At 45.1% G+C, this 55983-nt stretch carries 61 protein-coding genes and 5 tRNA genes; 14 read left to right on the top strand and 52 right to left on the bottom strand.

What is annotated here, in order from left to right; genetic code table 11:
• Positions 1–97 precede the first annotated feature (97 nt).
• The 20 genes from GDZ68_RS15575 to acpS form a co-directional block, all read right to left on the bottom strand.
• Positions 98–171 (bottom strand) — tRNA-Gly (locus tag GDZ68_RS15575).
• A 27-nt stretch (positions 172–198) separates the two neighbouring features.
• Positions 199–285: transfer RNA gene (locus GDZ68_RS15570), tRNA-Leu, on the bottom strand.
• Positions 286–352: 67 nt separating this feature from the next.
• Positions 353–428 (bottom strand) — tRNA-Lys (locus GDZ68_RS15565).
• Positions 429–457: 29 nt separating this feature from the next.
• Positions 458–532: transfer RNA gene (locus tag GDZ68_RS15560), tRNA-Gln, on the bottom strand.
• Positions 533–582: 50 nt separating this feature from the next.
• A tRNA-Glu gene (locus tag GDZ68_RS15555) sits at positions 583–654 on the bottom strand.
• 347 nt (positions 655–1001) lie between these two features.
• Positions 1002–1454, bottom strand: a complete 453-nt coding sequence (locus GDZ68_RS15550) for a SprT family protein (RefSeq protein ID WP_194841201.1) — start codon at positions 1452–1454, stop codon at positions 1002–1004.
• A 6-nt stretch (positions 1455–1460) separates the two neighbouring features.
• Positions 1461–3605, bottom strand: a complete 2145-nt coding sequence (locus tag GDZ68_RS15545) for a Tex family protein (protein ID WP_153723235.1) — start codon at positions 3603–3605, stop codon at positions 1461–1463.
• A gap of 123 nt (positions 3606–3728) precedes the next feature.
• Positions 3729–4325, bottom strand: a complete 597-nt coding sequence (locus GDZ68_RS15540; protein WP_153723229.1) for a PP2C family serine/threonine-protein phosphatase — start codon at positions 4323–4325, stop codon at positions 3729–3731.
• Complete coding sequence (sigB, locus tag GDZ68_RS15535) at positions 4325–5110, bottom strand: RNA polymerase sigma factor SigB (protein ID WP_153723228.1); 786 nt, start codon at positions 5108–5110, stop codon at positions 4325–4327. The genes GDZ68_RS15540 and sigB overlap by 1 nt, the downstream gene beginning before the upstream one ends.
• Complete coding sequence (gene rsbW, locus GDZ68_RS15530; RefSeq protein WP_153723233.1) at positions 5085–5558, bottom strand: anti-sigma B factor RsbW; 474 nt, start codon at positions 5556–5558, stop codon at positions 5085–5087. Before rsbW ends, sigB begins: the two co-directional genes overlap by 26 nt.
• Positions 5545–5886, bottom strand: coding sequence for an STAS domain-containing protein (locus GDZ68_RS15525; RefSeq protein WP_153723234.1), 342 nt, complete (start codon positions 5884–5886; stop codon positions 5545–5547). The genes rsbW and GDZ68_RS15525 overlap by 14 nt, the downstream gene beginning before the upstream one ends.
• Positions 5887–5986: 100 nt before the next feature.
• A complete protein-coding gene (locus GDZ68_RS15520) occupies positions 5987–6991 on the bottom strand; it encodes a PP2C family protein-serine/threonine phosphatase (RefSeq protein ID WP_194841199.1) in 1005 nt (334 codons plus the stop codon).
• 13 nt (positions 6992–7004) lie between these two features.
• Positions 7005–7406, bottom strand: coding sequence for an anti-sigma regulatory factor (locus GDZ68_RS15515; RefSeq protein ID WP_153723227.1), 402 nt, complete (start codon positions 7404–7406; stop codon positions 7005–7007).
• A gap of 2 nt (positions 7407–7408) precedes the next feature.
• Complete coding sequence (locus GDZ68_RS15510; protein WP_153723226.1) at positions 7409–7771, bottom strand: STAS domain-containing protein; 363 nt, start codon at positions 7769–7771, stop codon at positions 7409–7411.
• Between the two features lies 1 nt (position 7772).
• Positions 7773–8600: an RsbT co-antagonist protein RsbRA gene (locus tag GDZ68_RS15505; protein ID WP_153723225.1), complete on the bottom strand. Its 828-nt coding sequence runs from the start codon at positions 8598–8600 to the stop codon at positions 7773–7775.
• Between the two features lie 276 nt (positions 8601–8876).
• Positions 8877–9227 (bottom strand): type II toxin-antitoxin system PemK/MazF family toxin, encoded by a 351-nt coding sequence (locus GDZ68_RS15500; protein WP_153723224.1) that lies wholly within the window; start codon positions 9225–9227, stop codon positions 8877–8879.
• A 4-nt stretch (positions 9228–9231) separates the two neighbouring features.
• Positions 9232–9537, bottom strand: coding sequence for a transcriptional regulator (locus tag GDZ68_RS18355; protein ID WP_153723223.1), 306 nt, complete (start codon positions 9535–9537; stop codon positions 9232–9234).
• Positions 9538–9690: 153 nt separating this feature from the next.
• Complete coding sequence (gene alr / locus GDZ68_RS15490) at positions 9691–10806, bottom strand: alanine racemase (RefSeq protein WP_153723222.1); 1116 nt, start codon at positions 10804–10806, stop codon at positions 9691–9693.
• 81 nt (positions 10807–10887) lie between these two features.
• Entirely contained in the window at positions 10888–11916 is a 1029-nt protein-coding gene (locus GDZ68_RS15485) for a LolA family protein (protein WP_153723221.1), read from the bottom strand.
• Positions 11917–11997: 81 nt separating this feature from the next.
• The gene (gene acpS, locus GDZ68_RS15480; protein WP_153723220.1) at positions 11998–12366 is read right to left on the bottom strand and encodes a holo-ACP synthase; all 369 of its coding nucleotides are present in this window, start codon (positions 12364–12366) and stop codon (positions 11998–12000) included.
• 68 nt (positions 12367–12434) lie between these two features.
• Between acpS and GDZ68_RS15475 the strand changes: the two genes are divergently transcribed.
• Positions 12435–13043 carry a rhomboid family intramembrane serine protease gene (locus tag GDZ68_RS15475; protein ID WP_153723219.1) on the top strand — a complete coding sequence of 203 codons (609 nt, stop codon included), beginning with the start codon at positions 12435–12437 and terminating at the stop codon, positions 13041–13043.
• A gap of 208 nt (positions 13044–13251) precedes the next feature.
• On the opposite strand, the gene GDZ68_RS15470 is transcribed toward GDZ68_RS15475, so the two are convergent.
• From GDZ68_RS15470 to GDZ68_RS15445, 6 genes are all read right to left on the bottom strand, one after another.
• Complete coding sequence (locus GDZ68_RS15470; protein WP_194841198.1) at positions 13252–14760, bottom strand: PH domain-containing protein; 1509 nt, start codon at positions 14758–14760, stop codon at positions 13252–13254.
• Positions 14753–15232: a PH domain-containing protein gene (locus tag GDZ68_RS15465; protein WP_153723217.1), complete on the bottom strand. Its 480-nt coding sequence runs from the start codon at positions 15230–15232 to the stop codon at positions 14753–14755. Before GDZ68_RS15465 ends, GDZ68_RS15470 begins: the two co-directional genes overlap by 8 nt.
• 149 nt (positions 15233–15381) lie before the next feature.
• Positions 15382–16908 (bottom strand): DEAD/DEAH box helicase, encoded by a 1527-nt coding sequence (locus tag GDZ68_RS15460; protein WP_153723216.1) that lies wholly within the window; start codon positions 16906–16908, stop codon positions 15382–15384.
• Between the two features lie 428 nt (positions 16909–17336).
• Complete coding sequence (locus tag GDZ68_RS15455) at positions 17337–18029, bottom strand: alpha/beta hydrolase (protein WP_153723215.1); 693 nt, start codon at positions 18027–18029, stop codon at positions 17337–17339.
• Positions 18026–19396 (bottom strand): UDP-N-acetylmuramoyl-tripeptide--D-alanyl-D-alanine ligase, encoded by a 1371-nt coding sequence (locus GDZ68_RS15450; protein WP_153723214.1) that lies wholly within the window; start codon positions 19394–19396, stop codon positions 18026–18028. Before GDZ68_RS15450 ends, GDZ68_RS15455 begins: the two co-directional genes overlap by 4 nt.
• A 14-nt stretch (positions 19397–19410) precedes the next feature.
• The gene (locus GDZ68_RS15445) at positions 19411–20475 is read right to left on the bottom strand and encodes a D-alanine--D-alanine ligase (RefSeq protein ID WP_153723213.1); all 1065 of its coding nucleotides are present in this window, start codon (positions 20473–20475) and stop codon (positions 19411–19413) included.
• Between the two features lie 234 nt (positions 20476–20709).
• On the opposite strand from GDZ68_RS15445, the gene GDZ68_RS15440 reads away from it, so the two are divergent.
• The 3 genes from GDZ68_RS15440 to GDZ68_RS15430 all read left to right on the top strand — a co-directional run bounded on the left by GDZ68_RS15440 (position 20710) and on the right by GDZ68_RS15430 (position 23518).
• Positions 20710–21894: an FtsW/RodA/SpoVE family cell cycle protein gene (locus tag GDZ68_RS15440; RefSeq protein ID WP_153723212.1), complete on the top strand. Its 1185-nt coding sequence runs from the start codon at positions 20710–20712 to the stop codon at positions 21892–21894.
• Between the two features lie 40 nt (positions 21895–21934).
• Complete coding sequence (locus GDZ68_RS15435) at positions 21935–23116, top strand: FtsW/RodA/SpoVE family cell cycle protein (RefSeq protein WP_153723211.1); 1182 nt, start codon at positions 21935–21937, stop codon at positions 23114–23116.
• A 63-nt stretch (positions 23117–23179) separates the two neighbouring features.
• Positions 23180–23518 carry a zinc ribbon domain-containing protein YjdM gene (locus GDZ68_RS15430; protein ID WP_153723210.1) on the top strand — a complete coding sequence of 113 codons (339 nt, stop codon included), beginning with the start codon at positions 23180–23182 and terminating at the stop codon, positions 23516–23518.
• A 140-nt stretch (positions 23519–23658) separates the two neighbouring features.
• Here the strand turns inward: GDZ68_RS15430 and GDZ68_RS15425 are convergent, their stop codons facing one another.
• The gene (locus tag GDZ68_RS15425) at positions 23659–23808 is read right to left on the bottom strand and encodes an Lmo0850 family protein (RefSeq protein WP_153723209.1); all 150 of its coding nucleotides are present in this window, start codon (positions 23806–23808) and stop codon (positions 23659–23661) included.
• A gap of 668 nt (positions 23809–24476) precedes the next feature.
• Between GDZ68_RS15425 and GDZ68_RS15420 the strand changes: the two genes are divergently transcribed.
• Both GDZ68_RS15420 and cls read left to right on the top strand, forming a co-directional pair.
• Positions 24477–25646: an MFS transporter gene (locus GDZ68_RS15420; protein ID WP_153723208.1), complete on the top strand. Its 1170-nt coding sequence runs from the start codon at positions 24477–24479 to the stop codon at positions 25644–25646.
• A 100-nt stretch (positions 25647–25746) separates the two neighbouring features.
• Complete coding sequence (gene cls, locus GDZ68_RS15415) at positions 25747–27198, top strand: cardiolipin synthase (RefSeq protein WP_153723207.1); 1452 nt, start codon at positions 25747–25749, stop codon at positions 27196–27198.
• Positions 27199–27842: 644 nt separating this feature from the next.
• On the opposite strand, the gene GDZ68_RS15410 is transcribed toward cls, so the two are convergent.
• Positions 27843–28769, bottom strand: coding sequence for a M15 family metallopeptidase (locus GDZ68_RS15410; RefSeq protein WP_153723206.1), 927 nt, complete (start codon positions 28767–28769; stop codon positions 27843–27845).
• A 178-nt stretch (positions 28770–28947) separates the two neighbouring features.
• Between GDZ68_RS15410 and GDZ68_RS15405 the strand changes: the two genes are divergently transcribed.
• Positions 28948–30111 carry an MFS transporter gene (locus tag GDZ68_RS15405; protein ID WP_153723205.1) on the top strand — a complete coding sequence of 388 codons (1164 nt, stop codon included), beginning with the start codon at positions 28948–28950 and terminating at the stop codon, positions 30109–30111.
• 37 nt (positions 30112–30148) lie between these two features.
• Here the strand turns inward: GDZ68_RS15405 and GDZ68_RS15400 are convergent, their stop codons facing one another.
• From GDZ68_RS15400 to GDZ68_RS15385, 4 genes are all read right to left on the bottom strand, one after another.
• A complete protein-coding gene (locus GDZ68_RS15400; protein WP_153723204.1) occupies positions 30149–30397 on the bottom strand; it encodes a hypothetical protein in 249 nt (82 codons plus the stop codon).
• Positions 30398–30479: 82 nt separating this feature from the next.
• A complete protein-coding gene (gene yidC, locus GDZ68_RS15395; RefSeq protein WP_153723203.1) occupies positions 30480–31262 on the bottom strand; it encodes a membrane protein insertase YidC in 783 nt (260 codons plus the stop codon).
• Between the two features lie 57 nt (positions 31263–31319).
• A complete protein-coding gene (locus GDZ68_RS15390; protein WP_194841197.1) occupies positions 31320–32102 on the bottom strand; it encodes a helix-turn-helix domain-containing protein in 783 nt (260 codons plus the stop codon).
• 177 nt (positions 32103–32279) lie between these two features.
• Complete coding sequence (locus GDZ68_RS15385; protein ID WP_228551132.1) at positions 32280–32660, bottom strand: hypothetical protein; 381 nt, start codon at positions 32658–32660, stop codon at positions 32280–32282.
• Between the two features lie 295 nt (positions 32661–32955).
• On the opposite strand from GDZ68_RS15385, the gene GDZ68_RS15380 reads away from it, so the two are divergent.
• Complete coding sequence (locus tag GDZ68_RS15380; protein ID WP_194841196.1) at positions 32956–33453, top strand: GNAT family N-acetyltransferase; 498 nt, start codon at positions 32956–32958, stop codon at positions 33451–33453.
• Between the two features lie 35 nt (positions 33454–33488).
• Here the strand turns inward: GDZ68_RS15380 and GDZ68_RS15375 are convergent, their stop codons facing one another.
• From GDZ68_RS15375 to mntR, 5 genes are all read right to left on the bottom strand, one after another.
• Positions 33489–33962: a DUF4064 domain-containing protein gene (locus tag GDZ68_RS15375; RefSeq protein ID WP_153723199.1), complete on the bottom strand. Its 474-nt coding sequence runs from the start codon at positions 33960–33962 to the stop codon at positions 33489–33491.
• 116 nt (positions 33963–34078) lie between these two features.
• Positions 34079–34393 (bottom strand): GNAT family N-acetyltransferase, encoded by a 315-nt coding sequence (locus GDZ68_RS15370; protein ID WP_153723198.1) that lies wholly within the window; start codon positions 34391–34393, stop codon positions 34079–34081.
• Positions 34394–34451: 58 nt separating this feature from the next.
• A complete protein-coding gene (locus GDZ68_RS15365) occupies positions 34452–35336 on the bottom strand; it encodes a DUF1002 domain-containing protein (RefSeq protein ID WP_153723197.1) in 885 nt (294 codons plus the stop codon).
• Positions 35337–35400: 64 nt separating this feature from the next.
• Complete coding sequence (locus GDZ68_RS15360; RefSeq protein ID WP_153723196.1) at positions 35401–36255, bottom strand: CvfB family protein; 855 nt, start codon at positions 36253–36255, stop codon at positions 35401–35403.
• A gap of 15 nt (positions 36256–36270) precedes the next feature.
• A complete protein-coding gene (mntR, locus tag GDZ68_RS15355) occupies positions 36271–36678 on the bottom strand; it encodes a transcriptional regulator MntR (protein WP_153723195.1) in 408 nt (135 codons plus the stop codon).
• A gap of 111 nt (positions 36679–36789) precedes the next feature.
• Between mntR and GDZ68_RS15350 the strand changes: the two genes are divergently transcribed.
• Positions 36790–36945 (top strand): lmo0937 family membrane protein, encoded by a 156-nt coding sequence (locus tag GDZ68_RS15350; protein ID WP_153723194.1) that lies wholly within the window; start codon positions 36790–36792, stop codon positions 36943–36945.
• A gap of 39 nt (positions 36946–36984) precedes the next feature.
• On the opposite strand, the gene GDZ68_RS15345 is transcribed toward GDZ68_RS15350, so the two are convergent.
• The gene (locus GDZ68_RS15345) at positions 36985–38082 is read right to left on the bottom strand and encodes a GNAT family N-acetyltransferase (protein ID WP_153723193.1); all 1098 of its coding nucleotides are present in this window, start codon (positions 38080–38082) and stop codon (positions 36985–36987) included.
• Between the two features lie 52 nt (positions 38083–38134).
• Positions 38135–38497 carry an ArsR/SmtB family transcription factor gene (locus GDZ68_RS15340; RefSeq protein WP_153723192.1) on the bottom strand — a complete coding sequence of 121 codons (363 nt, stop codon included), beginning with the start codon at positions 38495–38497 and terminating at the stop codon, positions 38135–38137.
• A 545-nt stretch (positions 38498–39042) separates the two neighbouring features.
• Between GDZ68_RS15340 and GDZ68_RS15335 the strand changes: the two genes are divergently transcribed.
• Positions 39043–39249, top strand: coding sequence for a hypothetical protein (locus tag GDZ68_RS15335; RefSeq protein ID WP_153723191.1), 207 nt, complete (start codon positions 39043–39045; stop codon positions 39247–39249).
• Positions 39250–39411: 162 nt separating this feature from the next.
• Here the strand turns inward: GDZ68_RS15335 and GDZ68_RS15330 are convergent, their stop codons facing one another.
• Genes GDZ68_RS15330 through GDZ68_RS15300 form a run of 7 tightly spaced genes read right to left on the bottom strand, consistent with a single transcriptional unit; the run spans position 39412 to position 45181 of the window.
• On the bottom strand, positions 39412–39789 hold the full coding sequence (locus GDZ68_RS15330) for a Na+/H+ antiporter subunit G (protein WP_153723190.1): 378 nt from the start codon (positions 39787–39789) through the stop codon (positions 39412–39414).
• Complete coding sequence (locus GDZ68_RS15325; RefSeq protein WP_153723189.1) at positions 39767–40051, bottom strand: Na(+)/H(+) antiporter subunit F1; 285 nt, start codon at positions 40049–40051, stop codon at positions 39767–39769. The genes GDZ68_RS15330 and GDZ68_RS15325 overlap by 23 nt, the downstream gene beginning before the upstream one ends.
• Entirely contained in the window at positions 40048–40530 is a 483-nt protein-coding gene (locus GDZ68_RS15320; protein WP_153723188.1) for a Na+/H+ antiporter subunit E, read from the bottom strand. The genes GDZ68_RS15325 and GDZ68_RS15320 overlap by 4 nt, the downstream gene beginning before the upstream one ends.
• A gap of 15 nt (positions 40531–40545) precedes the next feature.
• Positions 40546–42030 carry a Na+/H+ antiporter subunit D gene (locus GDZ68_RS15315; protein ID WP_153723187.1) on the bottom strand — a complete coding sequence of 495 codons (1485 nt, stop codon included), beginning with the start codon at positions 42028–42030 and terminating at the stop codon, positions 40546–40548.
• Complete coding sequence (locus GDZ68_RS15310) at positions 42023–42355, bottom strand: Na(+)/H(+) antiporter subunit C (protein WP_153723186.1); 333 nt, start codon at positions 42353–42355, stop codon at positions 42023–42025. Before GDZ68_RS15310 ends, GDZ68_RS15315 begins: the two co-directional genes overlap by 8 nt.
• Complete coding sequence (locus tag GDZ68_RS15305; protein WP_153723185.1) at positions 42355–42780, bottom strand: Na(+)/H(+) antiporter subunit B; 426 nt, start codon at positions 42778–42780, stop codon at positions 42355–42357. Before GDZ68_RS15305 ends, GDZ68_RS15310 begins: the two co-directional genes overlap by 1 nt.
• Positions 42767–45181 (bottom strand): Na+/H+ antiporter subunit A, encoded by a 2415-nt coding sequence (locus GDZ68_RS15300; protein WP_194841195.1) that lies wholly within the window; start codon positions 45179–45181, stop codon positions 42767–42769. Before GDZ68_RS15300 ends, GDZ68_RS15305 begins: the two co-directional genes overlap by 14 nt.
• 245 nt (positions 45182–45426) lie before the next feature.
• On the opposite strand from GDZ68_RS15300, the gene GDZ68_RS15295 reads away from it, so the two are divergent.
• Positions 45427–46101: a universal stress protein gene (locus tag GDZ68_RS15295; RefSeq protein ID WP_153723184.1), complete on the top strand. Its 675-nt coding sequence runs from the start codon at positions 45427–45429 to the stop codon at positions 46099–46101.
• A 264-nt stretch (positions 46102–46365) separates the two neighbouring features.
• Here the strand turns inward: GDZ68_RS15295 and murB are convergent, their stop codons facing one another.
• Positions 46366–47286: a UDP-N-acetylmuramate dehydrogenase gene (gene murB / locus GDZ68_RS15290; protein WP_153723183.1), complete on the bottom strand. Its 921-nt coding sequence runs from the start codon at positions 47284–47286 to the stop codon at positions 46366–46368.
• Between the two features lie 163 nt (positions 47287–47449).
• Here murB and GDZ68_RS15285 point away from each other — a divergent pair, with 163 nt between their 5' ends.
• A complete protein-coding gene (locus GDZ68_RS15285; protein ID WP_194841194.1) occupies positions 47450–47968 on the top strand; it encodes a YceI family protein in 519 nt (172 codons plus the stop codon).
• Positions 47969–48080: 112 nt separating this feature from the next.
• Here the strand turns inward: GDZ68_RS15285 and GDZ68_RS15280 are convergent, their stop codons facing one another.
• Positions 48081–48785, bottom strand: coding sequence for a DsbA family oxidoreductase (locus tag GDZ68_RS15280; protein ID WP_153723181.1), 705 nt, complete (start codon positions 48783–48785; stop codon positions 48081–48083).
• A gap of 98 nt (positions 48786–48883) precedes the next feature.
• Here GDZ68_RS15280 and GDZ68_RS15275 point away from each other — a divergent pair, with 98 nt between their 5' ends.
• Positions 48884–50263, top strand: a complete 1380-nt coding sequence (locus GDZ68_RS15275; RefSeq protein ID WP_153723180.1) for an FAD-dependent oxidoreductase — start codon at positions 48884–48886, stop codon at positions 50261–50263.
• A 49-nt stretch (positions 50264–50312) separates the two neighbouring features.
• Here the strand turns inward: GDZ68_RS15275 and GDZ68_RS15270 are convergent, their stop codons facing one another.
• Entirely contained in the window at positions 50313–51239 is a 927-nt protein-coding gene (locus tag GDZ68_RS15270) for a manganese-dependent inorganic pyrophosphatase (RefSeq protein ID WP_153723179.1), read from the bottom strand.
• A gap of 64 nt (positions 51240–51303) precedes the next feature.
• Entirely contained in the window at positions 51304–51750 is a 447-nt protein-coding gene (locus GDZ68_RS15265) for an RrF2 family transcriptional regulator (RefSeq protein ID WP_153723178.1), read from the bottom strand.
• Positions 51751–51940: 190 nt separating this feature from the next.
• On the opposite strand from GDZ68_RS15265, the gene hmpA reads away from it, so the two are divergent.
• Positions 51941–53152 carry an NO-inducible flavohemoprotein gene (hmpA, locus tag GDZ68_RS15260; RefSeq protein WP_304625394.1) on the top strand — a complete coding sequence of 404 codons (1212 nt, stop codon included), beginning with the start codon at positions 51941–51943 and terminating at the stop codon, positions 53150–53152.
• Between the two features lie 1074 nt (positions 53153–54226).
• Here the strand turns inward: hmpA and GDZ68_RS15255 are convergent.
• Positions 54227–55279, bottom strand: a complete 1053-nt coding sequence (locus GDZ68_RS15255) for a YkvI family membrane protein (protein ID WP_153723176.1) — start codon at positions 55277–55279, stop codon at positions 54227–54229.
• A gap of 41 nt (positions 55280–55320) precedes the next feature.
• Positions 55321–55917 (bottom strand): DNA-3-methyladenine glycosylase, encoded by a 597-nt coding sequence (locus tag GDZ68_RS15250; RefSeq protein WP_153723175.1) that lies wholly within the window; start codon positions 55915–55917, stop codon positions 55321–55323.
• Between the last annotated feature and the right edge of the window lie 66 nt (positions 55918–55983).

Here is a 55983-nt window from a genome sequence, read left to right as displayed (position 1 = left end):
TAAGATACTCATTTTGTTTGTGTCACTAGAGTGCACAAACTGTATTTCGTTAACGTTTTGCTGTTCAGTTTTCAAGGATCATTTGTTTTAAATTGTATGGAGCGGGTGAAGGGAATCGAACCCTCATCATCAGCTTGGAAGGCTGAGGTTTTACCACTAAACTACACCCGCATATAATGTTGTATTGGACAGCATGTTTGGTGCGGTAAAGAGGACTTGAACCTCCACGGGTTATTCACCCACTAGGCCCTCAACCTAGCGCGTCTGCCATTCCGCCACTACCGCTCTGTTTTAGCGACAAGTTCTATTATACATGACTGATTCAATAAGTCAACTACTTTTTTTAAGAAAGTGGTGAGCCGTACAGGATTCGAACCTGTGACCCTCTGATTAAAAGTCAGATGCTCTACCAACTGAGCTAACGGCTCGTTTTAAAGTAAAAACGATATAATGTAAATGGCTGGGGTAGCTGGATTCGAACCAACGAATGACGGAGTCAAAGTCCGTTGCCTTACCGCTTGGCTATACCCCATCAATGATAATCTGAAACAGATCTGCAGGCATTCATTCAATTTGTTAAAGTGACCCCTACGGGATTCGAACCCGTGATACCGCCGTGAAAGGGCGGTGTCTTAACCGCTTGACCAAGGGGCCTTAATTTTAATTGTCCGGCCAACCGATATGCGATTTGTTTCGCTTGTCTCAGTCGACTTTTCCTATTATAGACAGGCCTATCCTATTCGTCAACCTTTTTTCTCAATCTTTTTAAAAAAACTTCACCAACGACCTGAAAACCTTGATTCTATGGGATTAAGAGCCTTACATTTTCAACTATCATTTATCAATGTATTTGAACCTATTCCTCGTATGACATATAAGAGTAGTCTGCAAAGTACTTCATCGCTGATAGTTTTATACATCTGCTGATTATGCTATGGGCTCTTTCCAGACAAAAAAGAGACACGCATGGAAGTCATAATTCCATGCTGTCTCTATCCTTCTCATTCTGCCTTCACAATTTTACCTGCGCATTTTCCGCAGCGGTATTTCCTGCAGTCCATACGTCTTCTTCTGCGGTATTCGCAGCCGCAAGCTGTACAGCGATACAAATGGACGGCTGCACTTCTTGCCTTAGGTTCAGCCAGTGGTTTACAGTGGCGCGGTGAATTTGTTATTTTCATAAGATGCCTGAAATCTGCATCGCCGTGTTTGTAGCCTCTGCCTTCTAAGTGCAGATGGTAGTGACAGAGTTCATGCTTGATGATTCCTATAAGCTCTTGTTCATCATGCATCTCTAGAACAAGTGGATTGATTTCTATAAAATGGTTACCCAGTTTATAACGCCCGCCTGTCGTGCGCAGCCGTTTATTGAAAATAGCCTGATGGAGAAATGGCTTGCGAAAGATATCGAGTGAAATGCGCTCGACCAGCTGCTGTAATTGTTCATCCAACATATTCAATTACCCCTTATTTAAAGGAACCATGGAAAGTGCAATACGGCCTTTTTGACGATCTACTGAATCAATCCAAACGGTGACGATATCGCCTGAAGCCACGACGTCTAACGGATGTTTGACGAAGCCTTTTTTCAATTTAGAAATATGGACAAGTCCGTCTTCTGAAACACCGATATCTACAAATGCGCCGAAATCCACTACATTCCGGACAGTTCCTTGCATTTCCATTCCTTCATGAAGATCTTTTATATCTAAAACATCCGCTTTTAAGAGCGGCTGAGGGTAATCGTCACGCGGGTCACGGTTTGGCCGCTGCAATGTATGGATAATGTCCTTAAGGGTGATTATTCCTACATCCAACTGTGCTGCCAATTGCGTCAGGTCAATATTTCCTAACGCTTCTGTTGCTTCATCAGTACCCAGCTGTTTTTTACTCAGACCTGCTATTTTGAGCACTTCTTCTGCAACTTTATAGCTTTCCGGGTGAATTCCCGTTGTATCAAACGGCTCTTTTGATTCAGGTATACGCAGGAAACCGATTGCCTGCTCATATGTTTTCATACCAAGTCTCGGGATTTTCTTCAGATCTGTGCGTTTTTCAAACTTGCCCGCTTCTTCCCTCGCTTTGACGATATTCTCTGCAACAGTTTTGGAAAGTCCGGATACATATTGTAATAGAGAGGAAGATGCCGTATTGACGTTGACGCCCACTCGGTTCACTGCCGTCTCCACCACAAAGGACAGCGATTCCGTCAAATTTTTCTTGGCGACATCATGCTGGTACTGCCCTACCCCTATGGAACCCGGATCAATTTTGACGAGCTCTGACAGAGGATCTTGCAAACGGCGGGCGATAGATACTGCACTTCGCTGTTCTACTTGTAAATTAGGAAACTCTTCTCTTGCTTGCGGTGATGCAGAGTAAACACTTGCCCCTGCTTCATTGACAATGACGTATGATACCGGTTTGTCAGATTCTTTAATGATGTCAACGATGAATTTCTCAGATTCCCGCGAAGCTGTTCCGTTGCCGATCGCGATGATGGAAATCGGATATTTCTCTAATAAATCGTTAATTATTTTTTTAGATGCTTCTTTCTGCTGCTTCGGCGGATGCGGATAGATTACAGAGATATCATGGAGCTTCCCTGTCTCATCGACGACCGCCAGCTTGCATCCTGTACGGAAAGCAGGGTCTAAACCAAGAACAGTTCTGCCTTTTAACGGAGGCTGCAATAGCAGACTGCGAAGATTTTCCGAAAATACATGGATAGCTTGTGTTTCTGCTTTTTCTGTCAGCGCTGTACGAACTTCTCTTTCAATAGAAGGAGCGATTAATCGTTTGAATGAATCCTCGAGCGCTTCTTTTATATAAGGGGCAGATGGAGAGCTTGTCCGCTTGAGATATGTACGCTCTAAATCCCCGATGATGCGTTCAGCAGGAAAAGTCACGCCGACACGCAGCACATCCTCTTTTTCTCCGCGATTAATCGCCAGCACTCTGTGAGGCACAATTTTATTCAGAGGCTCTGAGTAATCATAATAGTTTTCGAAGACATTGCGCTCATCTTCTGCTCCTTTTTTCAAACTCGCTGTCAGATGTCCGGAAGCCCAGGATACTTTACGGATTTTTTCACGGATTGATGCATCTTCTGAAATACGTTCCGCCAGAATAAACTTGGCGCCATCGAGAGCATCTTCTGCTGTGTTCACTTCTTTTTCAGGGTTTATATAGTTCTGCGCTGTCTGTTTAATCTCTTTATCGGTTTGCAGCATCATTTGATCCGCCAATGATTCCAAACCGTTTTCAATGGCAATCATTGCCTTCGTTCTGCGTTTTTGCTTATAAGGACGGTAAAGATCCTCAATACGCTGTAAAACTGAAGCTTTTTCAATATCAGCTTTAAGTTGTTCGCTGAGCTTGCCCTGTTCTTCAATTAAACGAAGGACTTCTTCTTTTCGCTGCTCCAGTGATTTTACATAATGATAAGAGTCTTCTATGTCTTTTATTTGGACTTCATCTAACGAACCCGTTGCTTCTTTTCGATAGCGTGCAATGAAAGGTACTGTGTTACCTTCTTCTAATAGTGCGATAACGCTTGCAGTCTGACGTTTGCCAATGCCAGCCCGGCTCGCAGTTGCTTCCATAAGATCAATCGACAATACAACCACCCTTTCTTCTTTCCATATAATAGCATAGGTTCAATGTATATTCCCGCTAAAACGGTCGGGATAATTCGGCAAAATGCGCACATAAAAACCCGCCTCAACTTAATGAAGCAGGCTGGCCGCGATGAAAGTCGCGTCATCATTATCGTCAATTGTAGTTTCGATTTTCTTGTACAATTGATAGGGTGTAGAATTTTCCTGCAGGTATTTCTTCGGACTTCGCAGGCTGACACCGTCCGAATGCAAAAAGAATCGGTCATTCTTGCTGTATGGATAACGCTGAGTGCGGAGTGACTGCGGACGTCCCGATAAGTAACCCATGACTGGTAATGGATAAATCATCTGACCATTTGATTGCAGAATATATATACGGATATTGCCGACACAACTATATTCCAAAGTTTGTTGCGCAAAATAAACTTTTACAATACCGACCGCCGCGCCGCGCTTATGGAACATTAGTTTATTGCAGCGCAGCAACAAATCGTCAGGTGATTCATGATGGTACTTTTTTAAGACTTCCGGGATTACTTGAGCAGATTCCATTGCATCTGAACCGCTCCCAAGTCCATCTGCAATTGCACAAATGAAATAATCTTCTTCTGAATGAATGTAGTATGCATCCCCAGAATCTTTATTCCCTTTTTTCGACTGTTGATAGATATATGCCTCTACATATTCATTCTCAAAAGTTTCCACTACTTTGCACCACCACTTGTTAATATTACTTCCTGAAGTTTCTTGATCGCTTTTCGCTGCAGTCGTGAAACGTGCATTTGAGAGATATCCAGCAATTCTCCAGCTTCCTTCTGACTCATCTGGTCAATATATGTATACTGGATAATTTGCCGCTCGCGTTCACTCAGCACGTTCAATGCATTTAATACAAGCATCCGCTGATCTGTTTTTTCATATCCGTCGTCCGTGTCACCTATGATGTCCAGCAGTGTAATCGTTCCGCCTTCTGAATCCGCATCGAGAGTATGGTCAATAGACAATGCTTGATAGCTTCTGCCCATTTCCATTGCTTCTAGGACCAATTCTTCGTCGGTATCGAGATATTCAGCTATTTCATATACCATCGGTGAACGTTGAAATTCCGTTGTTAACGTTTCAACTGCCGCTTTTATTTTCGGTCCCAGTTCTTTGATTCGTCTGGGCACGTGAACAGCCCATGTTTTATCACGCAGAAAACGTTTAATTTCACCGATAATCGTCGGCACGGCAAACGCTTCAAAACTTCTGCCCTGCTCTGGATCGTACCGGCGAATCGCACCTAATAAGCCAAGCATTCCTGCCTGAACGATATCTTCATGGTGGGATTGACCGCGTGAATATTTCCGGGCAATCGAATGGACCAATCGTTCATAATGAAGGACCAGCTCAGTCTGTGCATGATCGTCATTCGTTTCCTGGTATTCATGTATCCATTGAATGACCTGTTCTTTCGTTTCTTTATCACGAGAAGACTGTTGGTTTGACATGTCCTTCTCCCCGCTCTCTGCCCAAATATTTGGTCATGAAGACGATGACACCCTCCCCATGGTCAATCTTCACTTCATCCATTAATGTTTCCATTAAGTAGAGTCCCAATCCACCTTCTCTTAAAGGGGAATCTTCATTCCATTCTTGGTAGGGTCCAACTTTTTTCTTTGTTTCCTCAAAGTTGAAGCTTCTTCCATGATCAGTCACGACGATTTCCAGTCGATCTTCATAAAGAGCGCATCCTAAAATCACCTCTCCCGTATTCTCGTCATTATAGGCATGCTGTACTGCATTTGTCACAGCTTCACTGGCAGCAATTTTTAAATCCTCGATTTCGTCATATGTAAATCCGATGCGGCTAGCCAAACCAGAGATCGCCAACCGGGCTACGCCGACGTATTGCGGTTTTGCAGGAACTTTTACTTCAATGTAATCAAATGCTTGCATCATGTTCGCCACCTTCAACCTGTTCTATCTGCATAATATCGCTCAGACCTGTAATTTCAAATAAGCGATAGAGGCGTTGATTCAGCCCTTTGATCACTAATTTTCCGTTATGCGCAGTAATTTCCTTGTAAAAACCTACAAAAACGCCCAGACCAGTGCTGTCCATATAATTCACTTCTGATAAATCCAGCTCGACTTCCATACCTTCAGCCTGTTCTAATCGCGCCAAATGTTCTTTCAGCTTTGGTGCAGTATAAATATCTATTTCTCCAATGATTTTAAAATTATGGACTAAGTCCTTGTCAACTTGCTCAACTTGTAAATTCATTACGCCACCCCGATCGGTTTCTCTATTTTTTATCATGTGCATCCCACGTAACTTGCTGCACACTTCTTGTGTAATACCCGCTTTTCGAACACCTAAACCTTTATTTCGTTTTCTTTAAGATGACTAGTGTAAAATCATCACGAAGCTGATAGTTTTGCATTTTCGAAAGTTCGGTAAATAAATAATCGACCATTGTCTGTGCATTCTCTGTCTTTACGTCCAGCAGCAAATCTTCAATTACATCCATTTCAATAAAACCTTCTTCAGTTCTCGTTTCACTTACTCCATCTGTCATGATGGCAATAAAATCGTTTTCCTCAAGCCGGGCCGCACGTTCTTCGTACACCGCATCTTGTTTCACTCCAAGCAGCAGGCCCTTGCTTTCAAGCAGACTGAACTTTTTTTCTGCGGCACTATAATAAAGCGCGGGCTCATGCCCTGCCGACGAATAACGGAATGTTGCAGTATCTGCATGATACTTGCCGTAAAACATGGAGATAAACATTGAATCTGAAATACTCTGTTCAATCATTTTATTGATAAAACTCAAGACTTCTGAAGGATCTCTCTTTTCATAGCGAAGGCTGTCCATTCCGAACTTAACCATGGACATATGCATGGCCGCGGACATACCTTTTCCTATAATATCTGCCACTGCCATGCACACTTCATTCGTAGATTCATTGAGGAAGTAAACGTAATCTCCGTTCATCTGCTTAGCAGGTTTTGATATCCAGCCGATATCCAGCCCCTTTGCCTCAGGAGTCGCCGTCTGCAGCAGCGTATTCTGCATCCTCACCGCCAGATCCATTTCCATTTGAATCGCTTCCTGTTTGCGGATCAGACTCTGGTGTTCTTTCAAAGCCAGTCCGTAATGAATCATCATTTCTATGAGAAAATCAAAGGAGACACTTACATCTGATGGTAACTCTTTTATTAATTCTTCAATCGAATTTTTGTGAATGCTGATTACATCTTCAGGCGCAATATTTTTATCGATGAAACTGCGGCTGAACTGCTGGCCCAGGTAGAGATCTTCTTCACCCTGGGAACGAAGAAAATTCTCCAGCATTTTTTTATACTGTTTCCCAGCCTCCTGCGGCAATGTTCCTCAACTCCTAGTGCAACCATTTCGTCGCTGTAATGGTAGTGCCGGTTCCTACTTCTGTTTCAACACGAAAGTCATCCATTAGACGCTTGACGCCGGGCATGCCCGCACCCAGTCCCCCGGATGTAGTAAAGCCATCTTCCATGACTTTCTGCAGATCCGCAATTCCCGGGCCTTCGTCTGACGCAGTAATGATCAATCCCGCGCGCTGCCCTACCCGTACCGGCTCAATCTCAATTTTGCCTTTTCCGGCATAAAGATAGATGTTTCTCGCCAACTCACTGATAGCGGTAGTGATCCTCGCCTGGTCCACCGTGCCGAAACCTGTACTTTTTGCTTCGTTACGTCCGAGTTGTCTCGCTGCAACAATATCCCATTCCGTGTTGATCTCTATAGAAGACCTGTGGTTCATGGTCAGGCCTCCAATTCTCTAGTCAATTTCTCTAGCCCGTTTTCTAAGTCTAAAGCTGTTGTTACATTCGCCAGTCGGATGCCCAGTTCAATCAGTGTAATCGCTACAGACGGCTGAATGCCTGTGATAACTACTTTCGCACCCATCAAGCTTGTCATATGAATTACGTCGCCAAGTACTTTGGCAATAAAGGAATCAATGAAATCAATCGGCGTCAAGTCAATTACAACTCCGCGTGCAGCAGTTTTATGCAATTGATCTAATAAATCTTCCTGGAATTGAAGAGCTGTCTGATCATCCAGCTCTACTTGAATGGATACGATTAATGTGTCTTTTAATTTCAGAATCGGGATTCGCATCTTCATACTACTCTTCCTCCTCCACTATTGAACGACCTGTCATTTCCAGAGCCTTTTGCATACCGCGTCGCAATGTGCTCGTTGTTGAAAAGTCTGTCAAGTTAATACCCAGTGTCACAATTGTCTGAGCGATTTCAGGACGGATCCCGACCAGCATACATTTAGCGCCAACCAGACGAACTGCATCCGCCGCTTGAATAATATGGTGTGCAACCATTGTGTCTACTACAGGAACGCCTGTAATATCGAGCAAAACAACTTCCGCCCGCTGCTTGACAACACCTTCAAGCAAGTTTTCCATGATTAATTTCGCACGTTCCGTATCGATTGTTCCGACCAGCGGCATGACAGATATTTTGTCGAATACAGGAATCAAAGAAGCCGACAATTCCTGTAACGCAATTTTCTGCAGGCTGTCTGTCCGCTCCCACTTCGTTGAGTATTCTTCAATAATACTTTCACGCAAAGGATTAATCCAGCGGGTGAAAATACCTACACCTTGCCGCAAATTAGCATCTGATAAAATTCCCTGCTCGTAAAACAATTCATATACCACAGATGAAAACGTATCAATTGCCCGGTTAATGAATTTGATAGACCAGCCAAAATGAATAATTTTCTCCGTGAACTCGTCCAAACGTTCTTTATCGACTTGTTCACGGTCAGATAAATTAGACGTCATCAATTTTGTGAATTCCCTGCTCGTCGTATCCACCACACTTGCCGGCATTAAATCTAAAAAGCGTTCAGTAGAGTTATCTTTCATTTGCTCTACCCACCGGCCTGTGATGGTGTCTATATTATCGGATATCCCTTTTTTCATAACCTCATTCATGGCTATTTGTTCCTCCCTATATCTTCAGTCTTCTCTATTGTAACGAAAATTCGTGTAAACTACATGTATTTTGCGGTTATTTTACAAATAGAATTGCGCGGTAAAAAATACAAATCCTCCTCAAAGCGTCTGTCTTATGCGGTGCAGCGCATTTTCAAAGGGCTATATTCATCTATGCAAAAACACTATAACCATTTGGCTATAGTGTTTTCTTGTGAGCAGCCATGCATCCTGCCGTTGTCTGCGTGTGTAAAAAATGTAGTAAGAATATGTATGCTAAAATTTAATGAGTCCGAAGCTTACTTGCAGCGCTTCGTCAACCTGCTTCATTAACGCTTCATCTAAGTGTGTAATTTTGTCTGTGAGCCTGGACTTGTCGATCGTGCGGACTTGTTCGAGCAGGATCACTGAATCCCGCTCGAATCCATGCCGTGCCGCTGTAATTTCGACATGTGTCGGCAATTTTGCTTTTTGTATTTGCGCAGTAATGGCTGCTACGATTACTGTAGGACTGAACCGGTTTCCGATATCATTCTGAATGATCAAAACCGGCCGCGTCCCTCCCTGTTCAGAACCGACTACAGGTGACAAATCTGCAAAAAAGACGTCTCCACGTTTAATTGCCAACTTTTCATCCTCCGGTGACGCAACGTTCCACGGTATGCTGTGCTTCAAATTCCGCATATAAACATTCTGCCGCTATATTGAGGTTGATCTGCGACATTTCCACATAGCCTCTGATCATAGCTTCCCGCAACAAAGAAGCCTCACCACTCTCCATATGTCTCTCTGTTGTCATATAAACGAAATCGTCCTGCATCTGTTCCCGTTGAAAGATTGCGTCTTCATTTTGCTGTTGCAATCTCGATGAGGCTATACTTATTATTCTTTTTTCGTTTTTATTCGTACGCAACTTGAGCACCTCCGACAAACCCATCCCTATTATTTCTATATCAAATCTATCTTACCATTGAACTGCTAATATGAAAAGACATGGTTTGAACTCTTCTGACAAGAAATACAAGTTTATTCAGTAGTTTGTCGAAAATTAACGGTAGCTGCTTCGAATATTATCATGATTTTCAGTCTTTTATTTGTAAACTCTTGGAATGCGTTCTGAGAGTGTTACGGCTATCTCATACGGGATGGTGCCCAGCCGTTCTGCCCATTCTTCCATGGTGATCTCTTGGTCTCCCTGTTTACCGAGCAAAGTCACTTTCTCACCTTCCGGAAATTTTTGCGGCAGCTTCACCATACACTGATCCATGCAGATCGCGCCCACAATCGGCGCTCTTTTGCCGCCTACTAATACTTCTTGCCCTGTTAGCGCACGTTTTAAACCATCCGCATAACCAATCGGCAACGTACCGATCCAGTCGTTTTCTGACGTAATATATTTTCCGCCATAACTGATCTCCTCGCCTGCCGGAAGCTTTTTCACAAAGGAAAGTTCCGTTTCCAGCGTCATCGCTCTTTGCAGCGCAAACGGCATTTTTTCGGCTACTAATGCAGAGGGCGCGATGCCGTAGAGACTGATGCCAAAACGGACAGCGTCCAACGAATACTCAGGAAAAATCAGCGCCCCCGCACTATTGGATGCATGAACGAGACGCGGCTTCCTTGGAAAAACATCCACTAACTTCATGAACTTTTTAAACTGTAAATCAGTCGGCACTGTTTCTTTTTCATCCGCCCGCGCAAAATGCGTGAACGCTCCGTCGATTGAAAAATTCCCGGACTGATTGATCAGTTCAATCAGACGGGCCAGCTCCTGCTCCGTTCTTACGCCGATCCTGCCCATTCCGCTGTCAATCTTCACATGCACTTTGCACTTTTTATCGAATAATCGCAAAGCGCCTGCCTGCTCTGCCCATACTTTGCTTGTCACTGTGATGGTAATGTTATGCTCAGCTGCTGCATTTACAAATGACACAGGGGAAGGGCCCAGCACCAGAATATCGGCATGCGGCACCTGTTTCCTGAGTGCAAGTGCTTCATCAGGCGTCGCGACAGCGAGCATTTCTGCTCCTGCTGCCAGCGCCGCTGATGAAACTTCTGCTGCACCATGTCCGTAACCATCCGCTTTTACAACTGCGATCAGTTTGGTTTCATTTGGCAGATAGGATGTAACTTGCTGTGCGTTATGCTGTATTGCCTCTATATTGATTATGGCTCTTGTCGGCCGGTAATCCGTGTTGTCATACATACTAATTCACCTCGTCGGGATAGACTGTTTGATTAATTATCTATCCTGAACCAGAAGCAAGTCAATTGTTAAAGCTGCTCGTTATTTTGCTTCCGTGGCAGTCATCGAATTTGCGACAGTAATCAATTCTTCCTTACTCAGCGTTTCAGAGGCCACAAAGAATGATACACCATTCATTTCCCAATGAATCGACTGATCGGTTAATGCAGCTACCGCAAAGCCTAAATCCACAGGATCCCCTTCTACCGACACAGCCAGCTGGTTCATCGGCTTTTCTGCCGGCTCCTGAATAACCAAAAATTCTTTTTCCCCGCTGAACGTCATCAAAATACGCTGACCGCTGTCCGTCGTGATGACTTGTTCGTCTGATAAAGTAGAGCCTTCCCAATTTACTGCCGGGTAATACGTTTGATAACCTGTTTTGTCATCTGTTTCTGCTGCCTTTTCCTCTTCGTCCGCATCCGCCTGGTCATTTTCCGCTTTAGGCTGTTCCATCTCTACAGCATAATCCGCAACTTTATGCTCTACACCCAATGAAATCTTCGCGAATTTAATGGATATTTTTTCCTCGCCGGTTTCATCTTGGATTGTTACTTTGGTCGGGAGCAATGTTTTCTTGTCAATATGAATTTTCTGAGAAGGTAATAATTTCTTATGATTATTACGCGTTGCCGTTTTAAACACATATTCTTTGTCTTTCTCTTCCATTACCGCTTCTTTATCCGCTTTGATATCCTCCGCCAACGTACCGATTAAATATCCCTGGCTGTTTTGTGCCGGCCAGTCACTTTGGAATTTATACGTTTTGCCGAGTGACGGCGTAATTACAAAGACACCTTCTTCATTGCGCACGATCATTTGTGAATCTTCATTTCCTGTTTGCGTTACGTTGACCTTGTAGAATTCCGGCTTCGTGTGCCATACTTCCACGTCATATACCCGAGGTTCTGCACCTGTTTTAATTTCCATTGATGCTTGTAGTTCATAGCCTTTCGTTTCATTCCATTTATTGCTGAGCTTCTTCATAACGTCTTCCTTAGAAGGCTTTCCGCATCCCCCCAGTACTAGCAAAAATGCTGCGACCATTACCAACAGAAATCGTTTCCGCATTCAATTCATCCTTTCTCCAATCAATTCGGGTAGCTTATCTTATGAAGGGGATGAAGCGATTATGCGAGCTTGTTTTAAAGTTTACGAGTTTGCATCAGTTTGCATTAGAATTACTTGCGCTGCAGCAGCCGTCCGGGTATGCGTGATGCTGACGAAGCCGCTGACCCGATGCTGCTTGAAGTAGAGCACAGGGCGGCCGCTCGGTTCCGACAAGATTTCAATGTCGAGAAAACTGCAGTCTTTTCCAATGCCTGTGCCGCGCGCTTTAGAAAATGCTTCTTTTGCGGCAAACCGGCCTGCCAAGTACTCCGTCCGGCGATGCCCTTTTAATTGTTGATAGATTTCCAGTTCCGCTTGTGATAAAATTCTTTCTCTAAACTTCGCATTGCGGGCGTTGAGACTGGCCACGCGCTCGAGTTCTACAATATCCAGACCAATTCCTTGTATCAAAATGAACATCTCCTTTCCCATCAGCGTCAAATATAGGTATAATCAGTAGAGAAGATTGAGGTGAAACCATGTTTATACGAACAGAAAACTTTTCACAGTATGTGCGCGCCTACCCGGTCGTCACATTTTTGCTAGCCCTGAATATCGGAATTTTCATTTTGACATGGCTTCCGGGAATCGGCGGGCAAATTCTGCTATGGGGAATCGGCGATAATTTCCTGATTGCAAACGGCGAGTATTGGCGCCTGATTACGCCGATGTTCCTGCATGGCGGATTTACACATTTACTGTTTAATATGTTCTCTTTATTTATTTTTGGACCTGAGCTTGAGAAAATCGCAGGAAAGGCCCGGTTTATCACGATTTATATGCTGGCCGGTCTGTTCGGCGATATTGCTACGTATTTCCTGCAGTCACCCGATTACAGACATCTGGGCGCAAGCGGTGCAATTTTCGGCGTGTTCGGTGCATTCGGCGCTCTGGTTTATTATACGAAGCACGTGTTTCCGCAACTGAAACAAGTGATCCTGCCTATTATTGTGATCAGTGTGGTGATGACGTTTGTCGGTACGAATATCAACGTAACCGCGCACATCGCAGGTCTCATCACTGGTTTCATTATCGGATTGAGCTATTTTAATCCAAAGAATATTGTCAGCTGGCGAAAGAAGCGCTAGCTGAACACAAAGCCAGACAAGTTTTCTTGTCTGGCTTTTTTGCAGCTTGCGGCTTGCGACTTTTACAGTCAGTTGCTCATGAAACATCGGCGGGTGCTCATTGAATCCAGCCGGCCGCTCATAATGTACGGCCGAGTGATCATTAAAACTCCGCCTGTGATCATACCGGGCCTGCACATGATCATAAGACATTCCCTCGTGCTCATAGCTATTCAACCCGATGCTCATACCATGCCAAAAACTGTTCTGCTGCTTCTTCGGGCATGTGACGGATTGCCGGAGAGTCTGCTGTCATGCCGGATTTTACGTTGATTGTCAGGGTAGCCACTTTTTGTCTGCGATGGAAATAGTTTTGGTCCATCTCCATGGACTGTATTCGGTTCTTTTCCGTAAACACAGTATGTCGGCTGACAGTCCGGAACCGCATCGTCAGCTGTTTCGGCAAAATGGAGTAAGCTGCGGTGTTGTACTGCCAGCGTCCAAATGCCCAAACAACAGGGAGCAGAATCAGCGCAAACAAGCCATATGGGAAGAAATAATAGGATACGGCTCCTGCTGCGGCCAATACCAGAAAAAGTTTGAAACGGTAATAGAAGCGTCTGCCGCGACCACTCAGCTTGTCTTCAGGCATATTGAAATCAAGAGCAGGAAACAGTTCTTGCAGCGGCTCGATTACGCGGTTTCGTTTTGCCAGAGGAAACAATTTGATACGGGCACTCTCGCCCATCCCGCCCGCACTGTTGACAATGACGGTGGAATAACCGAATAACTGCCTAATCGGATTCTCTGCAATCGTGATATTTTGTATTCGATTAAGAGGCACCGTGACACGTTTCTTCTCGAGTAATCCTCTGGTGATAATCAAATCATCTTTTTCCAGCATGACTTTGAAATCATAATTTGCAAGAAAAGTCATCACTACAGAAAGCAGCCAAACTATTAGAAGACCCATCGTAATCATAATAGTAATTACCAGCACACCAAAACGCATGAATGATTCCAATTCTCCAAATAACCATTCAAATGGAATCAGCTCTTCAATTTGTGATAAAAACACAGCGGCACCTGATAAAATAACGCCGATACCTCCTGAAGTGGTTGCCAGCATCAGCAAATCACCTGTCGTCATCGAGAAAACGGTTTTTACAGGCTTAACTGCTTGCTTTGCAGAAGCAGATTCAGGTTCCCTGTGAAGCACCAGCTCTGCGTCTTCATTGCTTCTCAGCGAAGGACCGATAATCCTGAATTGTTTCGCTCTCTGAATTTCCTCCTCGATCTGCCTAGCAGCCTCTTTCGTAATCGCTGTCAGCTCCGCCTCTGCATCCTTGCCGGATGATGACCCTGCCGTTTCCACTTTCACTTTCACCAAATTAAACATCCGGTGAAAGATTCCTTCCGTATAATCCAGACTCTGAATGCGATCAAACGGAATATAGCGTTTTTTCCGGACAAATAAACCTGAGATCATCCGCAGTTCCTGATCTTCAAACCAATAATCAAAACGCCGCCACTTAATCACGCCCGAGACCAGCGTAAAGAGCACAAGAATACCAAAAATGATCAGCGTCCAATACTTAAAAAACCAAGGAGCAGTGCTTTCGCCTTTGAAACCGTTTACCACCACCAGGAGGATGAACGGTCCAATCATTTCCTTTAATGCCTTTGCAGTTTCCACAACCGCGGTCACCCAATGCAATTTATAACGCTGCTCAGACATCGTCTTTCGCCACCCTTGCAAACATGGAAATCCGGTTGCGCAATTCATCTGCTTCCTCTGTCACCAAAGCAGGAATTGAATGATTGGTTGCTGCAGTGGAAATGGTGATGGAGGCAAGACCGTATTTGCGTAAAATTGGTCCTTCTGCGGTATCCACATGCTGTACGCGGACCATCGGAATCAATGTACGGTTGACAATGAAAAGTCCGTGCTGCAGTTCAATCTCCGCTTCCCGCACTTCATAGCGCCAGCGTTCCCACCTGATTTTCGGAAATAAATAAATAGAGAAAAATGCTTGCAGGATGATAAAGACCGCGATTATAATACCGATCCACTTCGGCCACTCAAAATAATAAATCAGAAATCCTAAACCAGCCGCTACGGCCAGCACAATTACAGTTTGTATCATGCCGTATAATCTCCAGACGGTCAGACCTTTCCTGGAAATTTGATTGGCAGGCTGCTGTCTCATTGCATCCGCTCCTTTGTAAAAATCTAATATGTATATGCTATGTATACGGTACAGCCGTAAAAACGTTTCATCCTACCCGATCATATCATAATTTATGCAAAAAAAATCCGGGCTGCCAGAAGCAAACCCGGATCAATATATTCTTTTTCTTATCGTTCTGAACGATTACTGCTGCTGCTGCGACGTGAACCGCCGTCTCTTCTTCCGCTGTCGCGCGGGCCGCTGCTGCGTCTTGAACCGCCTGCACCGCCACCACTGAAGTTTCTGCTGCGTCCGCCTTGTGAGCGTCCGCCACTGCCGCCGCTGCGATTGCCTTTATAGCCGCCACGATTGCCGCCCGAAGAAGTTCTGCGTGATGGAAGAGGACGCTCTTCTGTAATAGTTACAGGAGTCTCATCCACATCCTTCGTTAATGAACGAAGAGCTGCTGCGATGATATCTTTCGCATCAAATTTCTCAAGAAGCTGTCCTGCAAGTCCTGCATAGTCTTCTGAGTTATTTTGTTCAACCGCTTCAGCTAAAGATTCTACCGCTATTTTCTTTTGTTCCATGAGTGCTTCATCAGATGTCGGCGGACGTAAAGGAGTCATACGCTTCTTAGTCGTTTCCTCAACGATGCGAAGGTAGCCCATTTCACGAGGTGTTACGAATGTAACCGCCACTCCGCTCTTACCTGCACGGCCTGTACGTCCGATACGGTGTACATAGCTTTCCGGATCTTGAGGGATATCAAAGTTGTAAACATGTGTCACACCAGTGATATCTAAACCGCGTGCTGCTACGTCTGTCGCTACAAGCACATCGATTTTATTCTCTTTGAACTGACGCAATACTGACATACGCTTCGCTTGAGTTAAATCACCGTGGATTCCTTCAGCTAAGTAACCGCGGATGCTAAGTGCATGTGCAAGTTCATCTACCCGGCGCTTTGTACGGCCAAAGACGATCGCCAATTCAGGCTGGTGAACGTTAAGCAATCTTGAAAGGATATCAAACTTCTCACGTTCATGTGATTTCACGAAAAACTGCTCAATATTTTCAACAGTCATTTCTTTTGATTTAATTTTCACCATTTCAGGATTCTTCATGAATGTTTCTGCAATTTTACGGATCGGAGCAGGCATCGTTGCTGAGAACAGCAATGTCTGACGCTCAGCCGGTACACTTGCAAGAATGGTGTTGATATCTTCAATGAAGCCCATGTTCAACATTTCATCTGCTTCGTCCAAGACAAGTGTCTGAACGTTATCAAGCTTCAATGTTTTACGGTTGATATGGTCCAGGATACGTCCTGGTGTACCAACTACGATGTTCGGATTATTACGTAGCGCACGGATTTGACGTCCGATTTCCTGTCCGCCATATACGGAAAGTACTTTCGCACGGCTGCCGAAACCTACACGATAGATTTCTTCTGATACCTGGATAGCCAATTCACGAGTCGGTGCGATGACCAACGCTTGAACTGCCTGGCTTTTAGGGTCCAATTTTTCAATGATCGGAATACCGAAAGCTGCAGTTTTCCCTGTACCTGTCTGAGCCTGACCGATTACGTCGCGGCCTTCCATACCAAATGTAATGGTACCTTCCTGGATCGGTGTTGCTTCTTCAAACCCCATGCGCAGCAAGGCGTTCTGTGTTGTTTCACTAATATTCAATTCTGAAAACTTCGTCAAAATATTCATTCTCCTTTATTTCTTCATTTGACAATTGGTTACATTTGCAAATGAAAGCGCGGCAACTTCGAGCCATATACTTTGAAAGTGGGAGCATTTCCGATAGAACCATCTCTGGCATTTAAAAAACTCACAGGAGCATTTTTGCGGATGGAGAGGGGTCATATCAATCACGCCTCGGCGTAATTGCGTCCAGATTTATTTAAGAAGCACAATGGTTAAACCTGTGACATACAAGGAAAGCTCGGTCCTTGCCGAGCGGTTGGATCGACAAATCATTGTTAGTTTGTCCGATAATCCACCGTTTTATTCAAAAAAAAGTACTCTCCGTGAAAAACGGAAGAGTGCCGTGTAAATGTATCCAATTCCTCTCATGAGTTTACCACGGCCGGCGCCAGACTGCAACGAATCAGCTTAAGTTCCATTAATCAGTCTTTTGAGAGGAATGCCAGCACTCTGGAAAACCATTCATACCGGTCATTGCTGTAGCAAATATGATGCTTTCCGTGCTCTGAATAAATCAGCTGTTTTTCATCCGAGCCAAGCTGTTCGTAAAGCAGATCCGCTGTGACAGCCGGTACAATACCGTCCCGTTTTCCCTGAACAATACAGACAGGTGTCCGAACATCATGATGATACGGGCGGACCAGGCGGACTACTTTTAAGAACTCAAGCGCTGCACGAACCGGCGTATGTGTCAACTTGTAATTGTACAGATGATAAAAAGAATCTGCAGGATAGCAGCCGCTCTTCGAAGTTCTCATCACTACTTTTGCGTCTTCCACGAGAATCCGCGGGCTTATGTATTTGGCCGCCGCACTCAGCAAAACCAGTTTATCAATTGGATAGCGCAGGGACAGATACATCGCGATCAAACCGCCCATAGAAAATCCAATGACAATTACGCGGTCCGTTTCTTTCATCAGCCGCTGCAGTTCCAGTTCCGCCGCCATGATCCAGGAAGCAGCAGAGCCTTCCTGCAGATTGCGCCCTAATTCATGCCCCGGCAAAACCGGTACTGCTATTTCCCAGTCCGTATGCTGTTTCAAATACTGTCTAAGCGGGGCAATTTCAAACGGACCGCCGGTAAAACCATGGATAAACAGTACGCCTGTCTTCACTGTCTTCCCTCTGTCAACGCGTCGATAATCCGCTCCAGCTTCATTCCTCTTGAACCTTTGCACAGCACAACGGTCTGTTTCGTCAATTTCGGCCGCAGTGCTTCCACAATCAGTTCCGCGTCGTTTGCCGTCCACATGACTTCGCCTGAAAAGTCCGTCAGCTTATCTGCCAGCCACTTCATCCGGCTCCCGAGCAGCGCAACTCCCGCAAGGTCCATTTTCAGCAAATCCTCCGCGAGGCCTTCATGATACGCCTGTTCTTCTTTTCCCAATTCGAGCATATCTCCAAGGACGAGCCATTTTTCCTGACGCACTGATGTGTCTTCTATAAAACGGAATGCCGCACGCATCGAAGTCGGTGCTGCGTTGTAGGCATCATTGATGAGCAGCGAGCCGTTCAGACCGGCAACCGGCTGCATTCGCATATCGGTCAGCGCTGTTTGCTGCAGCCCGACTTTAATCTGCTGATCCGTCAGCCCGAGTTTATTGGCAATCAGCATTGCTGCTAATGCGTTCTTCACCTGATGCGCGCCGTATACCGGAATTGTGAACTGACCCTGCAGCCTGCCCGTTACGTCAAACGAACTTCCTTGATCCGTCGAATGAACTTCCCCTACCGTCAAATCCGCCTGTCCATAGCCGAATGAAACACTTTGCACAGCAGGCTTGCCAGCCGTCAGCGTACGCAGCAGCGGTTCATCGCCATCGTATAAAAGGATTCCGTCTTCGGACAGACCATCAATGATTTCAAATTTTGCTTTCGCAATGCCTTCACGTGAACCGAGGTCCTGCATATGCGCTTCCCCAATATTTGTGATGACCGCAAAATCTGGAGCGGCGAGTGTCGTTAAGAAAGAGATTTCTCCAAACCCGCTCATGCCCATTTCTAAAATGGCTATCTCGGTTTCATCTTCCACAGCTAACAGCGTCAGAGGCAGGCCAAGTTCATTATTGAAATTACCTTCCGTTTTCTTGACGCTGAAATACGGAGACAAGACACCGGCGATTAAATCTTTCGTTGACGTCTTGCCGTTCGAGCCGGTTACCCCGATGACTTTACATTTGAGTTCCTGCCGGTAACTCCGTGCCATTTGCTGCAAAGCCAGTTCTGCATCCTCTACAAATAAGAGAGGAAGATGCGCTGGCGGGTTCGGTTCATCTTTCTGCCAAAGAGCCGCGGCTGCACCGCGCTCAATCGCTCCTTCAGCAAAACGATGCCCATTCACTTGCTCTCCCCGAAACGGAATGAACAGATCTCCCGCCTGCACATTGCGTGAATCGATACAGACGCCTGTGATGAGCTGCCCGCCGATGTGCTGCCCGTCAGCCTGCAGCCATTGCTGAATTCTAGTTAGTCTTCGTTTCACGTTATATCCTCCGCTCAGTCCATTGTATAATGCAGTTGTTGTTTTTCCGCATGGCGTTCAATGGCAAGATCGATCAATCGGTCAATTAAATCCGGATACGCGACTCCTGATTTCTGCCAAAGCAGCGGGAACATGCTCGTCGGCGTAAAGCCCGGCAGCGTATTGACTTCATTGATCAGCACTTCATTATCTGAAGTCACAAAGAAGTCTGCGCGGACGAGTCCTGCACAATCCAATACTTTGAATGCGCGGATCGCCATATCTTTCATATGCTCCGCGACAGAAACGGGAACTTCAGCCGGAATTGAAAGCTCTGTGCTTTGATCCTGATATTTTGCTTCATAGTCATAAAACTCTGCAACCGGACGAATTTCGCCGGCAATCGAAACTTCCGGGTGGTCATTGCCGAGAACTGCCATCTCAATTTCGCGTGCCGTAATTCCTTTTTCCACGATGATTTTGCGGTCAAATTTCAATGCAAGCTCGATCGCTTTTCGTAATGATTCACGGTCATCCGCTTTACTGATGCCGACACTTGATCCCAGATTTGCAGGCTTGACAAACATCGGATAAGGCAGTGTTTTTTCCGCCATGTCCAGTAAACTTTCCGCATCATCCTGCCAGGCGCTGCGAATAAAATGCACATATTCCACTTGCGCCAGACCGGCCTGTGCGAATAATTGCTTCATGACAACCTTATCCATGCCCGCTGATGAAGCAAGCACCCCGTTGCCTGCGTATGGAAGATTCAGCACTTCAAACAATCCCTGCACCGTGCCGTCTTCCCCGTTTGTTCCATGCAGCAGCGGCAAAATTACGTCTGGCATATCGCCTGCCAGAAAGCCTTCGATATGATCAGGCTCCGGTGTTCCTTCTTTTTTCAGGCGAAGTGTTTCCATCTCATCGACCGGCCCTTCAAGCGGCGCACCCTTCAGCCATTCTCCCTGCATCGTAATATAAATTGGCAGCACTTCATATTTTTCCAAATCAAGCGCCTGTGTTACTGCGCGTGCTGTTGAAAGAGACACCTCATGTTCTGCGGATTTTCCGCCATATACTAACCCTAATCGTTTTTTCATTTGATCTCCTCGCATTCCGTAGATTTCATTCATACAGTTTACCATGAAAACCGCCCGTTCATGAACGAAAAACTAGCGGCCGGTATTCTTTTTGGCGAATACCGAAACTAATCATTTCACTATGCGTCCATTAATCAGTGTACTTCTTAAAAACATATACGATATAATAAGAGATTGTAATAACAGATTATACTAGCTAGGAGAATGACAGCTAAAGAAAAGGTGAGTTCTTAATTGAAACAAACAAACAGGCTCGGTGAACGATTCGACTGGACACTGGCCTTTATTATTATGTTATTCGGGATTATTAGTTTAGTTGTCATTGGATCTGCTCAAACTTCAGAGCAATATACACAGAACTTCGTCATCAAACAAGTCCGATGGTATGTACTTGGTTCCTTCATCGTTGCGATGGTGATGTATTTCGAGCCCGAGCAATATAAGAAAGCCGCCTGGTACTTTTATGGATTCGGGATTTTTCTACTGCTGTTCCTTATGCTCGCACCGGGAGGAGAGGGACAGATTGCAGAAATGCGATATAATGCGAAGCGCTGGCTGCATTTGCCGGTCATCGGCACGATTCAGCCTGCTGAATTCATCAAAACCTTCTTTATTCTGGGACTGGCCCGGATGGTCAGCATGCATAATGAAAAAGTACTTCAGCGGGACATTCAGTCAGATCTGAAGCTGCTCGGAAAAATTGCTCTCATGCTTGTCGTACCGCTGTTTTTTATAATGAAACAGCCGGACTTGGGGACTTCTCTGGTCTTTATTTCGATTACCGCGGCTGTCGTCATTGTGTCAGGGATTTCATGGAAGCTTCTGATGCCGATCTTTTCAATCGGTGCCGCCACTGCCGCAGGGATACTCTGGATGGCGATCTACGCACAGGATTTTTTAGACAAAATCGGGTTCTCCCCTTATCAATTTAAAAGGGTCTATTCATGGCTCGACCCGTATTCTTACCCGACCGATGAAGGTTACAATCTCATCACCGCGATGACCGCAATCGGTTCAGGCGAGCTGACGGGAAAAGGTTTTCTTGGCCGGATTGTCTATATTCCGGAAAATCACACAGACTTCATATTCAGTGTAATTGGCGAAGAGTACGGTTTTATTGGAGCCTGCATCGTGATTACCTTGTATTTCGTTTTAATTTATCATTTGACAAAAGTCGCCCTATCCTTGCATGATCCGTTCAGCGTCTACGTCTGTACAGGCGTCATTGCGATGATTGCGTTCCACGTTTTTGAAAATATCGGCATGAACATCCAGCTGCTGCCGATCACAGGGATTCCGCTGCCGTTTATCAGTTACGGAGGCAGTTCACTGTTCAGTAATATGCTGGCGATTGGGCTCATTTTCAGTATGAAGTTCCATCATCGAACGTATATGTTCGCTTCAGACGATGATAATTAACATAAATGACAGTCCATTCTAAACCTAAAAGGTGACCATCATGAAAATATATAATAAACCGCTTGAACGTTTCGATTGGACGTTGGCTTTTATTTTACTGCTGTTCTGCACGGTAAGTGTCATTGCGATTTCATCCGCACAAACAACGGGACAGTATACAATCAATTTTGTACCTTCACAAATTCAATGGTATATCGTCGGTGCATTTATTATTGCGGTAACCATGTATTTTGAGCCGGAACAGTATTTCAAGGCAGCCTGGTGGATATATGGTGCAGGAATTTTCCTATTGCTGATGCTGTTTATCTTGCCGGAAAGCATGGATTTAGTCGCCCGGCGGAACGGTGCGAAGAGCTGGTTTCATCTGCCGATTGGAAGTATCCAGCCTGCAGAGTTCATGAAAACCTTCTTTATTATCGCGCTCGCCCGCCTGATCACGCAGCATCATGAAAAGTATCTCGTCAAAACACTGAAGACAGACGGCATGCTGCTCGCCAAGATTTGCGGTGTACTGCTTGTGCCGCTGCTCTTTATTATGCTGCAGCCTGATTTAGGGACCGGCCTTGTATTTTTGGCTATTACCGCTGCCCTGATCATCATTTCGGGGATTTCATGGAAAATCATCGGCCCTATCTTCATCGGCGGATTTGTCGGAGGAGGCACTTTGCTGCTGATGGCGCTGTACGCGCAGGATTTTCTGTTGAAGCTCGGATTCAAGAAGTATCAGTTTGAACGTATCTATTCCTGGATTGATCCCTATTCCTACGCTTCGAATGAAGGAATGCATTTGATTACTTCGTTGAACGCGATTGGTTCGGGAGAGATTTTCGGCAAGGGTTACAAAGGCAGAGAAGTTTATGTAGCGGAGAGTCATACCGATTTTATCTTCACAACGATTGGCGAAGACTGGGGATTTATCGGAACCAGTTTGATTATCTGCCTGTTTTTCATTCTGATCTATCATTTAACAAAGATTACGCTCGAACTGAAAGATCCGTTCAGCACGTATATTTCTGCCGGCATTATTGCGATGATCACATTCCATGTATTCGAAAATATCGGGATGACAATCCAGCTTTTGCCTATCACCGGCATTCCGCTTCCGTTCATTAGTTATGGCGGCAGTTCGCTGATGGGAAATATGCTGGCTATCGGGCTGATTTTCAGTATGAAGTTCCATCACCGCAATACGATGTTCCGTGCGTCCAAGGATTATGAATAAGCTGACCCCTCCTTCCCTGACAGTTACAAGTTGTGTAAACTGTATAGGAAAGGGGGTTTTTTTATGTCAACACTGCCAAATTGTCCAAAATGCCGATCCGAATATACTTATGAGGACGGAAACCTTCTGGTCTGCCCGGAATGCGCTCATGAATGGACGCTTGAATCTACGGAAGAAGCCGAGAAAGATGCTGTAGTGAAAGATGCAAACGGTAATGTTTTGCAGGACGGCGACACGGTCAGCGTGATTAAGGACTTGAAAGTGAAAGGAAGTTCTAATGCGCTGAAGATGGGGACGCGCGTGAAGGGAATCCGTTTAGTCGACGGTGACCACAACATCGACTGCAAGATCGACGGATTCGGCGCGATGCAGCTGAAATCGGAGTTTGTCAAGAAGATTTAAAAGGCTGATATCCTCTCTGCTGCAAAGTTGAGATAAGTAACCACAAAATCTTATTCCGACTTTGAAAGGCATAATTCAAATCATACAAAAAGATCGCCTCCGAAAAGCGTCGGGGGCGATCTTTTTGTTACAGATTACATTTAATTGGGTTGTACGGGCGGTGATTGTACGACAGGCGTCAGGGCTTGCAGCATGTCACTTCTAGATTTTGTGAGTGTTGCGGAAACGCCAAGCTTTGCCAAGTTGGAAATAATCTTCTTTATATCCATTTCTTTAGCCACTTCTTCCACCTCAACCTTCCTGAGTTAATAATATAGACGTTTTGTCTGTTCATGATGTTCTGGTTTTTCGGATCAATCTTGTGTCAATTTTAAGACATCAGACTCTCAGACCATTCGATTTTTACGTCTTTGACTCTGTTATCCCTATCATACCACTCTGAAAGGAGTTTTAATCTTTCATTTATGTTACAATTGTATATTTTTTGCAAAGTTTTAGTCTGAATTGGGTGAAATAAAAACTCCAGCGTACCCCCACTCGTATAGTAGGGTGAATTTATACAAAGGAGGCGAGATGCTGTAGACAAAGTCCAGAAACGAAAACACACCAACTAAATCTGCATATTGCAAAAGAGCAATATGCTATACCTTCTCCACACCAGCGAAGGCGCAACTGCGGGGTCGACCGTTTAAACTGCAAACTCAACTTCAATTAACATCCCTACAAAGTCGAGAAACGAAATCCGCACATATTACATCCACACACTGCCAAAATGCACGTGACAGGTCGTCAAGCACATGTTTTGGTGAAGAGTCATAAAATAAGAAGCAAAGGCCGCTTTACACGATATTTTGCTGCCGGTTCTTTATTCGGAATTAAACTGTTCTCCATACTTGAACGCTCTCCGCATTCATCGTACGATGTGAAAGACACAATATACGCAGAAAGCAGGTTTGCTATGAAGAAAACGATACTCTTGCTGATGTCTGTGCAATTCTTTGTTTATTTAGGGTTCGGCATCATTATTCCTATTTTACCGGAAGTTATCCTGGCGGAAGGCTATTCTGAGGTTCACGTTGGCGGATTGCTGACTATTTATGCACTGTCCTCATTTTTCACTGCGCCGCTGTGGGGTGCTCTGTCTGACCGCACAGGCCGAAAAAAATTAATCATGATTGGATTGCTGGGATTCAGCGCCAGCTTCTTTTTATTCTCCGCGTTCATGAATCATCTAGTACTGCTGTATGTATCGCGCATTGTCGGGGGTGTTTTTTCAGGCGCGCTTTACACTGCAGTCACCGGCTTTGTTGCTGATTTGACGACGGAAGAAAACCGTAATAAATATATGGGTCTGCTCGGCATGTCGATTGGTCTCGGCTTTATTTTCGGACCGGCAATCGGAGGAATCCTTGGAAATATCCATCTGCAAGTTCCATTTATCGCTTCAGGAGCTCTGACACTTTTATTGACAATTTATGCATTCATCATCTTGAAAGAACCGGAGAAACACAACACGGCGAATAAACGGGCCATTCTTCCAAAAGGTGCTTCGACACTTTGGACATACCGCATTCGTTACTTGTTTATCACTTCTTTCATCATTACGTTTTTATTAGCGGGGGTTGAATCGACTTTCCAGCTGTTTCAGATTGATAAAATTCACATTACACCTTTGCAGCTCGGCTATTTATTCATGGCAAGCGGTTTAGTTGATGCCGCGATTCAGGGCGGAGTCGTGCGGCGTGTTAAGAACGGACAGGAAACATCTTGGATTATTGTTGCCCAAGTCGTTACGGCGATCGGTTTATGTCTGATCCCGTTTTCAACGAACTTAATTTGGGCAGGCTTTGCGATGAGTGTATTCACTGCCGGAAATGCACTTGTCCGGACCGTGCTCGTTTCCCTGACTACGAAAGAAGCAGGCGGGATGTACGGAACAGCTGCCGGCCTTTCCTACTCGATGGACAATATGGGACGGATCATCGGGCCCTTGCTGTTTACGTGGATCTTCACGGTGCAGGCCGGAAATATGTATTTCATTTCCGCTGTTATTGCACTTTTATCAATCATTCTCGTATGGTTTTTCAGGAAATCCAAGTATTCATTGAAAGAGGCCTCAGCTTCTTAATATGCAGCAGGCTTGGCAATCAATCCATTCGGTTATCCTTTCTTTTCCTGCTAACTCCGCTATACTATAGGAATAGCATAACGTTCATGGGAGGAAGCTTATGACGCAAGTGATTAGTATAATGATCACAAGTACGCTGATCATCAACATCTTTTTGGCAATTGCTTTAATCTTTCTCGAGCGCAGGGATCCGGCGAGTACGTGGGCATGGCTCCTTGTCTTATTTTTCATCCCAATCTTTGGATTCCTCATTTATTTATTGCTGGGTCGCCAACTCCGGGAAAAACATTTATTCCGCTGGGAAGGCAGGAGTAAGATTGGAATTGAGAAACTTATCGATTATCAACTAGAGGCGATAGAAGATGAGTCCTTTGAATTTTTAAAGACCGACACGGAAGATTATTACGATATGATATATCTTCATTTAAAAAACAATCATTCAGTCCTTACGCAGGACAATGATGTGCAGATTTTTTCGGATGGAAAAGATAAGTTTGAGGCGTTAATAGAAGATTTGGAGCATGCGAAAGATCATATCCACATCCAGTATTATATCTTCCGTCTGGATGGCATCGGCACGCGAATCGTAGATGTTTTATGCCGCAAAGCGAAAGCTGGTGTTAAGGTGCGCATGCTGTTTGACGATATTGGTTCCAGAGGCCTTCACGTCAAACATCTTCATAAATTAACAGAAAGCGGAGGAGAAGTGGCGGCTTTCTTCCCTGCCACCATGCCCTTGATCAATCCACGGCTGAATTATCGAAATCACCGCAAGCTCGTCATTATCGACGGACGCATCGGCTATATCGGCGGCTTTAATGTCGGCGATGAATATCTCGGTTTAAGCAAGAAGTTCGGGTACTGGCGCGACACGCATTTACGAATGGAAGGAAGCGCTGTGCATCCGATGCAGACACGCTTTATATTAGATTGGAACCAGGCTGCCGTAAAAACAAACGTTCAATATGACGAACGTTTTTTCCCGGCTATTCCGCGCAAAGGGACTGTCGGCGTCCAAATTGTTTCGAGCGGGCCCGACTCTGAATGGGAAGATATTAAAGACGGTTATCTTAAAATGATTTTCTTGGCGAAAGAGTATATCTATATTCAATCACCTTACTTCATCCCCGATGTCAGTGTGCTGGACGCCTTGCGGATTGCTTGTCTATCAGGCGTGGATGTACGCATTATGATTCCGAATAAACCTGATCACATGTTTGTTTATTGGGCGACCTATTCAAATGTCGGTCTTTTGCTGAAGGCCGGGGCAACAGTATATATTTACGAAAATGGTTTTATCCATTCTAAACAGATTGTCGTGGATGATAAAGTGTCTACAGTTGGAACCGCAAACTTTGATGTGCGGAGTTTCCGTTTGAATTTTGAAGTGAATGCCTTTATCTATGATCGTGAAAAATCTCATGAACTAGCGGAAATCTTCGAGAAGGACATTCAGTTCTGCACCGAGCTGACGTACGAAGACTATCTCAACCGCGAGCGTTTCATTAAGGTCAAAGAATCCGTTTCCCGTTTATTATCACCTATTTTATAGGCTCTTCACCAGAACATGTGCTTGACAGTCTATTTCATGAGCAGTTTAAGATTTGACTGTGATTGCGTAGGACAAGATGGGAGTGGAGGGATACCGTTTCCCTGCGTTCCAGGCGGACGCGTGTCTTGCGGGCCCGCGGTACACTGGCTGGTGTTTTAATACTTTGTATGTGAGTAGGCAGTATGAGCATCATATTTGAAATGATTACGATAGGTTAGGTGTTTCATGCAATACTTATCATTCTGCAAAGGCTTAAGTTTTTGTGATCAATGCGTTTGTAAAGTTGAGCAACGGTAACACATCAACTCAACACGCTACTCTGTAAGAAAGCAACATGTCATACATTCTACACACCAGCGAAGGCGCAACTGCGGAGTTAGCCGTTGCTAAGCGAACAGCGAAGGGTCCGCTTTGCCGTATTTCTGCGCTATTTGCAGAAATTAAGGCAGTGAGGCGCGTTCTTCGCCAGCTGGCTCACTGCGTAAGGCAATCCCCCAGCGCCGAAGCGGGTTTAAACTGCAGCATGATTTTCGCAATACATACATAACAAGTCGTCAGGAACCGATTTTGATGCAGATCTATTTTATAATAAAAAAAAGCTGTCCGGTCTGTCATCTTGACATGTCGGACAGCTTTTTATTCGGTTATCTAATTCCCAAGTATTCTTCCAGTGTAATATTTCGTTTAAAGATTTGCTCTGCCATATCCTTGCCCACGTAACGGTAGTGCCAAGATTCGTGCATATAACCTGTGATATGTTCTTTGCCTTCAGGATAGCGGAGGACGAAGCCGTATTTATAGGCATTCCCCCCCAGCCACCTCGCCGCTTCTGTATCCCCAAAAGAAGTAGACGCCCAGTGCTTTTCGTGATTGACTTCACCAATGTCAAACGCCAATCCTGTCTGATGCTCTGAATAGCCGGGCCGCGCACTGTAGCGATCAGCTGCTTTCTCCCCGTCTCTTTCTACATAGCGGTTATATAACGTCACTTGATAGTCATAAGAACGGTACGTACTGAATGCCTGCAGATTAATCCCTGAAGTCACTGCAGCGGCAGCTAATTCGTCAAACGCCGCTCTCGCTTCTTCACTCTCACCGGGTGCAAAATCTTTTGGCAGCGGATATTGCTTATTCGCAACCAATACCCCTTTTACGTATTTCGGCTCCTTGGGAAGTTCCTGACCCTCAATGTAACCTGTCGGGCTAGATGGCTTTTTCTGTACTTCATCCGGTTTTTCCGGCTTCTCGCCGTCTTTCAGGTCTTCTTCCAGTGCAGCTGGTGCTTCTTCTATTTTCTTAAGCGGAGTATTCGTTGCTTCGTCCGTTTTTCCCTGGTCTGTTTCCATATCATCTGTATTCGGCACTTCTGGTTTCGGTTCAATTTCTAAAAACTCATCTGGACGGTCTGGATCACCTTTCAGACTTTCAATCGCGGTGCCTATGTTCCAGCCGTTCGCCCCAATCCAAATGACGCTTCCAGCCAGAATTAGTAGAATGATCCCTGCTATTATATTGGTCCATTTATTTGTTTTACTGCGTTTCCGTGCCGTGAATCTTCCTCTTTTTTTCATAAATTGTTACCCTGCTTTCTTTCTAAATCCCCTGTCAAACTACAATTCCCCTTATCCGCACAAATTAGATCTGTGCTTTATCTTTTTCTCTAGTGTATCATCATTTCTCTTTTTCGTCTGTCTATGCTAGTATTTTCTAAGCTAGTATTTAATGAAATCTATTGCGAGGTTATCAAATTTGAACAATCAGCGTTGGCTTTCTATGAGCTTTTTTGTATTTTTCTTTACGTGGGGAATTTTCTTGCCTTATTGGACAGGCTGGCTGACTTCGGCAAAAGGTTTGTCCGTTACAGATGCGAGCATTATTATGGGCGCCGGCATGATTGCCCGGTCGTTTTCTACATTCTTCTTATTCCCGCTTGCCATGCAGAACCTGTCACTCCTGCGCGTCATTCGCTGGACAACGCTTCTATCTTTCGTCATCGCCTTGTCCTATTTTCCTGAAAGCCCTTTTTATGTATTATTCGGATTAACTGTTCTTTTCAGCGCAGTATATCCTGTTATTTTGCCGAGCGTAGAAAGCGGCGCTTCGCTGTTGATGCAGAGCGAACGTATTCACTATGGCAAAAGCCGTTCTTATGGTTCAATTGGCTATACTATTGCACTCTTACTGATCGGTATCGCAACGGCTGTTTGGGATGAACAGGCAATCCTTTATATGATGATTGCCGGTTTGGCCGCAGCTTTATTGTTTTTCTTCCGGCAGGCCCCTGTTGCTCTGCAGCAGCCTCCTATAAAGAATACTGCCGCCGCAAATTCAGGACAGCTGAAGTCTCTTTTCTCCAATAAACCATTCGTCTTAGTACTCTTCATTTCAATCTTGCTGCAAGGAGCCCATGCTTCTTACTATAATTACGGGTTTATTTTCTTGGATGATATGGGCATCAACGGATTTTATATCGGTATTATTTTAAATATCGCTGTCCTGTTTGAAATACTTTTTTTCACACAGGCCGATCGTTTATTGGCAAACGTCAGAACTTCTACTGTTTTTTTACTTGCAGCTGCTGGATCTACTGTACGATGGGTCGCGATATTCCTTTTCCCTGTAACAAGTGTTTTTATCGCTACGCAGGCACTGCATTCCGTCTCATTCGGCATGGCGCATTTTGCTTTCATCCAGTATATTTCAAAAAACTTGCCGCATTCGCTGATTGCCTCAGCACAAGGTGTGTATGCTGCTGTTGCGATGAGTCTCAGCGTTGCAATCCTGACATTTCCCGCTGGCTATCTGTACGACCTGTCGCCGCGCTACGCTTTTCTGAGCATGGCGGTATGCTCGGTTGCGGCATTATTCCTCATTTTATGGTCAAAGCAACGGATTACCCCCGCAGATAAATAAAAGGAAAGGCCAAACAAACGGCCTTTCCTTTTTATTGTTAAAACATCCAGATATAAATCAAGGTGCCAAGTGACCCGGCAGCAAAGAACAACGACAGCCACAGCATCCATTTGGACTCTTTTATAAGCCCTTGATTTTTATACATGACGGCGCGTGCTGCATTCGTTAATGTGAACATGATCAGCATGGAAAGAATGGCGAATTCCAGATTCAGCTTAATGATAAAATATAATGATACAGCAGCAGACGCTGCAATTGCTGCACCCATGATCCACTTTGCCTTCATACGCGTCTTCCTTTCTGCTTCAGACATCCGCCTTTATCTGAATTCAGATAAAAAAAGCTGGTATGCACCAGCTTTCATGTCTTTATTTTTCTTCAGCAACTGGCGGATCTACATGCTTATAATAAAATTTACGTCCCAGATACGTCTGGAAAATTAACAGTAAACCACCGACTGCCCAGTATAATGGGAGCGCGGCCATGACGGTATAAGAAATAAACATAATCATAATCGGCGACATGTAAATAAACAGTTTCATTTGCTTTTGCTGCTGTTCCGGCATTGTCCATAATGATACGCGTGCCTGGACGAAATAGACAGCCCCTGCTACAAGCATCATGATAATATCCGGCTCACCTAATTTAAACCATAAAAATTCATGGTTCTTTACTTCAGGCGGTGAATACAGGATCGCAAAATACAGTCCCATAATAATCGGCATCTGAATCACAAGCGGCAAACAGCCCATATTCAGCGGATTGACTCCATGTTTAGAGTAAAGCCCCATCATTTCCTGCTGTAATTTCATCTGCTCTTCTTTATCTTCCGACTCTTTGGATACTTTCATTCGCTTTTGGATATCTTCCATTTCCGGTCGCAGCGCATCCATTTTTATTTTCATTTCTTGTTGAGCTTTATAGTTCTTCAGCATCAAAGGCATGAGGATTAAACGAATTGCGACTGTAATGAGGATAATCGCGAAACCGTAGTTTCCGTTAAACATTTCTCCAAGATAATGGAGAAGCCACGCCATCGGGCGCACAAACGTACTGTAGAAAAACCCTGTCTTATTTTCCACTCCAGAACAACCGCTCAAAAACACAGCAGTAATAGCCAACAAACTTACAAGCCCTATTCTCTTCTTCAATGATTTCACCTACGCTATCTCAAACTATAGAAAAGTATACAGCAAAAAGAGTGAAATTTACAGCGAATCATCTTTTTTCACCTCAAATTGAAAGTAATTTCCGTTCAAATCTTTACGGAAACGCCGGGGTGTCAAACCAGTATACTTTTTAAAGACGCGGGTAAAATAACTTTGATTACAAAAATGAAACCTTTCTGCGATCTCCGCAATCTTTTGATCGGTGAAGCGCAGATAGTATTGTACTTCTTCGATCTTTCGAATAGTGATAAACTCGACAAGTGTAACACCTGTATATTCACGGAAGATTCTTGAAAGATGGCTCGTACTCACATTGAAAAGTTTAGCTATTTCCTCGACAATAAGCTGTTTTTCTACATTTTCATGTATATACTTAATCACGCCATTTACTGTTTCGTGCGAAAGTGCAGGTGCTTCTTTTTCTTTCAGGACATAGTGAAAAAACTCAATTAACTCATCACCAATTTCGGGCGCGTTCCCGGCAGTTAAATTTTCTTCCACTAATCCAATACATGTTCCGCTGAATGTAAACGCATTTTCTTCATTCAATATAGATTCTTTCTTCAATCGTCTGGCAACCAATGAAGAGAGTACTATAAAGTAATAATGTATTACTTTGACGGAAAATCCGGGAGTATGCAATGATAAAATATATTGGATCTCTCTGAGTGTATTGCGGGCCTGTTCTCTTTCCAAATGAAAAATTTGCTTTAGGAGCAGTTCCTCAAGTTGAAAGAAAGTTTTAGCCTCTTTCGTGCTGTTTTCTTTTTCTGCAGCACTGATCAGTTCAAGACTAACGACTTCTGTCTTTTTACCAGTCATGAGTATCACTCCACTCATTTGCTCTATATCGTCCAATTGTCATGACGAAATGTTATATGTAAATCATTTTACCTTATAAACCAGTTTTATCTACTGTTTCTATATTTACTGACATATATAGATTAAAGCGCCTCTTAAAAAGAGGCGCTTTTAGTAAGAAATTGCTTATTTTGTTTTTCAGTCTTTCTCCGCTTCTTTAGTGGATTCATCTTTGTTGTAGAGTGGCTCATTGTCTGAGGTGTTTTTCTGTTTCTTATAGAGGCCGTCTTTCTCTGAAGATTTTTTATCGGGATCCTGTATCTCTTGATTGTAGTAATGCACGCTTGTCTGTGCACCCTCGGATACCATATTGTTATCGCCTAAATCATTGGGATCGGAATGACCGACTTTATCAGCCGATTGATCAACCAGCTGATTATTGTTCATAAAGGAATCCAGCTTGCCCTTTAATGTGCCGACTGTTTCCATTGCTTTGTCGCGATTTTCCTTCTTGCTGAAATATGCATATGCTCCAGCTGCCAAGGTTGCCATTAATAATCCATTTGATTTTTTAGCCATGTATACCATCCTCCATCATGATTAATTGTAGTGTTTATCTACTTAATGCTTAATATACCCGACAGTTGTATTTTCAAACGTAAACCATATGAGTTAGTTACTTATCTGCCCTATTTAGGTCAAGCCAGTGACAGAGTAAGTAAATGCAGGTAACGCAGCTCTTCTATAACTTGAAACGGAACAAGTGTGTGCTAGGTAAATTGCCAGAATAGTATATTTCATTTTCATGACATCGTAGTTTTGAGACCGCTAATTTGATATACTGTATAGAAAGAAAGTTAGGAGTGAGATGGCCATGATCAGACACATGACGTTAGATGATATACAGGATGTTCAATATATTGCCCTCACCTCGTGGCGTTATATATTTCAAGAACATATTCCGCCGGAAGTGCTCGAGACATTTATTGACCGCTCCTATTCCGAATTGATGTTACGTAAACAGATGGAAAAAACGACTATACTGATTGCTGCAGACTTGCAGGGACTCCCTGTAGGCTATCTGAGCTACACGCCGATTGATGAAGACGGTGAATGTGAAGTCACGGCTCTTCACGTCCTTCCTTCGCATTTGGATAGCGGCTATGAAGAATTACTCCTTAATGCAGCGTTAGAGCTTCTGCATCAAGCGACTTGCATTGATGTATATATTGATGAACACGCAAATGAACTGCAGCATTTCTATCTGAAACACGGATTTGTGCTCGTTGAGTCTTTCCCGGAATTATTTGAAGGAATTCCTGTAGACACCGCCCACTATTCCTTGCCAGTAAATCAGCTTGCCTATACATAAAAACCCATTCTCCTGAGAATGGGTTTTTTATGTCTTTAATTCATCCAAGTCGATTGTGCAGCTGCATAGTCATCTTGCAATGGTTCGGGTGCCATCGGCGGTTTCTTCGTGAAACAAAGTATACCTGCTATATAGAGCAGAATCGATGTCAAAGAGATAATTCCGCCAAATAAACCCGCAACAATGAACAAAATACCCGCTGCCTTTGGACTGGAATTGTTCCAAATCTTAATCGTGCCGATAATGTTCAACACAAGACTGATGAACGCTGCAATGACAGCAATCCAAATAAGTATATAGAATGAGTCAACCATTCCAATCATTACATCTACCTCAGATGGAGTAAACGTACCATCACCGGACAGGATTTGCCGCATTTCATCCTGAAATCCGGGTTCTGATACCGCTGCACTCATAAACAGTGCAATAAATACAGACGCCACGAGCCCGATCCCTGTAAGAATTACGGCTATAATTGAAAGTACTCTTTCTGCTGTCCGATTAATCATTTCCCTATCATCCTTTTCTGCCAATTTGCTTTTCTCTCACCTATACGCCAGGCAGATGAAAAGGTTTCAAAAGAGTGATGCAGAAAACTTACTGAAAGACATTCAGTACAATTGGCTTACGCTTTTACATCGTTATAATCATCACTTCGGTCGAATGCGTTCACTACATAAGAGCAAACCGCCTTCATTTTCAATCCCTTTTCACGTGCATTTTCTGCTGCTTGGTCAAGAAGCTTTTTCGCAATCCCCTGACCGCGCAATGAATCATCTACAAAGGTGTGTGTCATTGTCATGATGCCATTGTCTTCTGTCCATTCGATTTCAGCCGTTACTTTGTCATTTTCTTTGTGCTGGTACGCGTATTTATGTCCGCCCAGTTCAACAAGATCAAATCCGAAATCCTGGGGCAAATTCATGTCTTTTTCACTCATGCAAAATCTCTCCTTTTGTAGTTTCATCTCATATTCTTTAATCTACCACATTTACCGCTTAACTAAACAATGATTTGAGCGAATCAGCCATATTCCTGAAGAACTCTTTCACTTTCTCCCAAAAGCTCGGATCAATATCTCCCAGTTTGTCTTTAATTTTAGAAGCCATATCGGAAAGCTGCTCATTCAGCTTCGAGAAATCAATGTCCAATTTTGAAATCCGATCCATCAAGTCAATTAATAACTGGCGGTCCGCATCGCTTAATTGGATATTCAATTTACTCAATTGCTCATTGACAATCTTTTCGACATCCTCTTTTGTAGCCGGTTTTTGTTCTGCAATTTGCTTTTTGATGTCCGTCAGCAGTTTAGCCACTTCGTCTTTATCGACGCCCGCTTTTTCAGACAGCTTTGTCGCAAGATTCAACTCATCGTTTGCTGTATCGGTACGTTCAGTATCCAGTACTTCCCCCGATACTTCATAGGCTTTATAGATGCCGACCAGTGCAGAATGGCCTGTGACTTTTTTCGGTGCGGCTACCTCCACAACGGCATCTTCAATACCCGCTGTCAGCATAGCTGTGGCGTACATATCCGCAGTGACTTGTGTAATATTATCAGGCGTCACGATGTTGATGACCAGTCCTTCGCCTTCTTCCTGGCGAGTAATTTTCGCTGAAGAATACATGCGCGCGTTACGGTCGCCGCCAGGAATATATTTAATCAGATCATTGCCGTCCACTGATAACTCTTCCACTTCAGCTTCTTCCGCTGTTTTCAAGTCTTTCTTGACGATCTCCAATTCACTTTCAGATAGATTCGCGCCATATACAACGATTGGCACACCCAATTTTTCATTGATGACGTCATCCGCTAAAGCAGTCGGAGTTACAATTCCCGCCATCAATATCACGGCCAATAAAAATGATAACCCTTTTTTCATTTGGTCTCTCCTCCTTGTTCCTTACAATAGATACGTTGAGGCAAGCCAAAAAGTTCCGTCTGATTTATGATTTACGGTGCGTCCAGCCGTCTTGCTGCTCGATCCGGCCTTCCTTCATCAGTTTCCCGAGCGCGCGTTTAAAAGCGCCTTTGCTCAATTGGAACATCTCTTCAATTTCTTCAGGCGTCGATTTATCGGTAAATGGCATCTTGCCGCCGGACTGCTCCAAATAGGATAAAATCTGCTCCCCGTCTGTCTGCAGCCGGTCCTGTTTTCTTGGAAGCAAAGAACCGTTCAACGTACCGTCATCACGCATTCCGATAATCCGCAGTTCCACTTCTTCACCCAGTCTCGGTTCCTGCAGACGTTCTGATTCATGAACAAAAATCCGGTACAGATCTTCCGTTAAAAAGAAGGAGCCCACCGGCAGTAAGCGATAAGCTCTCGCTTTCATATTCTGATTGTACAGATTTTCTTCAGCAATCGTAAAATGATCCTGCACACGTTCTTCTGTCACTAAACGTCCGAATAAATTGCCGCCCGGATCGCTGCGCAGCGTCATATACAATTCATCGCCCGGCTGTGGCCAAAGATTCTTCAGGCGCGGGAAGTCTGCGCGGTTCACCAGCACTTCAAATGAAGAACCAATATCCACATAAGCTCCTTCTTCTTGTTCCAAACGAATGACTTTTGCCCAGCCGAATGTATCATTCGTTATGTCGGGCAGCTGTCCGCTCGCTGTCAATTCGCCTCTTCTGTTCATATAAAGAAAGACTTCGACCGTTTCGTGCTCCTTTGCATCAGGTGCTTCAGAGACATTCAGGTAAATTTCTTCACCGTCTGCATTCAATACCCAGCGCGATCCCTCTTGGCGAATGATCTCGAGTTTCACACGATTTCCTGCTTGTAGTTGTGTCATATAGGATAATCCTTTCTAGAGTGCTTTGCTTTTTAGTTTCTTGATAAATTCCGGATCCTGCTGCAGCGTCTCCACTAAGTCCGTAATACGGTCCATGGCATTCCAGCTCAAATGATGTTCAATTCCCTCGACATCGCCATAGATATTTTCTTCTTCCACCCCAATGATACGCAGAAACTGTTCCAATAATTCATGGCGGTGTACAAGCTTTTTACCAAAACGCAGACCGCGGTCTGTCAGGACAAGTCCCCGATAGCGTTCATAGTGCACATACCCTTCTTTGTCCAGCCGCTGCGCCATTTTCGTAACAGAAGAAGGAAGCACAGAAAGCGCCTCTGCCACATCTGACACACGCGCTTCTCCTCTTGCTTCCAACTGTAAATAAATTTGTTCGATGTAATCTTCCATACTCGGTGTAGCCAAAACATCTCCTCCTTATTTGACCGCCATTTCATCGTGAACCCATGTTTGGAAGTTTAGGATTCTGTTGCTTGGGTAAATTAACATTACAACAAAGAAAAGGAGTGATATAAAATGGCTCGTTTATTATGGCTTGTTATTGTAGTTCTTATAGCGTTATGGGTTATCGGTCTGGTTGCAAAAATCGGCGGCGGATTTATTCATATTCTTCTGATCATTGCAGGAATTATCTTTGTCCTTCAACTATTAACCGGAAGACGATCGGTATAGTAACTACTGGTTTTACATCAATTAATGCTCTTTCTGCTTTCAGGAAATTCTTGCGTACAGACATGTATTGCGAAGATCTTTCCCGTTAGCAGAGAGAGCATTTTTGCGTAAGATTCCTTCAAGATCGAAACCTGCACGCTTGGCCACCGCCCTGCCTTTGCTGTGCTTTTCATCACAATAAAATTCCACACGTTGAGCCTGCAGTTCTTCGATAGCGAAATCCGTAAGCCCCTTTACAGCCTCTGTCATATATCCATGCCCTTCGAATCTCGTATCTATCCAATATTCCAATTCGAACTTGCGGATACGCCAGTCAATTTGATGCAGACCGGCACTGCCGATTAATTCACCTGTTTCCTTCAGATAGATATGGAAGAACAGTTTATTTCTGCTGATGAAATCCGCAACACACTGGCGGACATGCTCTTCCGAAGTTTCTATCGTCAGATCAGGCTGTGCCCAGCCGGTCCAGCGGCGCAAAGCGGGCATAGAGTGGGAGACGGCTTCCCAGACATCTTTCGCGTCCTGTAATTCTGGCGCGCGCAAGGATAAACGTTCTGTTGTGAACTGTTCATTGAAATCTGGAATACGCTTTTCATAGAGTTCCCGATCTTCCCAGTGAACCGGTGTGGTCGTTCCTCCCAGATAATCTTCTCTCGTCATGCCGTATGTCACAGCATCATAATAGGTGTTTTCTTTAGGGAAAAACCATGCCTGGCGCAAATGTGCTTCCTTCACGAATCCCGCACGTTCAAACGCTTTACGCATGGCCGCGTTATCGTGCCTTGTATGCCCCTGTATGCGGATCTTTTCTTCCGGCAGTTCGAACACGTACTGCGTCAGTTTCTTCAACGCGCGGGAACCATAGCCATAACCTCTGTATCGATCGGCAATCCGCAAATCAAACAGCGGCACATCCTCCTGCATGTCGTACACCTTCACGATTCCCACTTTTTCATCTTCATTATTCTCAATCCAGAAGGTCTTTACATCATCTGATGCATAGCCGCCTTCTTCAATCGACTTTTCCAGCAACTCTTGACCCGGCTGGCTGATATCATGGTACGGCCAGGAGTTCGTCGTCATAAATTGAATCAATAAATCTTGTTCCTCTATCGTCCATTCTTGTAAACGCATCAAAATTCCTCCATCGTACTCGCATTGCGGCTAGCGATTTACTGCCAAGGTATCATATGGTCTGTTCTGCTTCCACAGCATGTTCATGCGCGATTTTTACCAAATCAGCCACATGCTTGTCTGCTAGCGAATAGTACACCATTTTCCCACGTCTTTCTGATTTTGCCAATGAATGTTCACGCAAATAACGCAGGTGGTGAGAAGCAGTTGCCGATGATGATTGAATCACCGCAGCCACATCACAGACGCACATTTCAGATTCCAACGTAAGTGAGTAGGCGATGCGCAGACGTGTTTCATCGGCAAGCGCTTTGAATATCTTTGCCATCTCCCTTACGTCCGGCAGCTCTTTCTGTATTTTCCGTACTACATCTTCGTGCACAATTGTCACGTCACAAGCATCTTGATTTGTCACATTGCCACCCCATTCGCAAGACTTAATATTACGGCCATTATATAGATTGCAGTATGAAAAATCAATTTACTTCAATAGTGTTTTGGTCCTTTACCAAACGTTTCTTGATTGTTTATTCAGTATAGGAGGGTAAGTAGGAAGAGACCGTTCCCCTGCGTTCCAGGCGGACGCGTGTCTTGCGGGCCCGCGGTGAGCCAAGCGAACAGCGAAGGGTTCGCTTTGCCTTAATTTTTGCGCTCTTTGCAAAAATTAAGGCAATACAGAGTTTTTTCTACAAGCCATTGTCGCTTCGCCCCCCTAAGTTGTCTCACCTGTCGGGCTGATCCTCCCAGAGTCGCCGCCTTCCACTCCGGTACACTGGCTGGCGTTTCAATATTTTTTATGTGAGTACGAGAATGAGCATACAGTCTTAGATTATTATAATAAGTATGGTGTTCATGCAATACTTATCATTCACAAATGACTCAGATTCTTGTGATCAATGTGTTAGCAAAGTCGAGAAACGAAACCACACCAACTTCATTCGCACTCTGCAAAAAAGCAGCATGACGTATATTCCAAACATCAGCGGAGGCATAACTGCAGTGCGGGGCTATGAGCACGAAGACCGGTTCAATGATCACGTCGGGATGCGGTATGATCACGCGGCCGAGCCGAACGATCACGTGGCCGGTGTGTATGAGCGGCTGAGGTTGGTCTATGAGCGCTTGAGCGTGTACTATGATCACCCGCCAAGCTTCTTTGGCAGATAGCCACGCTTTTCGCCAGTAGGTTCACAGCGTAAGGCAATCTCCCAGCGCCGAAGCGAGTTTAAACTGCAGACACATACTATATTCAAACCACTTGCAAAATCGAGAAACGGAATCGCACCACTTAATTCACGACTTGCAAAACAGCAGACCCGGTGTTTAGAATCAGTCTTCATTCGGCGGCATCTGTTTCTCGCCGTGAATTTTCTCGTACAGTTCGTCCTCCGTTGAGATATCCGCGAGTTTGACCTTCGAACGATAGGCAGCCCGGATGATGACGTGGCCTGCAACCGGCGCCGTCAAAAATACAAAGCCTATTCCGAGCAGCAGCCGAACACTGATAAAGTTTTCAGAGGACAGAAAATAGACGAACGCCCCTGAAAGGGTCAATAGGACAGCCAGAGTCGAGCTCTTCGTGGCTGCATGCGAACGGGTATAGACGTCCGGCAGCCGAATCAAACCAAATACACTTAAAATACTCGCAATTGCACCAGTTAAAATTAAGAGCGCACCTGCAAACTCACCCATCTCGCTTACGTTCAACGATTTTCCCCCTCTCGATAAACTTCGAAAACGCGATGGTCCCGATGAATGAAAGAATACCTAGAATCAAAATGGCTTCCAAGAATGCTTTGGTCTTCATCATCACTGACACCACCGCAATCGTCGCAATCAAGTTCACACCTATCACGTCCAGCGCTACAACGCGGTCCGGCAATGAAGGACCTAATATGATACGAATGACCGCCACTAAAATTGTCAGCGCAAATAATATGACAGATACAGTCAGCATGCCTTCAATCATCGTGTCACCTCCATAATCGCCTTTTCAAAGTTTTTCAGTTGCTTGATCAGTCCATCCCGCGATTCCTCTACATCCATCGCGTGAATATATAATTCATTACCTTCCAGGGAGACCTCCATTACGACCGAACCTGGCGTCAATGTTAGCAGCATCGACAGCATTGTCACTTCCACGTCACTTGTCAAAATAGTCTCATACTTAAAGATTCCTGGTTTAATTTTTAATTTCGGCCTGATAATCTGTGAAATAATCACGATACTCGACTGCGTTAATTCGCGAATGAAAATGAGCAGAAGTTTACACGCTGCGTATATTCTCCGCAAATAAAAATGTGTGCCGAAAAAACGATTACTGAAAAAGATAATCCCAATTCCGACTAAAAAACCCATGAAGAAGGTTGTGAATTTCAGCTCGTCTTCATCCATCAGCAACATCCACAAAAGCGCGATGAATAAGTTCAGCAAAAGCTGCAACGGCATGCTACGTCCCCCTTTCTATTCTAGATTGTCACCGAGCACTGCCCGGATATAAAGTTCCGGATTTGCCAGCGTCTGTGCAGCGTCCTGGATATACGGTGCAAGGAGTTCTGTACCCACTCCCATTGCGACAACCAGCAATGCCAGCAGCACAAGCGGCAGGCCAAGCGACTTGTCAAAATGTTTCTGATCATCTTCACTGATCGTCGTCTCACCCCAAAAACTGTTGAGAAAGATACGAAGAAGTGAATACAGTACACCTATACTCGACAGAAATGCAACGGCAAGAAGAACATAAGCCTTTACCTCTATCGCCCCTAAACCGATATAGACTTTCCCAATAAAGCCGCTGAACGGCGGAATTCCAGCAACGGCAAGCATCGTCAGGAAAAACAGCCAGCCCACAAGCGGATAATTTCGGATCAGTCCGCTGATTTCATGAAACTTCGAGCGTCCCGTCAAATAGACGACCGTCCCTGCCAGTAAAAATAACAGTGCCTTGCTGACCATATCGTGAATCAAATAGTAGCTCGCTCCCTGAAATGAAGCAGTAGTAGAAATCGCTAGCCCCGTCAAAACGAAGCCAACAGAAAGAATGACATTGTACGAGACGATCTGCCGGATATCCGAATACGCAACCGCTCCTAAGCAGCCACCTACCATTGTAAGAATCGCCAGCACACCAATAATCTGAAACACCAGTGGATCATGAACAAAAATCAGTGTGAACATCCTGTACAGCGCATAAATGCCCACCTTCGTCAGCAAAGCGCCAAACAGCGCAGCCACAGCCGTGGGCGGTGCAGAATACGAACCGGGAAGCCAGAAATATAACAGCAGCCCCGCTTTCAAACTGAATACCAGCAGGAAGATGATACTGATCAGCGTGAGCAGAGGCCCCTGACCTGCTTCTGCAACACGCACGGCAATATGCGCCATATTCAGCGTGCCAAGCGCGCCATACAAATAGGCAATGCCTAATAAAAAGAACCATGAAGCGAGCACATTGATCAGTACATATGTAATGCCTTCTTTCAGTTGCATCTTCCGTCCGCCGAGTGTCAGCAAAACGTACGAAGCAAGCAGCATCACTTCAAAGCACACGAACAAGTTGAATAAATCACCTGTCAGAAACGAGCCGTTGACACCCGCCACTAAAAATAAGACAAACGGATAGAAAAACATTTCTTCTGTCTGTAAACCCGTTGTGCTAAACGCATAAATAAGTATGATACTCGAAACCACACAGGCAGCAAGCACTAGCAACATCGCAAACGAATCGCCAACAAATAAAATCCCGTGCGGCGGTAGCCAGTTCCCGAAATCCAGACGCATGATCCCTGTATGGCGGATATGTTCCAAACAATAAGCGGCAATTCCGGCTGAAGCAAGCAGCGTAACCAAACTCAACGCCCGCTGAAGCCGGATATATGGCCGTAAAAATACCAGCAGTACTCCCATTAAAATCGGCAAGACCATCGGCAGCACTAATAAATTATTCATCTCGCTGCCCTCGCAATTCTGATCCGCGGCCTGATTCCTGATAGACCCGGTAGGATAATACTAATAAAAAGGCCGTCACGGCAAAACTAATGACAATGGCCGTCAGTATCAACGCCTGCGGCAGCGCATCTGTATATTCTGCTGCCCCTTCCTGAAGCAAAGGGACGTCCCCTTTTTTCAAGCCGCCCATCGTCAGCAATAACAGATGAATCGCATGAGACAAAATCGCTGTCCCGAGAATAATCCGCAGCATTTCTTTCGACAGGAGCAAATAGACTCCCACCGCCACCAGCACACCAACCAGAAGGGTAATTAATGTTTCCATTACTCCACATCCTCACTGATCCCTAAAATAATCGTTACAACAGTTCCGAGCACCGTCAGCGCGACGCCTGCTTCAAAAACCGTCATCGTTCCAAGTTCCGTCTCACCGAAAACCGGCAGATCCACTACACGTGTCGCCTGCGATAAAAAAGGCACATTAAACACGATAGACAAAACACCCGTACCGACAGCCAATAAAACACCCAGCGCCGCCACACGTTTAAAGTCAAAAGGGGTCCCTCGGTGAACCGTTTCGATATCGTACACCAGATACAGCAGCACGAATGCCGAAGAGAGCACCAAACCGCCGATAAAGCCGCCGCCCGGATTATTATGTCCGGATAAAAACAGCTCGACACCGAACGTCAAAATAATAAAGAATACAATTTTGGTAACGGTCTGCAAGATCACATCATTTTTCTTCAGTTTGATCCGCTCCCCTCTTACGCCGCAACTTCACTAATGAAAAGACACCGAGTCCTGCGATAAACAGCACCAGTACCTCGAGCATCGTATCAAACGCCCGGAAGTCACCGAGTATCGTATTGACGACATTCAATCCGCCCGCCAAGCGCGAAGCTGTTTCATAGTAAATTGAAATGGAAGGATACAGCGAATGGCCCTGCACCAGCAATGCCACCACCGTCACAGCGATTCCTGAAGCTGTCGCAATCAATCCATTGCGCCATTTCGTTGAGCGTGATTTATGTTCCGTACGCCATTCCGGTAAGTAATAGAAACAAAGTAAGAACAAGACAGTCGTCACCGTTTCTACAATAATCTGCGTTAGTGCGAGATCGGGTGCTCGGAAGACCACAAACAGAATTGCGATAGAATACCCGAGCACTCCATTCAAAATGATAGCTGTAATACGAGAACGCGCAAAAAGAATGGCGATACTCGAACACATCATGACAAAAACAATTAGGCCTTCATTGATTTCAACCGGTGCATCATTTGAGAAGTCAAAAACAAACTGCTGAAAACCGGCGAGTCCAATCCCAATTAACGCAATGAAGATCAGCATAATATAGGCTACATAGTCTCGGACAGATCCTGTCATATAGGTTCTCGTGACAAGCGTACCGACTCTCTCTCCGAAAGTCAGAAATGCATTATACAACCGGTCGAGCGTCCATTGCAGAAACCCTAAACGATATACACCTTTCCAGTAGCCCAGGAAACGATAAAGCAGGATACCCGCTATGATCACACCAAGCGTCATGAAGATCGGCATATTCCATCCATGCCAGACATGAATTTCCGGCACCAGTCCTTCGATCGTCCTGAACTGCGGATACACAGCAACCATTGCCGGTCCTAAAATATAAGTACCGAGAATATTAGGGAAGAAGAAGAACAGTACGACAAGACTCGCAAGCACGAGCGGCGCAATCAGCATTTTAATTGGCGCTTCATGAGCTTCCCGCTGCCCTGGAAATGGCTCAGGTATTTTCCCGAAAAACGATTGGAATACAATCACCATACAATAGATGAATGTAAAGATACTTCCTATCCACGCGATGATCGGGAATAACAGAGCAAGTGAATCAAGTGTCAGTAAATTAGCATTTTGAAGTGACAGCATTGCTTCAAAAAATAGTTCCTTACTCAAGAAACCGTTAAAGGGCGGAAGACCTGCCATGGAAAAACTGCCGATTAAGGCAATCGAAAACGTAATCGGCATGATGGTCGCGAGTCCGCCTAATCTTTGAATATTCCGAGTACCGAGCTCATGGTCTAAAATCCCGACAACCATAAACAGCGAACCTTTAAAGGTCGAGTGATTAATCAAATGAAACAGCGCAGCAAATGTTGCGGCTGTAAACAAAGCGATATGCGCACTTTCAGAAGACGCAAATGCGAGCGATCCGACTCCGAGCAGACTCATGATCATCCCGAGCTGACTCACCGTCGAAAAGGCGAGCAGAGCTTTCAGATCCGTCTGCTTTACAGCGTTTACTGAACCCCAGAGCATCGTCAGCAGACCGACACCGGAGACCACATAAAACCACACTGCGTGACCTGCAAATACCGGTGTGAAACGGGCAACCAGGTAAATTCCGGCCTTGACCATCGTGGCAGAGTGCAAATAGGCACTGACGGGTGTCGGTGCCTCCATCGCATCCGGCAGCCATATATGGAAAGGAAACTGCGCAGATTTCGTGAAAGCACCGAGCAATACGAGAATCATCGCCGGAATGAATAACGAGTCTGCAGCAATAACTTCTCGCATCGCAATCAATTCACGCAGGCTGAATGTTTCGGTCATCGTATACAGCATTAAAAAACCCGCCAGCATGAAAAGCCCACCTGTCACAGTGATCAGCATCGATTTCTTAGCTCCGTATCTGGACTGTTTCCGGTGATACCAGAAAGCAATCAGCAAGAAGGACGAAATACTCGTCAACTCCCAAAACACATACAGCACGATTAAGTTATCGGATAACACCACTCCGAGCATCGCACCCATGAACAACAATAAATATGTATAAAAGCGACCAATGGCTTCCCGTTCAGAAAGATAAAATATCGAATAAAACACTACCAAACTGCCTATGCCTGTAATCAACAGCGCAAAAATCATACTCAACCCATCTAAATACGTCGAAAAATAGACACCTGCTGAAGGTATCCAGGGGAAAGTATATTGATAAACAGCATCATTTGAAAGTGAAGGAACTAAACGAAGAAGTAACAAGAAAAGAAACAGTGGAACCGTCATCACAAACCAGCCAATACGCCGGCCCGTCAAAAATTTATGTATAAATGGCACGAGACATGCTGCGATAAACGGCAGAAAAATCGCCAACAAAACGGTAATCAACCTTACACCTCCAAGAGAAATTTATCATAAGATGCCTCATCCTCTTGACTGAACATCATACGTTATGCATAATGAGACCTTAAGAAGAGAATGCATTCTCTACTGGAAAGTATACACTATTTTTCCGTAAACCGCATGCAAAGAGCGGTCAACCATGCTCTTGGACATCTGGACTAAGCTGTACAATGAGGTATGCTATATAGGAATCAAAAGTCTTATCTAATATGAAGAGGTGAAGAGTCATTATGGGCAAAATGAAAAGCCGTATGGACGAGAGCATTCTCGTTTGTGTGTATTACGGTCCAAATGGTGAACGTCTCATTAAAAGAGGATATAAAATTGCGGCAATCATGGACTGTCCGCTCTACATCTTAACCGTCGACCCGGCGCCGCTCGACGACTTCGATGCGGAGAAATCCGAGTACATCGAACGCTGGCAAGAGCTTGCGGAGGAACTGGATGTCGAAGCATTTATTATTCGCGATAATGAAAAAAGACCAACTGCTAAAGTCATCAAAGAGGTGGCTCATCAGCATGGCATCACACAGATCATCATCGGCCAGACCGCACAGAGCCGCTGGGAAGAAATCACGAAGGGTTCGTTTATGAATGTCCTGCTGCGCGAGATTTCTTTCGTTGACTTCCATGTAGTCTCTGTCGACAGAGCCATCAAAAATGAAGTCGAAGGAACATTTGAAAAAGGAGTCCGCGCATATCTGACAGCTGACGGCGAAGGATTCCGCATTAATTTCACCCTATCCAAACAAGCACAGTATGAAGGGATCTTCTTCAAGGAAATCGGTACGGACTTTAACAACGGCATTTTTAAATTCATGCAGAACAATAAAATTTGCCAAGTTCAGATCGAAGACGATCAGGTCGTCGAAACCAATAAAATTCAGTGTAGAGTTCACGACTGACATTACAAAGGCTGCAGGAGCCCGCTATTAACTTCTGCAGCCTTTTTTATCCGTGCTCGCCCGCGCGAAAACTGCGGTCTGCCGCACCAAAAATTGCCGTCACCGCACCATTTATGCGGAGCAGCGAACCAATACACTGTCCCAGCGAACTAAAAACTTGTTGAACCGCACCAATACCATGACATGCCGAACCAATCCCTCTCCCGCGCATAAAAAGCGGCACCGACTGTCTCAAACTCAGACATCCGGTGCCGCGCCTATCATTTATTCCGAGAGCTCTTCCCCGACAATCTTCACTTCCATCTCGAGATCGATCCCGAACTTCTTCTTCACTTCTTCTTTCACCATTTGAATGGTCTGGATATAATCCGCAGCCGTCGCTTCATTCTTGTTGACGATAAAGCCAGCATGCTTTGTTGAAACTTCCGCGCCGCCAAAGCCCTTGCCCTGCAATCCGCTGTCCTGAATCAATTTCCCCGCGAAATAACCCGGCGGGCGTTTAAATACACTGCCTGCAGAGGGATATTCCAACGGCTGTTTTGACTCGCGCTGAAAGGTTAAATCTGCCACAGTCGAATCAATATCACACTGGACACCCGGCGTTAACTTGAATTCAGCAGACAGGACGTAATAGCCCTTTTCGGTGATAATGCTCTTTCGGTAACCGAGCTCCAATTCTTTCTTTGACAGCACAAAAATTTTACCCGTATTGTCCATCACAGTTGCTTGCGTAATAATATCCTTGATCTCTCCGCCATAAGCGCCGGCATTCATCGCCATTGCCCCGCCGATTGATCCGGGGATTCCGCAGGCAAACTCCAAGCCTGACAAACAAGCTTTGGCTGCTGTTTTAGAAGCATCAATAATATGTGCGCCCGCATCTGCAATCATTATATTTCCGTTGATTTCAATCTTATTAAAATTGGCCATGTACAGAACGATTCCGCGTACTCCGCCGTCGCGGACGACCATATTGGAACCGTTGCCCAGCAATAAAATTGGTATATTATTTTCGTATCCGTAAGTTACAGTGTCTTGCACTTCTTTTATAGTGGCAGGCGCCACGACTACATCCGCCTTGCCGCCTAAACGAGTTTTAGTGTATTTATTCAACGGTTCATCCAGCAATAACCAGCCATCCTGTATTTTCATTTGAAGATCTTCAAACCAGCGATGTTTTGACATCTTTACCCAGTCCTTTCACTTTACCTGTTCCAGCTCACGCAGAAACAATCTTATCCCTTTATTAGTATGCTTGCAATGAGGATTTTTGACAAGGTTTTTCATTTTGACTTTTGCCGGATATTCCATTACAGTTTACATACTAAAGTCCCTAGGAGGAATGAAAGTGAGCAAGTGGAAAATAGATTCTGCGGCTTCATCTGTCGGTTTTTCAGTTCCTCATATGATGGTATCCACGGTCACAGGAAATTTCAGCGATTTTTCCGGAAACATAGAGGGTGATCCCGCTGACCTGTCAAAGAGTACGGTGCAGTTTCAAGTGTCTGTAGCCTCGATTGACACCGACAATAAAGAACGTGATATCCACCTGTGCTCAAAGGATTTTTTTGATGCAGCAGCTTTTCCTTACATGACGTTCATTTCGCGTTCAATTTATTGGATGGAACAAGAAGGTATGTATCGGATGAACGGCGATCTGACCATTAAGCAGACGACAAAGAAAGTCCTGTTTTGTGTCACGCCTATAGATCCTGAGGATTTTGAAGCCTGCTATGAGGCAGACGCCAAGCTCAAACGCAAGGAGTTTGATCTGACTTGGAATCGGGCGATAGAAGCGGGCGGTGTCATGGTCGGTGATACTATCGATATTCAGCTGACGATTGCCGTAAGAAAGAATCTTTCTTAATTGAAGAGGTTACCACCGCATGTTTCAAGCGACTTTCTGGCGGGTATGGGCCATAATAGGCGCTGTATGAACAGTACAAAACAGCAGCCGTAATGGCTGCTGTTTTTTTGCATCAGATGTCGCATGATCCGTCATTACACTGCAAGTTCTCTTCTCCGAGAACTTTCAATGATGGCTGAACACTTTCTTCTTTTGCCGCCTTTTTCAGTGACTCTGCAAATGTTTCGGCAGATTGAGCGCCGGAAATTGCATATTTCCGATTGATGACGAAGAATGGAACACCTTGTACACCGATTTGCCGTGCTTCCTCTATATCCGTCTGCACCTCATCTTTGAAGTCATCACTGCGCAGTACGGCTTTCGTCCGCTCTGCATCTAAGCCTGCTTCTTCCGCGATTGCCAGCAGCACTTCTTCCGTGTCGATCTGCTCGCCTTCAGCAAAATAACCATGCAGCAGTCGCTCTGTAACCTGCGCTTCTTTACCATGCTGCTGTGCAAGCTTCGCCAAACGGTGCGCATCCAACGTGTTCGAAGTTGTCATTTTATCCGTTTGATAATGAAGTCCAACCGTGCCCGCCAATTCTTCGATATTCTTCATCATGTTTTCCGCTTCTGTCCTGCTGACGCTGAATTTAGCAGCTAATCCTTCCAGCAGCGACTGACCGGAAGCAACCGGTGTATGCGGATCCAGCTGGTACGCCTTAAATTGCACATCCACCTGCCCCTCCAGTCCTGTCTGCTTCAGCGCTTGTTCCAATCGTCTTTTTCCGATATAGCAAAACGGACAAACATAGTCTGACCATACTTCAATTTTCATTTATTCCGCCACCTTCCTATATTCTATTTTAGATTTAAGAAAACGTGGCAACAATATAAATGCCTGGAATAGTAAAACTTACAGAATGAGGTGTTGAAATGAATGAATCATTATGGCTGGCTACAGCTGGCTCGCAAGAAAAATATCCCCCTGTACAAGATGATCTTTCCTGTGAAGTAGTAATTATCGGCGGAGGATTGAGCGGAATTGCGAATGCCTATTTTTTGGCGAAGCAGGGAAAAGACGTAGTACTCTTGGAAAAGAACAGTGTACTGCACGGAGCGACCGGCAATTCCACGGGTAAACTGACTGCGCAGCATGATCTGGTGTATGCAGATCTGATCCAGCATTTTGATACCGAGAGCGCAAAAACTTATTTCAATGCCAACGAAGATGCTTTGCAATTCGCCCGCTCCATAGCGGATACCAATGAACTGCAGGCAGCTCATTCTGCTCTTTATTCGCAGACCGCAAAAGGTACAGAAGATTTAATGAGGGAAAAGAAAGCCTATGAGGAAATTGGAATACCGTTCAAATTATCAGGCAAGGCAAGTGATCTGCCTTTTGAGACAGCGAATACACTGATTATAGAGGACGAAGCACAAATTCATCCGGTACGTTTCGGTCAGAAGCTTTTGAAGCTTGCAGAAGAGGCAGGCGCCCGCATTTTTGAACACTCACAGGTCGCTAAGCTTGATACCGACCGCCATTTCGTCAAACTCGCTTCTTCTAAACAAGTCAGTTATCGGCAGCTCATTATTTGTTCTCATTATCCGATTGAAGCGCTCGCAGGCATGCAGATTCTGAAACTTGATGTCGAACGTTCTTATATCGCGGCGGCAAAAACGGAAACTTCTTTTATGAATCAGTACATTGCCGTAGACAACCCCAAACGCTCTATCCGCACAGCAACGATTGACGGGCAGTCTTATTTGCTGCTGAGCGCAGAATCTCATCCGGCAGGTGCTGAGAAAGACACACAAATCCATTATGACCGGATCGCAGAAGACTTGAAAACGACGTTCCAGCATTCGGACATTGTCTATAAGTGGTCTGCACAGGACCCTTCCACCCCTGATCTCGTACCCTATGCCGGTGTGATTTCGGATTCATTGCCCCATGTCTTTATCAGTACCGGCTACAGAAAATGGGGGCTTTCCAATTCACTGACAAGCGCATGTGTCATTTCGGATGCTATCGTAGGCAGGAAAAATCAGGCGGCTGCGCTATATTCGCCGAGCCGTACAGATTTCGGCGCCTTATTCAGTCAGGCTCTGTTATTGACAGGCCGCACTGTCAAAGAATTTGCTGGCGGACATATTGCACGTACAGATTCACCGATCTGCACACATATGGGCTGCCGCACCCGCTGGAATAAAGGAGATCAGACATGGGACTGCCCTTGTCACGGTTCGCGCTTCCGGGCTGACGGTTCGGTATTGGAAGGTCCTGCTACCGAGCCGCTTGACCTGGGATAAAAAAAGACTGCATGGAGACGGTTTTGCCGTTTTCCATGCAGTCTTATACTTATGAAAGTGCTTCAGTCAATACCGGCACAATCTGTTTTTTACGTGACACAATGCCTTTCAGCAAAGCGGAGTTATTATTGAACGAAACATTAAACGCAGATCCTGCGCGTTCTGCTTCTTTCCCGAGCGCGATGATAACAGAATCACTGTTGATGATATCTGTCACAACGAATAAAAACAGGTCCAGATTCTTCTGCTCGATGACTTGTAAAAGTAATTCCTCGAGTTCTGCCTGGCGTCCGAGAATATCCTGCAAATCCACTGCGTTGACTTGGGCAATTTCTATTTTGACATCGCCGAATGAAAACTCTTTTGCATCCAGTCTGACTAATTCATTGACAGGAGTTGCACTTAGATCTGCTCCCGCTTTCAGCATGGCAAGGCCATATTCTGCTGCATTCACTTCAGCAAGTTCAGCTAATTCTTCAGCTGCCTTCTGATCTTCTGCAGTAAATGTAGGGGACTTGAACAATAATGAATCAGAAACAATGGCAGACAGCATGAGGCCTGCAATATCTTTTGGAATCCCAACTCCATGCTCCTTAAATAATTTATTCAGGATAGTTGCCGTGCAGCCTACAGGCTCAGCGCGGTAATATAATGGATCATTCGTCTGGAAATTTGCGATTCGGTGGTGGTCAATAACCTCCGTAACTTGTACCTCGTCCAGATCGTCTACACTTTGCTGTTTTTCATTGTGGTCAACCAGAATCACCTGTGATACTTCCGGCGAAGCTTTTTCAATCAGACGCGGCGCTTCAAAACCAAATGTTTCCAATGCATACGCCGTTTCTTTTGAAATGTTTCCTAAACGCACCGCTTCTGCATCCACACCTATTTGCTGCTTCAGATATGCATACGTAATGGCAGATGCGATGGAATCTGTATCCGGGTTTTTATGCCCGATGACTAACACTTTTGACATTCCTTAATTCCTCCTAATACAATCAGTTCTTCCAAAATTGAATACTTATATTCTACCACATTACTCAGGATTGACTAGTGGGAAATAATAACGCATGAATCTCCTCTTTATTATGAAGGAAATCTGCGATCGTATAACCGTCAAGCACAGAGAAATAGGCTTGCAACGCTTCATATAATACACCTTTCAACCGACAGGCTGAGGATAAGACACAGAGGTTTTTATTTGGATCAAAACATTCGACCAGATGAAAATCGTCTTCCGTTTTACGTACGAGTTCACCGACGTTTATGTCTTTCGGGTCAACGCTGAGACGTATTCCCCCGCCGCGTCCGCGAATTGTCTCGATCAGCTCGAGTTTGCCTAACTCGTGGACAATTTTGGTGAGGTGATTTTTGGAGATTCCATAAGCATCCGAAATTTCCTGAACGGTAGACAGTTCATCAGGTCGCTTGGAAGCAAGAAAAATCAAAACGCGCAGCGAGTAATCAGTATACATTGTCAAACGCATCGTATCACCACTTTCAGTTCTATTTCAAGTATAGCATTTTCAAACGGATTTTCCTTATTTCGCAACCGCACGCCTGTCAGGAAATCATGGCAGCTTTTTGAATGAACTGTGTCCAAATTTTGTATTTCATTTAAACATGTATTTTAAATATAGCTTTAAGCGAAATAATGTTTTATGATGAGAGTATCAAATCCGGAAAGGTTGTGCATTACCCATGTTAGATCAAAAAACTATCGACATTATCAAATCCACAGTACCTGTTCTTGAGCAGCACGGTAAAACCATTACAACAGTTTTCTACAGAAATATGTTCGAAGCCCATCCAGAATTACTAGATATATTCAATCACGCCAATCAATCACAAGGGCGTCAGCAGACAGCTCTTGCGAACACTGTATACGCAGCAGCGCAACATATTGACAACTTAGGCGCTATTTTACCGGCAGTTGTCCAGATTGCACACAAGCACGTATCTTTAGGAATTAAACCTGAACATTACCCGATCGTAGGAGAATATTTACTTGGTGCGATCAAAGAAGTTCTCGGCGACGCAGCAACTCCTGAAATTATTGAAGCATGGGCGGCAGCTTACGGCGTAATTGCAGATGCGTTTATCGGTGTTGAAGCAGAAATGTACGACAATACTGAAAATGCAGAGGGCGGCTGGAGAGAGTTCAAGAATTTTGAAATCGTAGACAAAGTAGAAGAAAGCGACATTATTACTTCCTTCTATCTAAAGCCGGTAGACGGAAAGAAATTACCGTACTACTTGCCAGGACAGTACATCACAGTTCGTACATCAATACCGGGCGCAAAAAACATCGTTAATCGTCAATACAGCCTGTCACAGAAATCTAACGATGAAACGTTCCGTATTTCGGTAAAACGTGAAGATACATTGCAGCCGAACGGCGTGGTTTCTTGCTATTTGCATAACGAAGCATCAGTCGGAGATATCATCGAAGTAAGTGCACCGGCAGGAGATTTCTATCTAGAGCCTACAGGTACAGAACCTGTTACATTAATCAGCGGCGGTGTAGGCATCACGCCAATGAAAGCTATGTATTCTACAATTGCAGACTTGTCTCCAGAGCGCGAAGTGGCGTTCCTTCACTCTGCACGTACTCGCAGCCAGCAGGCATTCGCGAACAAGTTGGAGCAGCTGAACGCCAAGTTGCCGAACTCAACGTATAAAGCTCTTTATTCAGAAGAAGGAGACGGCATGTTTACCCGCGAGTTCCTTGAAGAGAACGTGATCCCGGGAAGCGACGTGTATGTATGCGGACCTACCGGCTTCATGGAGTTCGTCATCCAGCAGCTTCTTGCAATTGGAGTACCGGAAGATAAAGTACACTACGAGTTCTTCGGGCCTGCAGTACAGCTTGAATTAGCAACAGTTTAATAACAACAGGCAAAAGCCCGCGATCTTCATATCGCGGGCTTTTTGTATGGTGTTATTGAGATTGTAAGCTATATAGAGACCGTTTCCCTGCGCTTCAGGCGGACGCGTGTCTTGCGGGCCCGCGGTGAGCCGACTTGGTCGCAAGTCGTCTCACCTGTCGGGCTGATCCTCCCAGAGTGGTTTTAGCCGCAGGCTCACACGAAGTGAGTCATGCAACCGTTGCCGCAGGACGCGGCGTACTTAGGTTGCCTTCCGCTCCGGTACACTAGGCTTATTTTTCAAAGTTTTTATGTGAGCAGGAGCATACCGTCTGGGACCTTTTTGACATTTGTTGTTTCATGCATTACATATCATTCTGCAAAGGCTCAAATTCTTGTGTTCAATGCGTTTACAAAGTCGAGAAACGAAACCACGCCAACTCGACTCACACTCTACCAAAAAGCAACATGCCTTACATATCCCACACACCAGCGTAGGCGCAACTGCGGGGTCGGCCGTGGCTATGAGACTGCTGGCACGCCTTTCGCCAGCAGGCTCATAGCGTAAGGCAATCCCCCAGCGCCGAAGCGGGTTTAAACTGCAAACGTATACTTCATTTAAACTTCCCGCAAAGTCGAGCACCGAAACAACACCACCTAAATCCACACACTGCAAAAAAGCAGCTTGACATAAATTCTCCACACCAGCGTAGGCGCAACTGCGGGGTCGGCCGTGGCTGTGAGCCTGCTGGCACGTTCTTCGCCAGCAGGCTCACAGCGTAAGGCAATCCCCCAGCGCCGAAGCGGGTTCAAACTGCAAACGCATACTTCATTTAAACCTCCCGCAAAGTCGAGCAGCGAAACAACACCACCTAAATCCACACTCTGCCAAAAAGCAACATGCCTTACATATCCCACACACCAGCGCAGGCGCAACTGCGGGGTCGGCCGTGGCTATGAGCCTGCTGGCACGCCTTTCGCCAGCAGGCTCATAGCGTAAGGCAATCCCCCAGCGCCGAAGCGGGTTTAAACTGCAAAACTCACACTTTATTTACACACTCTGCAAAGTCGAGCAGCGAAAAGGTGTTCATTCCACTTACCCTCTCTTCTTTTTTAGTCCAAACGAAGCAACAATCAGCGCTCCAACCAGAAACAGCCCCAGATATCCGACGAGCGGGTAGAAATTGCTTACCAGATTGGTAAAGCCAAAGAAGCTGAGGCCGTAGCCGATGACCAGTGCGAAAGCGGTGAACCACCTGAACTTAGCTGTTCCCGCCTTGATAAACCGCGCACTAAACGCATAGAACATGCTGACCGCCGTGTTGAAAATCATACCGTACAGCACTAGAGACATAAATATCGCAAACACGGGTGAAATATCATTTATGATGGCAAGCATCGGCAGTTCTGTTCCTGCCACCGATTCCACCTTTGAAAAAATCGCCAAATGACTCAGTAAAATTAAACCGCCTAAACCCAGGCCTCCGACAAAACCGCCCCAGCCTGCAATCCGTTCATTCTTTTCTGCACCGCCCATGACAATCGCCATCGAAGCACCGAGTGCAATATTGAACGATACATAATTAACGGCAGACAGAAACCAGTTCGGCAGCGTGGTAGGCACTGCCTGCGCCACAGGATCCAGCACGGCAAACGTCGTATCCATCGTCGTCAGACAATAGACAGATACGCCAATCACAGTGATAATCAGAAATGGCGTAATACTGCCGATTACCGATACTACTTTATCCACATCCAGCAGCATCGTCAAAAACACCAGCACGATCATCAGCAAGCTGCCTGCAAATGAAGGCAGTGCGAATTGCTGCTGCAGATTGGCCCCTGCTCCGGCAAGCATAACGACACCTACACCGAACAGCGTGAAAATGATGATCGCATCTACCACAAAACCTAAATAACGCCCGCTGATTTTATATATAACATCTTTATGAGAACTGGTATGCATGCGGCTGCCTAAACGGGTAAGCGTCATACCTAAGTAGGCGAACAGCGCTGTGCAAAAAACCGCACCCGCTATTCCCCATAATCCAAAACTTGTGAAATACGTCATGATTTCATTGCCCGAAGCAAATCCTGCTCCGACAATAATGCCGATAAAGGCGCTTCCCATCTTCAATATGTCTTTCATTTTCTCCCGATCCCTCTCTAGATTGGACATACTTTACTCATTTATTTTCTATATTTCGAGACGAACGGGTTGTCTTTCTCATAAAACCGCCATGGATAATGAACAGCCTCACCAGAGTTACCGATGCCTACACGCGGGCCGGTTTCTACTTCATTTTGCGCCAGACCATCTGCAATATATAAAGGTTTTTCAGCCCAGCTGCGGCCATAGTACTGCATGGTGACGCCAAGCGCTTTGGACAGTTTCCCCGGGCCATTAGTCAAATCGACTGCTTTCTTAATATGACTGCCTCGGTTTACTTGCATCAGCTCCAGACCTTCCACCGGCTCGCCGGCGCGCAGAAGCACAGCGTGTGGGGTTCCTTCAGCCGCTGCGACTACGTTCATCAGGACATGCGTGTGCATCTGATATGTATATACCATGCCCGCTTCTCCGAACATCACCTCTGTCCGCTTGGTGGGACGGTTGCTGAAGCTGTGCGCCGCCCGGTCTTCCGGTCCGTGATAGGCTTCCGTTTCCACGATTCGGACTGCCAGAAGGCCAGCCGGTGTTTCATGAACTAGATATTTGCCGATCAGACTGCGGGAAAGCTGCAAAACCGGCTCCTGAAAAAAAGATGCATCGATCGGTTCATACATAATATCTTCTCCTTTTTCTTCAGGCGAGGCCCTGACCTGCAGCAAATTCTCGATAGAGCATATGTG

This window comes from Sporosarcina cascadiensis (assembly GCF_009650995.1).
Classification (GTDB): Bacteria; Bacillota; Bacilli; order Bacillales_A; family Planococcaceae; genus Sporosarcina; species Sporosarcina cascadiensis.
The sequence above is the reverse complement of the archived record's forward strand: the minus strand, read 5'-3'. Positions and strand labels throughout refer to the sequence as shown.

Bases quoted from the DNA above. Each gene is read 5' to 3' on its own strand.
- GDZ68_RS15550 (WP_194841201.1), bottom strand. From the start codon at position 1,454: ATGTTGGATGAACAATTACAGCAGCTGGTCGAGCGCATTTCACTCGAT.
- GDZ68_RS15545 (WP_153723235.1), bottom strand. From the start codon at position 3,605: ATGGAAGCAACTGCGAGCCGGGCTGGCATTGGCAAACGTCAGACTGCA.
- sigB (WP_153723228.1), bottom strand. From the start codon at position 5,110: ATGTCAAACCAACAGTCTTCTCGTGATAAAGAAACGAAAGAACAGGTC.
- rsbW (WP_153723233.1), bottom strand. From the start codon at position 5,558: ATGCAAGCATTTGATTACATTGAAGTAAAAGTTCCTGCAAAACCGCAA.
- GDZ68_RS15525 (WP_153723234.1), bottom strand. From the start codon at position 5,886: ATGAATTTACAAGTTGAGCAAGTTGACAAGGACTTAGTCCATAATTTT.
- GDZ68_RS15515 (WP_153723227.1), bottom strand. From the start codon at position 7,406: ATGAACCACAGGTCTTCTATAGAGATCAACACGGAATGGGATATTGTT.
- GDZ68_RS15510 (WP_153723226.1), bottom strand. From the start codon at position 7,771: ATGAAGATGCGAATCCCGATTCTGAAATTAAAAGACACATTAATCGTA.
- GDZ68_RS15505 (WP_153723225.1), bottom strand. From the start codon at position 8,600: ATGAATGAGGTTATGAAAAAAGGGATATCCGATAATATAGACACCATC.
- GDZ68_RS18355 (WP_153723223.1), bottom strand. From the start codon at position 9,537: ATGGGTTTGTCGGAGGTGCTCAAGTTGCGTACGAATAAAAACGAAAAA.
- alr (WP_153723222.1), bottom strand. From the start codon at position 10,806: ATGTATGACAACACGGATTACCGGCCGACAAGAGCCATAATCAATATA.
- GDZ68_RS15485 (WP_153723221.1), bottom strand. From the start codon at position 11,916: ATGCGGAAACGATTTCTGTTGGTAATGGTCGCAGCATTTTTGCTAGTA.
- GDZ68_RS15475 (WP_153723219.1), top strand. From the start codon at position 12,435: ATGTTTATACGAACAGAAAACTTTTCACAGTATGTGCGCGCCTACCCG.
- GDZ68_RS15470 (WP_194841198.1), bottom strand. From the start codon at position 14,760: ATGTCTGAGCAGCGTTATAAATTGCATTGGGTGACCGCGGTTGTGGAA.
- GDZ68_RS15465 (WP_153723217.1), bottom strand. From the start codon at position 15,232: ATGAGACAGCAGCCTGCCAATCAAATTTCCAGGAAAGGTCTGACCGTC.
- GDZ68_RS15445 (WP_153723213.1), bottom strand. From the start codon at position 20,475: ATGAAAAAACGATTAGGGTTAGTATATGGCGGAAAATCCGCAGAACAT.
- GDZ68_RS15435 (WP_153723211.1), top strand. From the start codon at position 21,935: ATGAAAATATATAATAAACCGCTTGAACGTTTCGATTGGACGTTGGCT.
- GDZ68_RS15430 (WP_153723210.1), top strand. From the start codon at position 23,180: ATGTCAACACTGCCAAATTGTCCAAAATGCCGATCCGAATATACTTAT.
- GDZ68_RS15420 (WP_153723208.1), top strand. From the start codon at position 24,477: ATGAAGAAAACGATACTCTTGCTGATGTCTGTGCAATTCTTTGTTTAT.
- cls (WP_153723207.1), top strand. From the start codon at position 25,747: ATGACGCAAGTGATTAGTATAATGATCACAAGTACGCTGATCATCAAC.
- GDZ68_RS15410 (WP_153723206.1), bottom strand. From the start codon at position 28,769: ATGAAAAAAAGAGGAAGATTCACGGCACGGAAACGCAGTAAAACAAAT.
- GDZ68_RS15400 (WP_153723204.1), bottom strand. From the start codon at position 30,397: ATGAAGGCAAAGTGGATCATGGGTGCAGCAATTGCAGCGTCTGCTGCT.
- GDZ68_RS15390 (WP_194841197.1), bottom strand. From the start codon at position 32,102: ATGACTGGTAAAAAGACAGAAGTCGTTAGTCTTGAACTGATCAGTGCT.
- GDZ68_RS15385 (WP_228551132.1), bottom strand. From the start codon at position 32,660: ATGGCTAAAAAATCAAATGGATTATTAATGGCAACCTTGGCAGCTGGA.
- GDZ68_RS15380 (WP_194841196.1), top strand. From the start codon at position 32,956: ATGATCAGACACATGACGTTAGATGATATACAGGATGTTCAATATATT.
- GDZ68_RS15375 (WP_153723199.1), bottom strand. From the start codon at position 33,962: ATGATTAATCGGACAGCAGAAAGAGTACTTTCAATTATAGCCGTAATT.
- GDZ68_RS15370 (WP_153723198.1), bottom strand. From the start codon at position 34,393: ATGAGTGAAAAAGACATGAATTTGCCCCAGGATTTCGGATTTGATCTT.
- GDZ68_RS15365 (WP_153723197.1), bottom strand. From the start codon at position 35,336: ATGAAAAAAGGGTTATCATTTTTATTGGCCGTGATATTGATGGCGGGA.
- GDZ68_RS15360 (WP_153723196.1), bottom strand. From the start codon at position 36,255: ATGACACAACTACAAGCAGGAAATCGTGTGAAACTCGAGATCATTCGC.
- GDZ68_RS15350 (WP_153723194.1), top strand. From the start codon at position 36,790: ATGGCTCGTTTATTATGGCTTGTTATTGTAGTTCTTATAGCGTTATGG.
- GDZ68_RS15345 (WP_153723193.1), bottom strand. From the start codon at position 38,082: ATGCGTTTACAAGAATGGACGATAGAGGAACAAGATTTATTGATTCAA.
- GDZ68_RS15335 (WP_153723191.1), top strand. From the start codon at position 39,043: ATGACGTATATTCCAAACATCAGCGGAGGCATAACTGCAGTGCGGGGC.
- GDZ68_RS15325 (WP_153723189.1), bottom strand. From the start codon at position 40,051: ATGATTGAAGGCATGCTGACTGTATCTGTCATATTATTTGCGCTGACA.
- GDZ68_RS15320 (WP_153723188.1), bottom strand. From the start codon at position 40,530: ATGCCGTTGCAGCTTTTGCTGAACTTATTCATCGCGCTTTTGTGGATG.
- GDZ68_RS15315 (WP_153723187.1), bottom strand. From the start codon at position 42,030: ATGAATAATTTATTAGTGCTGCCGATGGTCTTGCCGATTTTAATGGGA.
- GDZ68_RS15310 (WP_153723186.1), bottom strand. From the start codon at position 42,355: ATGGAAACATTAATTACCCTTCTGGTTGGTGTGCTGGTGGCGGTGGGA.
- GDZ68_RS15295 (WP_153723184.1), top strand. From the start codon at position 45,427: ATGGGCAAAATGAAAAGCCGTATGGACGAGAGCATTCTCGTTTGTGTG.
- murB (WP_153723183.1), bottom strand. From the start codon at position 47,286: ATGTCAAAACATCGCTGGTTTGAAGATCTTCAAATGAAAATACAGGAT.
- GDZ68_RS15280 (WP_153723181.1), bottom strand. From the start codon at position 48,785: ATGAAAATTGAAGTATGGTCAGACTATGTTTGTCCGTTTTGCTATATC.
- GDZ68_RS15275 (WP_153723180.1), top strand. From the start codon at position 48,884: ATGAATGAATCATTATGGCTGGCTACAGCTGGCTCGCAAGAAAAATAT.
- GDZ68_RS15270 (WP_153723179.1), bottom strand. From the start codon at position 51,239: ATGTCAAAAGTGTTAGTCATCGGGCATAAAAACCCGGATACAGATTCC.
- GDZ68_RS15265 (WP_153723178.1), bottom strand. From the start codon at position 51,750: ATGCGTTTGACAATGTATACTGATTACTCGCTGCGCGTTTTGATTTTT.
- GDZ68_RS15255 (WP_153723176.1), bottom strand. From the start codon at position 55,279: ATGAAAGACATATTGAAGATGGGAAGCGCCTTTATCGGCATTATTGTC.
- GDZ68_RS15250 (WP_153723175.1), bottom strand. From the start codon at position 55,917: ATGTATGAACCGATCGATGCATCTTTTTTTCAGGAGCCGGTTTTGCAG.